Raw genomic sequence first — 41,578 nt, forward strand, 5'->3', positions numbered from 1 at the left:
CAGGGCGATGGGGGGGCCTCCCATGCCCTTAAGGCAATGGGGGAGGGTGGGCACAACCCACGACGCACGGCGCCTCGTAACGTACGGCGCTCGACGTCGCAGAGCCGCACACGAGGAAGGCCCCCGGCAAACGCCGGGGGCCTTGTGTCGTGCGGCAACGTCAGACCGTGGTGACGACCTGGTCGAACTCCAGCCGCGGAGACCGCGGGAACCACGCGTCGTCACCCGGCTTGCCGATGTTGACGATCATCAGCGGGGTGTGGTCGTCGTCCAGGAACTCCTTCTGGACACCCTGGAAGTCGAAGCCGGTCATCGGGCCGGCGGCCAGGCCGGCGGCGCGCACGCCGACGATGAAGTACGCGGCCTGCAGCGCGGCGTTCAGGCCCGCGGCCTGCTCGCGGACCGGGCGCTCCGAGAAGAAGGCGTCCTTGGCCTGCGGGAAGTGCGGGAAGAGCTGCGGCAGCTCCTCGTGGAACTCGTTGTCCGCGGAGAGGATCGCGACGAGCGGGGCGGTGGCGGTCTTCGGCTGGTTGCCCTCGGCCATGTGCTTCACGAGGCGCTCGCGGGCCTCGGGGGAGCGGACCAGGGTGATCCGCAGCGGGGACTGGTTGAAGGCGGTCGGACCGTACTTGACCAGGTCGTAGATCGCCTGCACGTGCTCCTCGGTCACCGGCTCGTCGGTGAAGGTGTTCGCGGTGCGGGCCTCACGGAAGAGCAGGTCCTGGGCGGCGGGGTCAAGAACGAGGGACATGAATGAACCTTCTCGAGATACGCGTTCGATCCGGCAGGTCACGACAGGAGCGATCCCCGGATCAAGCTGGCAGGAGCGACCGTACGCAGATTACGTTTAAGGTTCAACCAAAACCTGGCCTCTGGTGACCGGTTTCACAAACCTGCAATGTCTGGAACGGCCGCACCTCGGTGCAGTGACACGTCCACAGTGCCCGGCGCGTGCCGTCGGCTTCCACGGCCGATGTGCCTGGTCCGGACGGACCATGGGCCCTCTTCGTACCGGCGAAGGGCCCCGCTCGTCGAGCCCGCCGCGGCCCAGCAGAGCGCGCCCGTCGGTGATAGCTCCCGTCGGCTACGGCACCGACCCGAAGCCCGTGCGCTACGAGCCCACCGACCCGGGCCGCCCGCCCATGGACCCTCAGTCGTTGGCGTCGCCCGCCCCGGCGCCGTTCCCCGAACCGCCGCCGGCCTCCTCGTCCGCGGCGAGCGCGGCGTCCAGCCGGGCCCGCGCCCCCTCCAGCCAGCGCCGGCACACCTTGGCCAGCTCCTCGCCCCGCTCCCACAGGGCCAGGGACTCCTCGAGCGTCGTGCCGCCCGCCTCGAGGCGGCGTACGACCTCGATCAGCTCGTCCCGCGCCTGCTCGTATCCGAGCGTGCTCGCCGACTCGTTCGCACCGGCCGCCTCGTCCGTCCTGCTGGTCATGCGCCCACCCTATGCATCGCCTGCCCCCGTCCGTGCCGGCCCTGCCACTCGTACCGTGAACTCGCCCTCGGAGACCCGGGCGCGCAGCTCCTCGTCCGCCGACACGTCGTCCGGCGCCCGGACCACGTGGCCGTCGGCCTTCTGCAGGACCGCGTATCCCCGCCGCAGCGTCGCCGCGGGCGAGAGCGCCACCACGCGCGCGTGCGTGTGGGTGAGCTCGGAGTTCGCGCGGTCCAGGCAGTGCGCCAGCGTGCGGCGGCTGCGCGCGAGCAGCGCCTCGATGTGCTGCTCGCGCTCCTCGACCATGCGGTGCGGATCCTGCATGCAGGGCCTGCTCAGCGCGTGCATGAGCCCCCGCTCCTCGCGGTCGACGAAGGCCTCGGCACAGCGCCGGGCGCGGTTCCTCAGCGACTGGACCCGTTCGAGCTCCTCGCCGACGTCCGGCACGACCTTCTTGGCCGCGTCGGTCGGTGTGGAGGCGCGCAGGTCCGCCACGTAGTCGAGGAGGGGGGTGTCCGGCTCGTGCCCGATCGCCGAGACCACCGGCGTACGGCAGGATGCCACGGCCCGTACGAGCTGCTCGTCCGAGAACGGGAGCAGGTCCTCCACGCTGCCGCCGCCGCGCGCGACGATGATCACGTCGACCTCGTCGAGCGCGTCCAGGTCCTTCACCGCCTGGACGACCTGCGGGACCGCGTGCACGCCTTGCACGGCGACGTTGCGCACCTCGAAGCGGACGGCGGGCCAGCGGTGGCGGGCGTTCTCCAGTACGTCCCGCTCGGCCGCCGAGGCGCGGCCGCAGACCAGGCCGATGAGCTGCGGAAGGAACGGCAGGGGCTTCTTGCGCTCGGGCGCGAAGAGTCCCTCGCCCGCCAGGGCCTTCTTGAGCCGCTCCAGCCGGGCCAGCAGCTCGCCCATCCCCACGGGCCGTATCTCGGCGGCCCGCAGCGACAGCTGCCCGCGCGGTGCGTACCACTCCGGCTTGGCGTGGACCACGACGCGGGCGCCCTCCGACACGACGTCGGCCACCGCGTCGAACACCTGGCGGTAGCAGGTGACGCCGACCGAGATGTCGTACGACGGGTCGCGCAGCGTCATGAAGACGACGCCCGCACCCGGGCGCCGCGAGAGCTGGGTGATCTGGCCCTCGACCCATACGGCCCCGAGCCGGTCGATCCAGCCCCCGATGAGCCGCGACACCTCACCGACGGGCAGCGGCGCTTCGGCAGACGTGTTCACAGCCATGCGGCGAGCCTAGCCGCCGCCACCGACAATCCCCGGGGCCCGCCTCGGGGGAGAGTGGATCTCCGGGCGGACGAGCCCGCCTTTACGATGGTGGGCATGACTGCTTCGCCTTCCCGCAAGGTCCTGCTCGCCGCCCCCCGTGGCTACTGCGCGGGTGTGGACCGCGCCGTCATCGCCGTCGAGAAGGCCCTGGAGCAGTACGGGGCCCCGATCTACGTCCGCCACGAGATCGTCCACAACAAGTACGTCGTGCAGACCCTGGAGCGAAAGGGCGCGATCTTCGTCGAGCAGACGGCGGAGGTCCCCGAGGGGTCGATCGTGATGTTCTCGGCGCACGGTGTCGCGCCGGTCGTCCACGAGGAGGCCGCGGCCGGCAAGCTCGCCACGATCGACGCGACCTGCCCGCTGGTCACCAAGGTGCACAAGGAAGCTGTCCGCTTCGCCAACGAGGACTACGACATCCTCCTGATCGGCCACGAGGGCCACGAGGAGGTAATCGGCACGTCCGGTGAGGCCCCCGACCACATCACGCTGGTCGACGGCCCCGGGGACGTGGCGAAGGTCGAGGTGCGCGACCCGTCGAAGGTCGTCTGGCTCTCCCAGACCACGCTGTCCGTCGACGAGACGATGGAGACCGTCGACGCGCTCAAGGAGAAGTTCCCGCAGCTCATCTCCCCGCCCAGCGACGACATCTGCTACGCCACGCAGAACCGCCAGCTGGCCGTGAAGCAGATGGGTGCTGAGGCCGACCTCGTCATCGTCGTCGGTTCCCGCAACTCCTCCAACTCCAAGCGGCTGGTCGAGGTCGCCAAACTCGCGGGTGCGCGCGAGGCGTATCTCGTCGACTTCGCGGAGGAGATCGACGAGTCCTGGCTGGAGGGCGTGGCGACCGTCGGCGTCACCTCCGGCGCCTCCGTCCCCGAGGTGCTCGTCGAGGGCGTACTGGAGTGGCTGGCGGCCCGCGGCTTCGAGGACGTGGAGATCGTCAAGGCCGCCGAGGAGTCGATCACCTTCTCGCTGCCCAAGGAGCTGCGCCGCGATCTGCGCGCCGAGGCGGCGGCGCTGATCGCGGAGCGCACCGAGGGAAAGTGAGCACTGCTCGCGGAGCGCACGAAGGGCAATGAGCACTGATCGCGGAGCGCACCGGGGGAAGTAAGCACACCGGGAGAGCCTCGCGTCGCCGGGAAGTGAGTGTCAGCACGGCGCCGTAACGTGGTGCCTATGCAGATCTTCGGCGTGGACATCGGCGGCTCAGGCATCAAGGGCGCTCCCGTGGACCTGGACCGCGGCGATCTGGCGGACGACCGCTTCAAGGTGCTGACCCCCCACCCGGCGACACCGGACGGGGTCGCCGACTGCGTCAAGGAGGTCGTCGGCCACTTCGGGTGGAGCGGCCCGGTCGGCATCACGTTCCCCGGCGTGGTCACCGGCGGCGCCACCGTCCGCACGGCGGCGAACGTCGACAAGAGCTGGATCGACGTCGACGCGCGCGCCCTGCTGAGCGAGCGGCTCGGCGGCCTCCCGGTGACCGTGCTCAACGACGCGGACGCGGCAGGCGTCGCCGAGATGCACTTCGGCGCGGGCCGCGACCGCAAGGGCCCGGTCATTCTGCTCACCTTCGGCACCGGCATCGGCAGCGCCGTGTTCATCGACGGCAGGCTCGTGCCGAACACCGAGCTGGGCCACCTGGAGCTGCACGGCCACGACGCCGAGAAGCACGCCTCGACGAAGGTCAAGGACGACGAGGGCCTGAGCTGGGAGCAGTGGGCACGCCGCGTGCAGAAGTATCTGTCGCACGTCGAGATGCTGTTCTCGCCGGAGCTGTTCATCATCGGCGGGGGAGTCAGCCGCAAGGCGCAGAAGTTCCTGCCGCTGATCAAGGGCGTCAAGGCGGAGATCGTGCCCGCGGAGCTGCAGAACAACGCGGGCATCGTGGGGGCGGCGATGAGGGCGGCGGAGCGGGCGTAAGGCGCTGCTGCGGCGCAGCAGACAGGCGTAAGGCCGGGCGCCTCAGGCTGCATGGCGGCGCCGCGGCGCAGCTGGGCTGCACTGAGCTGCCCGGCGGCGCAGCTCGGCGCCTCAGGCCGTACGGCGGCGGGGGCGAGGCGGCCGCGGCGGTCGGCGCCGTAGCTGTGCGCGGCGGCGCGCCATCAGCCTGACCTTGCGTACGGTCGTGATGACCCCGGTGATCAGCGTGCCGCCGTACAGCCAGCCGGCGTGCATCGCCAGCGCCGTGACCAGCCCCATGATCCGCTCGCCGAAGCCGCCCGAGCCCTCGGTGATCGGCAGCAGCCCGACGACGAAGGCGATCGGCACCACGATCGGCGCGGTGACCAGGTCGGCCGGCCGCACCCAGAGCGCGGTCAGCGCGCTCACCGGCAGGAACAGCACGCCGTACACGATGAGCGAGCCGCCGAACACCACCTCGTCCACGCAGGCGAGCACGAACATGGAGCCGCAGCAGAACAGCCCGATGCCGATTCCGGTGAGGCGCGGGTTCGGCATCCGGCGCACGGCCTGCACGAGCCTGCGGGCGCTGCGTACGAAGGATCGTACGAAGGATGCCGCGGGGCGGTCCTCGGGAGGGGACGCCGTCCGCTCGGCCGTGGCAGGCCGGCCACGTCCGCTTTGCGGGGGAAGAGGCGCGGTGCGTCGCGGCCGGGGCTTGGGGGGACGCATCCTGTGTTGCTCCACTGGTCCAACCTAGGTCGGGTAATAGGCGGAATACGTCCAGAGACACGCGTTTTGGCCGACCTTGGCCATCCGTTCGCCGCACTCGGCCGCTCTCGGACCGCACTCGGCTCCTCTTGGACCGCACTCGGCCGCTCTGTGACCGGCGACGACGGACTCGTAGGCGCACGGCGACCGATTCCGCGTACAGAAGCCGGGGCTCCGGGACGGCGAGGGCCCCGGCCCCCGCACGCCGTAGACTGGTGGATCGGTCCGCCCGCTGCCCCGGGCTCGCCGTCCACCCAGCCCTCACGTCTCACGTACGGGAAGTCGCAACGTGTCGCTCACGATCGGAATCGTCGGCCTGCCGAATGTCGGCAAGTCGACCCTGTTCAACGCCCTGACCAAGAACGACGTGCTGGCGGCCAACTACCCGTTCGCCACGATCGAGCCCAACGTCGGCGTGGTCGGTGTCCCGGACGCCCGCCTCATCAAGCTGGCCGAGATCTTCTCCTCGCAGCGCACCCTGCCCGCCACGGTCGACTTCGTCGACATCGCCGGCATCGTGCGCGGCGCCAGCGAGGGCGAGGGCCTGGGCAACAAGTTCCTCGCGAACATCCGCGAGTCCGACGCGATCTGCCAGGTCATCCGCGCCTTCAAGGACGAGAACGTCGTCCACGTCGACGGCAAGGTCTCGCCGAAGGACGACATCGAGACGATCAACACCGAGCTGATCCTCGCCGACCTGCAGACCATCGAGAAGGTCCTGCCGCGCCTCCAGAAGGAGTCGCGGATCAAGAAGGACATCCAGCCGAAGGTCAAGGCGGTCGAGGAGGCGAAGGAGATCCTGGAGGGCGGCCGGACCCTGTTCGCGGCCGGCATCAGGCAGGGCGAGGCCAACGAGGACCTCCTCCACGACCTGCACCTGCTCACCGTCAAGCCCTTCCTCTACGTCTTCAACGTCGACGAGGACGAGCTGACCGACGAGGCCTTCAAGGCGGAACAGCGCGCCCTCGTCGCCCCCGCCGAGGCGATCTTCCTCAACGCCAAGCTCGAGGCCGACCTGGCCGAGCTCGAGGATGACGAGGCCCTCGAGCTGCTCCAGTCCGTTGGCCAGGACGAGCCGGGCCTCGCCACGCTCGCCCGCGTCGGCTTCGACACGCTGGGTCTGCAGACGTACCTGACGGCGGGCCCCAAGGAGTCCCGCGCCTGGACGATCAAGAAGGGCGCCACGGCCCCCGAGGCGGCCGGCGTGATCCACACCGACTTCCAGAAGGGCTTCATCAAGGCCGAGGTCATCTCCTTCGAGGACCTGGTCGAGTGCGGCTCGGTCCACGACGCCCGCGCGGCCGGCAAGGCCCGCATGGAGGGCAAGGACTATGTGATGCGGGACGGGGACGTGGTGGAGTTCCGCTTCAACGTTTAGTCGCCGCCATTGCGCCGTTACGGAGATCTGGTAAACATGCAGGTCAGAAGGGGCCCGGCTCTTGGGAGTCGGGCCCCTGGCTTTTCCCGTGCTGGGATGGTGCCGGGAAACCGACCCCGGGGAGTGGCGGGCATCGTGATCAAGCGCTTCGACAATGCACTGCCGTTCGTCCGTCACACCTTGATGGAGATCGGCCTGAGTTGCTCTTTGTTGCCACAGGGTTACATTCGAAGCGCTTCGACAATATGGTGTCCGCCGCGGCATCGCGTCCGGAGTGCCCGGGCGCGTTTCCTGAGCCGACGACGCGTCATCGACGGGGAGCTCACGTGCAGGCACCGCTGTTACGCATCCTGGGACCGATCGAGATCCGCGACGGCGCGCACTCCGGGCCACTCCGCGGCGCCAAGCCGTGCGCGCTCCTCACCGCGCTCCTGCTTCGGCCGGGGCGTGTGGTGTCCCTCGAGACCCTGATGGATGCCCTGTGGGCGGGAGAGCCGCCCCGCTCCGCCGTCGCGAACCTGCGCTCGTACGCCTGCCTCCTGCGCCGCCGCCTCCCGGCCTCCACTCCCCTGATCAGCCACCAGGGCGGATACGAGCTCCGGGCCGCCCCGGACGCAGCCGATCACCTCGCGTTCGAGCGCCTCGCCGACCGGGGCCGGGCCGCGGTCGCCCTCGACCCGCCCCGCGCCGTCGAACTCCTCACTGCCGCGCTGGCCCTGTGGAGTTCGGACCACGCGGCTCCCGGGGTTGAGCGGTACGGCATGCTCGACGGCCCGCTCCGCATTCTCGACGCCGAGCGCGTCCGTGCCACCGAGGACCTGGCCGGAGCCTGGCTGGGGGTCGGCCAGCCGCACTCCGCTCTCCGTACGGCAGGGCAGGTGCTGGCGGCCGAGCCGCTGCGCATCCGCAGCTGGCTGCTCGTGCTGAACGCCCATCACCACCTCGGGGAACCCGGCCGGGTGACGGACGCCTTCGAGTCGGCGCGCACCGTCTTCCGGCGCGAGCTGGGCACCGAGCCCGACCCCTGCCTGGGGCAGCTGCACCGGCAGCTGCTGGCGGGGTGAGGCCCCGCCCAGCCCCCTCGCGCCGGTCCCGCCCAGCCCCTCACGCAGGACCCGTCAAGCCGCCTCGCGCCGGTCCCGCCCAGCCCCTGCCGCGGATCGCGGTCCCGGTGAGCTTGCCGTCCCGCAGCCGTACCACGTCCGCGCAGCGTTCGGCCACGCCCATGTCGTGGGTGGCCACCATCAGGGTGCAGCCGTGCTCGGCGGCCAGCGCACTCACCAGGTCCATGAGCTGTTCGCCGGTCGCCGAGTCCAGGCTGCCGGTCGGTTCGTCGGCGAGCAGCAGCCGGGGCCGGCCGATGAGTGCCCGGGCCACCGCCACCCGCTGCTGCTGGCCGCCGGAGAGCTGCGACGGCAGCGCCGTCTCCCGCCCCGCCAGCCCGACCGCCGCGAGCAGCTCGCGGGCGCGTGTGTCACGGTCGAAGCCGGCCTTGCGGGGCAGCACCGGGGCGAGCACGTTGTCCAGGGCGCTCAGGCCGGGCAGCAGGTGGAACCGCTGGAAGACGAACCCGACGGTGCGCCGGTAGTGGGCCGCGGCCCGCCGCCCCAGCCCGGTGACGTCCTGGCCGTCCACGACCACGCGTCCCGCGTCGGGGCGTTCGATGGCACCGATGAGGTGGAGCAGCGTGGACTTGCCGGAGCCTGAGGCGCCGACGAGCGCGACGCTGCGTCCGGCCGGGACGTCCAGGCTGATGCCGTCGACGGCGGCGATCAGCCCGTCGCCGGTGCCGAAGCTCTTACGGACGTCCTCGACCCGGACCGACGCCCCGTCCCCCATGGTGTCTCCTTCCTTGTCCCCCACGTGTGAGCGCGTGCCCCCATGGTGTCGCGCTATCCGTCCTCGGCGAGCGGCCCCGCCGGGGACCGCCGCACCGCCAGCCCGGCCGCGACGGCGCTCGACGCGACCGCCGCCAGTGCGCCCGCCGCCGCGACCAGGGCCCCCGCCCCCGGCAGCCCCGCCGGGAGCGAGCCGGTGAACGCCACGGTCAGCGCAAGCCCCGTCCCGGCGCCCAGCAGTGCGCCCGACGCTCCGATGACCGTGCCCTGCACCACCACCAGCCGCATGACTTCGGTGTCCGCCCAGCCGCAGGCCCGGAGCATGGCGAACTCGCCGTCCCGTTCGCAGCCGTCGAGATAGAGGACGTCGGCGAGCGCGAACAGCCCGAGGGCGGCGGTGAGCACGGCGGCCGCCACGTCCACGCCGCGTACCTCCAGGGAGACCGCGTCGCCCAGCAGCGTGCCCTGGACCGTGCCGTGGAAGGTCCACATGATCGCCGTGAGCAGGGACACCGCGGCCACTCCCACCGCGAGCGCGAGCGCCCCCAGCGCCGACCGCGCCGGCGTCCGCAGCACCCCCGTCACCGCCAGCCCCAGCAGCGTGCGACCGCGCCCGGCGCGCCGGGCCCGCCGCGGCCCCGCCACCGCGCCCCGCAGCGCCCGCGCGGGATACGGCCGCCCGGCCCGTATCGCGGGTGCGGCTCCGGCGAGCAGGGCCGTGGCCACCACCAGCGGTACGGCGAGAAGCGCCCGTCCCGCGGAGACCTCGAGGCCGAAGACCCACCCCAGCGGGAACGACAGCCCGGCCCCGGCGGCCCCGGCGACGGCGCCGACCAGGGCGACCTCCCCCAGCACCAGTCCCGCCAGCCGTGCGCCCGTCCAGCCCGTACACGCGAGCACCGCCAGCTCCCGCTGCCGGGTGCGTACGGAGGCGGCCACGGCGTTCCCGAGGAACATCGCGCACACCCCCAGCACCAGCCCGAACAGCAGCACACTCTTGCGGTCGGCGGCCTCGACCAGCGCGACGGCGGTGCCCTTGGCGGTCCAGTTCTCCGTCAGCGCGAGCGCGGGCCGACCGAACGTCCCGCGCGCCAGCTCCACACGCTGCGGTGCGGGGGAGGAGCCTGCCGTGATGTCCACCTCGAGGCCGGTGCGGTTGGTGATCGTCTCGGCGACCTTGCGGATACGTTCCCGGGATGCCGCATCCATCCCCGACACGCCGGCGACCCGGACGCGTACCGCGGAGATCGGGTCCTCGGCGTGCGGGGAGTCCGGGCCGGTGACGGCCTCCACCGATTCCAGGGTGGTGAGCAGTTGCGGCGGCGTGGCGAGGTAGCCGCCGGGGTTGCTGTTGGGCGCCAGCGCCCGGTCGCCCAGCGCCGCGCGGCTCGCGTCGTCCGCGGCGCGCGCCGCCGGCGGCCGATAGGTCTCCAGCGGCACCTCGGACAGTTTCGAGAAGCTCGTCAGCCGGTCGAGGTCGTAGGTCCCGACGACCTTGAAGTCCGGGAAGTGCTGCGCGCCGGGCTCGGTTCCGGGAAGGCGGGTCACCGGCCGGAAGGCGGTGTCCTGCACGAACCACGCGGGCGGATCGCCGCCGATCGTCTCCTGCAGCCACAGCTCACTGGTGTCCTGGGCGACGGGTGGTGGCCGCAGCACACTGCCGTCCGCCGGATAGCGGGGCGATCCGGCCTGGAGGACGACGAAGGGGTTGACCTTCATCGTGCCGTCCGCGACGGAGCGCCGGAAGACGGCGTCCGCGTCGGCGCGGGTGGTCGCCCCGGCGCCGACGGGCAGGGCGGCCAGCAGACGCCGCAGGTCGTCCGCGCCGCGCCCGGAGAGCTTGGGGAGAGGACCCGTGGCACGGCTCACCGTGGTGGTCAACTGCTCGTCCAGATAGGGCCGGGTGGTGCTGACCAGGGGAATGTCGGCGAACCGGGATCCGGCCTCCTCCTTCACCACGGGCTTCTCGCCGTCCCGGAGATAGCGCCCGGCGACGACGGCCCGGTCCACCCCGACCAGCCGGGCCTCCTGCGCCGGATCGACGGCGGCAAGCAGCAGCGTCATGGGCCAGCTGACGTCGGCCACCGCGTGGCGGCCGCTCGTACGGTTATGTACGTCGGTCCCGCTGGTGAAGGTGCCGTCCGGATGGCGCTGCATCACGACGAGGCGGCTGCGCTGGGCGGGGTCGAGCTGGTCCGTCGCGGCCTCACCGTCGAGCCCGGCGACCTTCCGGATCGCGCACAGCGGCTCGAACTTCCCGCCCGGCAGCACTTCGAGCGGCGGCATCTCCCCGAGGTCGCACACCGTCTTGCCCCGGCTCAGGGCGAGCCCGATGTCGGACAGCGGGCGGCCCCGATACGTGTACACGCGCGACCAGTCCGGAGCGTCGCGAGTGCTGCCGGCGTCCGGCAGCACGACCGGATTGCTGGTGACATAGACGTACGTGGCGCCGGGATCCCGCGCCTCGCTGAGTCCGCGATCGGTGCGCCATGTGCTGCGCAGCCGCAGCAGCTGCCGGTCGGCGGTCGGATCGAGCTGCCCCGTCACATCGACGCGGGCATACGTGCGGGCCTGGACGTATCCGAGCATCGCGACGGGTGCGGCGATCTCCACCCCCCGGATCCCGGCGATCTGCCGCCACTGCGCGGAGGTGATCCCCCCGAACTGCCCGGACAGGAAGTTCGGCCGCACCTGCCCGGTGGAAGCCTCCCGCCCCGACCGCGCCCCCGTGGGACGCACAAGAATGTCGTACGCGGCCCGGAAGTTGGCGTCCGCAGAGGCCTTCACCTCAAGCCGTGACGTCTCCACGGAGCCGGTCAGCAGGGTGAACCCTGCCGTGGCCACCAGCACGCCGAGCAACAGGGTCAGGGTCCGCACGGCCTGCCGACGCAACTGCCCGGTGATCATCCCAAGCACGCCGTCTCCATCGACACATCGGCTCCACAGCCCCGCCATCACTCCGCGCCAGGCTAGGCAGCACACATACATGACCGATACATGACGTCGGCCGCCTCTGTCGTCACCGGAACGTGTGGGGCCGCCGCATCAGCGCTGACCGGGGGCTTGGCCGTGCCGGAGTGTCTCAGTGAGCGACCGCAAGCCTTACGAGAGCGACTTGTCCGACGAGCGCTGGGCCTTGGTCGAGCCCGTGATGACGGCCTGAAAGGCCCAGCACCGCTCCGTCAGCGGCCACTAGGGCATTTACGACATGTGGGATGCCGTCACAATGGCAGGTCGGAGCGACTGTCTCCGACGGTCCCGCATGAGTGGGGAGCCAGTACCGGCTCTCGCGCCCGGGCGAGGCAATGTCTCAGTAGGTAAACGTGCACGTCAGGGGTTGCTGCCTGTGCCGCCATGGAAAGCTAGCTAGAATCTAGGTAAGGATTAATCTACGTAATATCCAACCTACGTTTCTTGCGAATCCGGGGCGGGTTGCTGATGGAGTTCAAGGGCAGGGCAGCTGACCTGGATCTGCTGGCTCGGCAACTGAGCGTGGTGGTCAAGGGTGCTGGTGCTACCCGTGGGCGGGCTGTGATCATGACGGGGCGGCGCCGGGTGGGGAAGTCCCGCCTGGTTCAGGAGTTCTGTGACCGGTCCGGGCTTCCGTATGTCGTGTTTCAGGCGACACGGGGCCGCAATCCCGTGGCCGAGCGGGTGGACTTCACCGCGACGCTCGCGCAGTCCGCTCTGCCCGGGGCAGAGCTGGTGGCCGGGCTGCAGGCCGCCGACTGGAATCAGGCGCTGCGTTCCCTGGCCGTCGCCCTGCCGGATGATGCCCCGAGCATTGCGGTGATCGATGAGGTGCCGTGGCTGGTGGAGCAGGACGCAGAGTTCGAGGGGGCGCTGCAGACCGTCTGGGACCGTCACCTGTCCGCGAAGCCGGTCCTGCTCGTCCTGGTCGGCAGCGACATGTCGGTGATGGAGGCGTTGCAGTCCTACGGGCGTCCGTTCTTCGGGCGGGCGGCGAAGATGACCGTACAGCCGCTGCATCTGGCCGATGTGCAGGCGATGACCGGTCTGGATGCTGCGGATGCGGTGGATGCGCTGCTGATCACCGGGGGCTTTCCGGAGATCGTTCAGTCGTGGCGGCCGGGGATGAGCCGTACGGAGTTCCTGCGTGAGGCGGTGGCCAACCCGCTGTCGCCGCTGCTGGTGGCGGGCGAGTTGTCGCTGCTGGGAGAGTTCCCCGAGGCGTCGCACTCGCGGGCGGTGCTGGAGGCGGTGGGCAGCGGCGAGCGGACCTTCTCCACCATCGCCGCACAGGCCGGGGGGGCCGGAGCGCTGCCCTCGGGCACGCTGTCTCCGCTGCTGAACACCCTGCAGGCCAAGCGGGTCCTGGCCGCCGACCTGCCGCTGTCCACCAAGGCCGACACTAAGAACAAGCGCTATCGCATCGCGGATCCGTATCTGAGGTTCTGGTTGGCCTTCCTGCAGCGAGGGATCCCGCTCATCGAGCGTGGCCGCGGCGATCTGGCCCTGGAGCGGATCGAGCGGTCCTGGACGACCTGGCGGGGACGCGCGGTCGAGCCGGTCATCCGCGAGTCGCTGCTGCGGTTGCTCCCTGATGAGCGGTGGTCTCGGACCGAGGCGGTCGGCGGCTGGTGGAACCGGCAGAACAACCCCGAGATCGACCTGGTCGGCGCCGACCGGGAACCCGTGGCGGGCGCGGTGCACTTCGTCGGCTCCATCAAGTGGCTGGAGTCCCAGCCGTTCGGCCGACGTGAATACGACGCCCTGGCCAGGGACGTGCTCGCGGTGCCCGGCGCCGAACCGGACACCCCGCTCGTTGCCGTCTCCCGCTGCGGCATCGAGGACGGCCTGCCCCTCTCGGGGCACTGGGGCGCGGACGACCTGGTCCGAGCTTGGCAGTAGCCGGGGAAGCGGCCGGGCTGTACGGGGTGTACGCGGCTCAGGGCGCCAGTGACGGTGGGCCTCGCCCCCGGGCCACCGACGTCGTCCGCCGCATGGCCCCAACGCTGAGCGGGCTGCGAGGACCAGGGCCGGCCGCGCTGAGTTGGCGCTCGGGTGTGCCGGGCGCGGCGCCGTAGGTGGTGAGGGTCAGGCCGGGCTGGGCGGGCAGTTCCATGGCGTCGAAGTTGTGGGTGAGGACGCCGACGGCCGGTGGTGGAAGGATTTGCGGCCGGTGTGGTGCAGGCACGTTGCGCTTGGCCCAGGTGGTGCGGATCCTCGCTGCGGGTGACGAGCTCGCCGATGAGTCCGGTCAGTTCGCTGTTGTGCGGGGCGCGGCCGGCCTCGGTGCGCAGCAGCGAGACGGTCGTGTTCACGGACTCCTCCCAGTCGGGGAAGAAGTCGCGACCGCGGGGATCGAGGAACTGGAAGCGGGCGATGTTGACCGTCTTCGTGGTGCTGTCGGGGAAAAGGGACGCGTACAGGGCGCGGCCGAGGCGGTTGGCGGCCAGGATGTCCAGGCGGCCGTTGCGTAGGAAGGCGGGGGAAGGAGGCACTCCCATGCGAGGAGCAGTCATGCACGTTGCCGGTGATATCCGCGCCGCCGGTGATGTCCGCGCCGACGAGCGGGACAAGCCGACGGTCCAAGCGCCTCTCTGCGTGACGACACTCCGCGCGACGGTGCGCGCGGCTCTCAGGCCCCCCGTCGTGGAGCCCGACCGGAACTCGCCAGGGCGAGGGGCGGTGCGATCGTGAGTCGGATCCTGGTGACCGGGTCCGCGGACGGCCTTGGACGTGCCGCGGCGGATTCGCTGTTGTCCGCGGGACACGACGTGGTGGTGCACGCCCGGAACCGGGAGCGCGCGGCGGGCCTCGGCGCGCTGGTCGACCATGGGGCGCACCTCGTCGTGGGCGACTTCACGGAGCGTGACGCCGTACGGCGCATCGCCGCCGGGCTGAACGACGCCGAGCCGCTCGACGCGGTCATCCACAACGCCGGTGTGTGGAGCGGACCGGCGGTCATGCCGGTCAACATCGTCGCACCGTACCTGCTCACGGCCCTGCTCCGCGGCCCGCGCCGGCTGGTGTACCTGAGCAGCAGCTCGCATTTCGGTGGGCGCCCCTCGCTCGACGGGGTCGACTGGCGGGGCGAGGGCGCAGGCTCGTATGCCGACAGCAAGCTGTTCGTCACGACGCTCGCCGCAGCGGTGGCTCGTCTGCGCCCCGGGGTGCTGAGCAACGCCGTGGATCCGGGCTGGGTGCCGACGAAGATGGGCGGGCCGGGCGCACCGGACGATCTCGAGCTCGGCCATCAGACGCAGGAGTGGCTCGCATCCAGCGACGAACCCGAGGCCCTGACGACTGGCGGGTACTGGTACCACCGCCAGCGGCTGCAGCCGCACCGCGCAGTCCACGACGAGGGGTTCCAGGACCGCCTCCTGAAGGCGTTGGCCGAGGAGACGGGCACCGCGCTCTGAGCGGTCAGGAGAGGGGATTCGCGGCTGCTCACGTGTGGAGCGAGGCCACCTGTGGAGGGAGGCAGTGCGCCTTCAGGCGACGGCCAGCGCCCGCCGGGCGACTGCCCAGACCATCAGCGCGAGCAGGACGGCGGCGCCGGTCATCACGAGGGCCCACCCACCGGTCTGCCAGGGAGCGCTGGTCAGGGACGACGGTGCGGGCTGTCAGGGGCGTGGGCGCTCTACGGGGGGTTCGAGGCGCCCCGGTCCCCTGGGGCGGCGGTGAACTGACGCGGCTGCGCGTGGCAGCTCACGCGTGGACGGTCTTCGCACCCCAGCGGGAGCTGACCACCAGGTCGCGGGTGGGGTCTACCCACAGGAGATGGCTGCCGCGGTTGCCGCGGGCGCAGCGACCGGTCGAGGGCGCTGCGGGCGGGCGCGACGGCGCTGCCGTTTCCTCCACCCGGCAACTCCCGGGGCCGTGCGCTTCCGGCCGCAGGCATGGGCGGCCGCAGGCAGTTGTGATCGAATGCGTGTCCGGGGACGGTGTGTCCATGAGGAGGTGCGGTGGGGTCGTCGGAGCAGAAGGCGCTGAGAACCGTGGTGTGGTTGCTGCTCGGGGCCGTGGCGCTGGCCGTGGGAGTGGCGATGGCATTCGAGGTTCGCGATGCGCTGGAGCGCGAGCGCGCATTTCGTGCCGCGCCGACGTGCGCCTCCGTCCCTGTGGAACCGTCGGGGTGCCTGTGGGAGCAGGAATTCACCGTCCGGAAGGCCGACTTGAACCGCGGGAAGCGGAACGACCCGCCGGAGGCCGAGTTGTTGCTGCCGTCCGGCAAGCCGTGGGAGGTGTCGTTCCGCAACACCGATCCGGTGGTGTCGGAGATGAAGCCGGACGACAAGGTCGTCGGCCTCGTCTGGCACGGGCAGGTCGTCGAGGTGCGGGACGCAGACGGACGGCGGCAGCAGACGTCCCACGGGCCGGTGGGGTGGCCCGAGGATCGGCTCGGCGGCGCGCTCGCCTGCGTATCGTTCGGCTTGTCCGGCCTGGTCGGAGGGCTGTGGCAGCTGTTGAGGCGGGGCGACCGGCGTCACGCGGCCGCCGCGACCAGCGTGCGCTGGCATGGCGCGGGCATGGCCGTCCTGGCCATCCTGGTCCTCTGGGCGCAGGCCGCCAACGACTGGCCGATGTGGGCGCTCCCGGCGATCTGGGGCCCGCTCGCCCTGCTCATCCTCGCCTCCATGGTGGCCTTCGCCCTCGCCGGCCTCCGCGGCGAGCTCGACGACGACACCCCGTCCACCGTCCGGACCCGGCCGGCCGCCGGAGGATCTGACTCCGGCTGACGGCGCAGGCACAGGCACAGCGGAGGGCACCGAACCCTGGGCGGACTTCACGTGGTGGCTGCCGTCGAATGCCGCTGCCGCGCCGTGAGAACGGTGTACGGTCCCACGTCCCGGCGTGTGAACAAGGACTCGCTGAAGAGCTGACGGGGGAACGTGACGCGTTCGACGCTCGTCGTCGGCACCCGGGGAAAGTGGTGATGCGTCAGCGTGAGGCCGAAGCCCCCCGGCACACGGGTGAGGACGAAGACATCCGGCGGACGGAACGCGCCGGATGCCATGGCCCGGGTGAACGACTGTGCGTCACGGGCCCTCAGCCAGCGCTTCACTTCTTCGTTCCGCTCCTCATGCCGGCCCAGCGGGTTGGAGTACCCCGGAGTGCTGGTGAGGTAGGACCAGTAGGGACGGACGGACGTCAGACGGTGGACATCGGTCAGGACGACGAGTTCCTGCGGTTGCTTTCCCGTGGCCCCCGCGATGGCTTCGGCGAGCGGGGCGAGCCACTCGTCCGCCGAGCCGGGATCTGCGACACGCGGGGTCCTGGCGGGACGTGAGCCGTCGCTGGTCGGGTAGCTCTGGCGGTACGCCAGATCGACTTCCCTGTTCAGAGCGGCATGCGCGTGCTGGAGGGTGGACACGGCGAGGACGGCCGCCAGGCCGCCGCCGACGAGACGTGACGTCCGCCAGGCGACCTGTCCCCTTCGGCGTACGACGTCCAGCAGCTCTGCGACGCCGAGGATCCCCGCGCAGTAGAGCGCGGCCAGCAGGACTGGGTGAACGCGGAACGACAGCAGGGTGGTTCCCGCGGCGATGGCCAGCTGGGACAGCACCGACCACGCGTAGCAGCAGCCCACCAGCCCGAGCAGCCCGCCGGCGACCGCGTGCGTGCGGGCGCGCAGGAGCAACCAGGCGGTGCCCGCGAGACACAGGACACCAGGCGGATCCAGCGAGGCCATCGGCAGCAGATAGGTGATCTGCTGGTACGGGATGAACTTCAGCGCTGTGGTCGGCGGTGATCCGACGGGCAGGGCCGCGAGCCAGTAGGGGAGCAGCACGACACAGCCGGCCGGTGCGGCCACACCTGCGACGACGGCGGTACGCCGGAGGAGCGTCGCCCAGCGCCGGGGCTGCCGCGCGATGAGAACAGCGACGAGAACCAGCAGGCAGAAGGCCCAGAAGGCGGCGAGCATGGTGTAGCACAGGACGGCGAGCCCGAGAGAGGCCCCCAGGGCCGCGAGCGCCCGCAGGAGGGTCCGGTCGTCGCCCAGCACCCGGTATGCGATCACGGTCAAGGGCGGCAGCGCGGCCCCCCCCAGCCGATAACCCGGTGTCGGACACGTCCCCGTGGCAGCCTGCATGGAGGACACCTCGCAGAGGACACACAGTGCACCAGAGGACACACAGTGCACGCCGTGCAGGACGGGAACGAAGGGATCCGATCCATGAACAAGGTCTGGCTGATCACGGGCGCGACCAGCGGTTTCGGGCGGGCGATCACGGAGGCGGCGGTGGCCGCCGGCGATGTGGTGGTGGGCGCGGCGCGGCGGCCCGAGGCGCTGGACGACCTGGTCGCGGCCCACCCCGGCCAGGTGGAGGCGCTGCGCCTGGACGTCACGGACACGGCCGGGACCGAGACAGCCGTACGCGAGGTGCTCGCCCGGCACGGTCGTATCGACGTCCTGGTCAACAACGCGGGCCGCACCCACGTCGGTGCCTTCGAGGAGACCACGGACGGCGAACTGCGCGAGCTGTTCGAGCTGCACGTCTTCGGCCCGGCGGCACTGGTGCGCGCCGTGCTGCCGCACATGCGGGCGCGGCGGTCGGGGGCCATCGTGCAGATGAGCAGCATGGGCGGGCAGATGTCGTTCGCCGGGTTCTCGGCGTACAGCGGTACGAAGTTCGCGCTGGAAGGGATGTCCGAGGGGCTCGCGGACGAGGTGCGCGAGTTCGGCATCAAGGTGCTGATCGTCGAGCCCGGCGCGTTCCGTACCTCCCTCTTCCACGCCGGCACCGCCAGCCAGGAACTAGGCGACTACGCGGCCACGGTCGGCGCGACGCGGCGCATGGTCGCCGAGGGGAACGGCACCCAGCCCGGGGACCCCGCGAAGGCGGCGGCTCTCATCCTGGCCGCACTCGACGCGGACGAGACCCCGCTGCGGCTGCCGCTCGGCGACGACAGTGTCACCGCGGTCCTCGGCCACCTCGACCAGGTGCGCACCGACATCGCGGCCTGGGAGAAGCGCACGCGCGCCACGGCCTTCGACGACTGACACACCCCACGGCCTTCGACGCCTGACACACCCGGGGGCGACCGCAGCGGACCGCCCCCGACGTCACCGCACGGTCAGTTCCCGTACCTCTCCCGGCTCGTCGCCCGCGGCCCCCGTCAGCGTGATGCGGACGTACCGGGCGGCCACCCCCGGCTCGGGCGCCTGCCAGTGCGCCCCGTCCGTCGATGTTTCGGCGCTGTACGCGCGCGTGCCCGTCACCTGGATCTCGGACAGTGGTGCCGTGCGGGCGAGTTCGACGGTCAGGGAGGCGTCGGGGGTCTCGGGGCGCCAGTACGTCGCCGCGTTGCCGTCGACGGCCGCGGCCGCGTACAGGCCCGGTTCCTCGGAGGTCGCCGTCGCCGGGCGGCAGCGGGCCGTGTTCGCCGTCGGCTCCAGGTCCGGGCGCCGGGTCTTGAGACGGGCGGGGAAGCCCTCGCTCACCGTCACGCGGCCCTGCGGCGCCTCGACGGTGAACGGCTCGCCGGACCCCAGCCGTACCGTCGTCTCCTCCGGGCCGATCGCGATGTCGTACGTACGCCCCTGCCAGCGCAGTCCCGACAGCCGTACGCCGTCCTCGAGTTGGGGCGGCAGTGTCGGGTCAAGACGGACCGCGTCCTCGCGCAGCCGCAGGCCGGTCAGGCCGTGCGTGAAGACCTGCAGGAAGCCGCCCTTGCCGGTGAGGAAGTCCTGCGCCGGCGAGCCCGCGAGCGGGTCGCCCCCGCCCGCCTTCTCGCCGCGCGCCTCCGAGAACAGCGCGAACGGACCGCGCGCGAAGGGCCGGTAGGCGCGCTGCAGGAAGGTGTACGCGGCGCAGCCCGGCTCGCCGATGGCGGCGGCGTCGATCGCATGCACGGAGTCCGTCATCGCGGGGCCGTCCGGGTCGGTCCGCTCGGTGTAGTAGTCGAGCGTGGCGGCCGCGGCGCCGTCCGGCATGGGCCACTCCAGGGGGTACGTCAGGAGCACCGTGTCCGCCTGCTTGATCTGCGAACCGGCGTAGCCGTCGTACTGCAGGAAGACCTTGTGCTGTGCGTCGTACGGGATCCGCAGGCCGTCGGCGATCGTCGTCCAGACCGGTGGGGCGACGGCACCGACGAGGGCGGCCGCGCGCGTCGCGTTGCGCAGGGCGGTGGCGGCGACGGCGTTGGTGTAGACGCCGTCGTCGACGCCGTTGCTGTACTCGTCGGGGCCCGCCACGTTCTTGATCGAGTAGCTGCCGTCGCTGTTCGCCGTCACGCGGGACGCCCAGTACTCCGCGATGCCCCGCAGCAGCGGCCAGCCCCGCGAGCGCAGCCACGCGCGGTCGCCCGTGGCCAGGTAGTACTGCCAGGCGGCCAGCGCGATGTCGCCCTGGAGGTGGTTCTGGGTGAGGCAGTGCGGCGGGTCCCAGCTCTGGCACTCCGCGTACAGAGCGCCGCGACTCGCGCTCGTCCACGGGTAGAACAGGCCCTTCACGGAGGTGCGAGCGGCGTTGTCAGCGGCTGCGGTGCGCGTCCGGTACCGGTACTCCAGGACCGGCAGGGCGAGTTCGGGCCGCAGGGCGAGCAGCGCGGGGAACATCCACGTCTCGGCGTCCCAGAAGACCATGCCCGCGTAGTCGTCGCTGGTCAGACCGGTGGGCGCGATGCTGTCGCGGGCACCGCGGCGCGTGCCGGACAGCAGCCCGTACTGCGCGGAACGCACCCACAGCTGGATGTCCGGCCGCCCCGGCACCTCGATGGACGACGACCACAGGCGGCGCCATGCGGCGGTGTGGGCGGCGAACAGGGCGGGCCAGCCGCGCTCGGCGGCCAGCCGCGAGGCCCGCTGCGCGGCCGGGCGCGGGGAGCGGGAGGTGAGCGCGGTGTCGACGCCGACGTACTTCGAGACGGCGTACGTCCTGCCGTTGCGCACGGCGAACGTGGCGGACTGCTCGGTGCTCAACTCCCGTGCCGCACCGGCCCGGCGGAACGCGCCCGGAGCCCGCAGCGTCGAGGCCACCGCGCCGTCCACGCCCGTGCCGTCCGTGCGGAAGGCGACGTCCATGGTGCGCCCCCCGGCCGCGCCGCCGCCCGTCTGGGCGATGCGCCGGGCACCGCGCCCGTCGATCCGGTCGGTGACCGTCGCCTCGCCGTCCCAGTGGGGCGTCAGTCGCAGGCGTACGGCTGCGGTGTGCGGGGCGGTGCGGTCTGCCAGCACGTCGTACACGAGGTCGGTGCGGCGGCCGTCGGCGGTGGTCCAGGTGACCGCGGTGCGGACGAAACCGCAGCGCAGGAACAGCGTCTGGCGGTAGTGGGAGATCCGGCTGCCCTGGCCGTACGTCTCGCCGCCCGCGCTGACGTCCAGTCCGGTCCAGGTGGGCAGGGCCGCGATCGCCTCGCGGCCCTCGGTGTTCGCCGGACCCAGCCCGTAGAGCCCGGTGACGAACGCGCCGTCGTAGCGCGGTGTGTACAGCGGCCATCCGGTCTTCTCACCGGTCGCCGCGTACCCGGCGCCGGCGGGCGGCACGCGCGCGCCGAGATAACCGTTGCCCACGTACGCGTGGTACGCGTCTTCCGGGTCGATCCGGTCCGCCGTGGGCGCCCAGCCGGACGACGGCTCGCAGACGCCGACGGGCCGCGGCCCGTGCCCGGCGTGCGCTGCGGGCGGCGGCAGGATCAGGGCGGCCGCGACGAAGGGGGCGATGAGCGGGTACGTACGCGAGACGTTCACGCCCCGACGATGCGCCGTGGCCGCGCCCGCACCCGGTTCACGGCACGCCGGTGTCCCTCGGACGGGTGGCGGTCACGGGGTCGCGGCCGCGAGGCCCGACTTCAGGCCCGCCCCGCACAGCGGCACCACCGCCGTCCGCTCCCCGAGCGCCCCGTCCCGCACCGCGGCCCAGCACGCGGCGGCCGTCGCCTCCACATACAGGCCCCGCGATGCCAGATCGAGTTGTGCGTGCCGGATCTGGTCCTCCGTCACGGTCGCGAACGTGCCGCCCGAGTCCCTGACGGCGCGCAGGATCTGCCGCGCCCGCGGCGGACGTGGAATCGCGATGCCCTCGGCGACGGTGTCCCGGGCCGGGGTCTCCTCCACGAGGTCGTCGGCGCCCGCGCGCCACGCCGCGGCCAGCGGGGCGACGGCCTCGGCCTGCACGGCGTACAGCGCCGGACGGCGGTCGAGGAGCCCGGCCCCGTACAGCTCGGCGACCGCGAGGGCCGCGCCAAGCAGCAGCGTGCCGTTGCCGGCGGGCACCACGAGGACCTGGGGGAGCCGCCCGCCGAGGTCCTCCCACAGCTCGTGGACGTAGGTCTTGGTGCCGTGCAGGAAGTACGGGTTGAAGGCGTGGCTCGCGTAGAAGGCGTCCGGGTCGTCGGCCGCCTCGCGCGCCACCGACGCCGTCGCCTCGCGGCCGCCGCGGACGACCTCCACGCGCGCGCCGTGCGCACGGATCTGCTCCAGCTTCTTCGACGGCGTACCGAACGGGACGTACACCGTGCACGGCAGCGCGGCGCGGGCGCAGTACGCAGCGATCGCCGTGCCCGCGTTGCCGCTGCTGTCGGCGATGATCCGCGACGGGCGCAGCCGGAGCGCCAGTTCGGCGAGCATGACGGCGCCGCGGTCCTTGAACGACAGGGTCGGTGTCAGGTAGTCGAGCTTCGCCGAGATGCCGTCCTTCAGGGCCACGAGCGGCGTCCGGCCCTCGCCGAGGGAGACCGAGGGCGTGGCCAGCGGCAGCACCTCGGCGTACCGCCACAGCGAATTCGCGCGCCCGGTCAGCGATTTCAGCGGCGCGGGCGTGGGCGAGAAGTCCAGGTCGAGGGGCCCGCGGCAGAGCGGGCAGCACCAGGCGAGCGACCCCGAGGGCACGCGCGTGCCGTCGCTCGGGCAGAAGGAGTCCGGCAGTGGCGTCATGGGAACAGGCTAGTTTGCGCCGTTTCGTGACGTTGTGTCATGGCGGTCGAGCCCCTGGGCTTTCGGCCCCGCAACCACCCGGCCGCCGCCCGGCATGCGCACGCTGCGGGCCCGCTTCCACCCCGGCGGTTCGCTGCCCCTACGATGCGCCAAGCCGTACGCCCGTTCTGGACGTGCCCGCTGTTCTACCTGTTCGCACGTGTTCTCACTGTTCTGGCCGAGGAGCAAGCACCCCGTGGACATACCGCCGTCGCCCCGCACCGGCGGCCCCCAGCAGCCGCCACAGAGCCCTTACGCCCCTCCGGCCCAGAGCCCGTACGGCGCGTACGAGGGCGGCCGTCCCCCGGCCGGAGACCAGCCGCCGGCCCCGTACCAGCCCCCGCAGCCTCCGCCCCCGTACGACCTCCGGCAGCCTCTGCCCCCGTACCAGCCCTGGCCGCAGCCGCCGTACTACCCGCCGGTCCCGCCGCCCGCCGCCCAGCCGCCCGTCAACGGCCTCGCCATCGCCGCCCTCGTGCTCGGCATCCTCTGCTTCCTGCCCGCCGTCGGCCTGGTCCTCGGGTTCGTCGCGCTGGGGCAGATCAGGAAGAAGGGCGAGCGCGGCAAGGGCATGGCCGTCGCCGGGATCTCGCTGTCCTCGCTCGGCGTGGTGCTGCTGGCCCTCTCCCTCGTCACGGGCGCCGCGAGCGACTTCGTGGACGGATTCCGCGACGCCGCCAGGGAGGCGGGCGAGAACGGCGGCACCTTCTCGGTCGACAAGGGCCAGTGCTTCGACTCGCTCGGCGACTCGCTCGAGGGCGTGGCGTACGACGTGGACAAGGTGCCGTGCTCGGGCGGGCACGACGGCGAGGTGTTCGCGACCTTCCGCATGACCGGCGGAACGTACCCCGGCGACAGCCGGATCACCGAGGTCGCCGACGAGAAGTGCTACACGCTGCAGGAGTCCTATGTGATGGACACCTGGGCGATGCCCGACGACATCGACGTCTACTACTTCACGCCGACCCGCGACAGCTGGCAGCTCGGCGACCGCGAGATCACCTGCTTCTTCGGCAGCGCGGACGAGGGCGGCACCCTCAAGGGCTCGCTGCGCCGCGACGAGACGACCCTCGACGACGACCAGGTCGCCTATCTGAAGGCGGCCAACGTCCTCGACGACGCGTACGCCTCGGCTCCCGACGAGGAGTACGTCGAGGACGATCTGCCCGGCCACAAGCGATGGGCGGGCCGGGTGTCGTCGGCGCTCGCCGACGAGGCGCGCGGGCTGCGCTCGCACGTCTGGCCCGCGACGGCTCAGAAACAGGTCGCCGCGCTGCTGCGCGACATCGAGGCGGCCCGGAGGCACTGGGCCCTGGCCGCGCGCGCCTCCGACGCGGACGCCTTCTACGAGCACTACGAGGCGGGCGACAAGCTTCTCGGTCCCGAGAAGGCGATCGCGGTGCGCAAGGCTCTGGGGCTCGATACGACGCTGAGCGATGAGGGAGCGCGCGACAGCGGCACGGGAACCGGCACCGAGGTGTGAGCGCGTACGCGGCAAGGAAGTCTCGTCGTGATCGCCGCGCGCCGGAGGGTGCTCGGAAAGGTGCTGTGTAAACGCATATCCATCACATCGAGTGATCCTTTGGCCCTTGGTTGCGGCCAACAACCCACGGTTGCCAGGCTGTTGCTGTCTGTCAATCTGATGGGAGTGGCCCGTGACCTTCGGTGAGCAGCCGGCCTATCTGCGCGTAGCGGGTGATCTCCGGAAGAAGATCGTCAACGGTTCGCTGCCGCCGCACACCCGGTTGCCGTCCCAGGCCCGGATCCGCGAGGAGTACGGCGTCTCGGACACCGTCGCGCTGGAGGCCCGCAAGGTGCTGATGGCCGAAGGGCTCGTCGAGGGCCGCTCCGGGTCCGGCACGTATGTGCGCGAGCGGCCCGTGCCCCGCCGTATCGCCCGCTCCGGGTTCCGGCCGCCGAGCGGCGCCAGCCCCTTCCGCCAGGAGCAGGCCGACATCGCGGCGCGCGGCACCTGGGAGTCCCGCAGCGAGCAGACGGAGGCGAGCGCCGCGATCGCCGAGCGCCTCGCCCTCAAGGCCGGCGACCGCGTGATGTGCACGACGTACGTCTTCCGGGACGCGGGCGAGGCGATGATGCTCTCCACATCCTGGGAGCCTCTCGCCGTCACGGGCCGCACACCGGTCATGCTCCCCGAAGAAGGCCCCCTCGGCGGCATGGGCGTCGTCGAGCGCATGGCGGCGATCGACGTGGTCGTGGACAACGTGACGGAGGAGGTCGGCGCGCGCCCGGGTCTTGCGGAGGAGCTCCAGGCGCTCGGCGGGGTCCCCGGCCATGTCGTCATCGTCATCCAGCGGACGTACTACGCATCGGGACGCCCGGTCGAGACGGCCGATCTCGTCGTGCCCGCCGACCGGTACCGGGTCGCGTATCACCTGCCCGTGAAGTGAGCGAAGACGTAGAGGAGGCAGCGGACGCAGCGGACTCAGAGGACGCAGAGGGCTCAGGGGAGTCCGATTCGAGGGGGCGCATCCAGGCGGATGCGCCCCCTTTCGGCGTTTTGGTGTCTGCTTCGACGCCCGTCAGTCGTGGCTTGTTGCGTACCTCTTTGTGAAAACCCGTATCCGCTGCGTGAAGGTCGGGCGTAGGCTCAGGCATATGCGGATTGCGGTTTCCTTAGAGATCGGGGCGGTGCAGGGGTCGGTGGCGGGCAGAGGAGGGGCGCGATGAACGACAGCATGGCGACACTCCCGTGGCTCGTCATACGCCAGGACGACAACGGCAACCGCTATCGCGTGGGCAGGTACGCGACGAGGGCGGAGGCCCAGAGGATCGCGGACAGCCTCGACGGCCGCGGACACAAGCAGCTCTACTGGGTCGAGCGCGTCGGCCAGAGCGGCACGGCGGACCGCGACCAGAACGACCTGCGCTGACACGCCGTTCGCCGTTTCCACCGGCTCCCGTAGGCTCCGGCGCATGAGCGAACGGATCGTGGTGGTCGGCGCAGCCCTGTACCACCGGGGCCGGCTGCTGGCCGCGCGCCGAAGTGCGCCCCCCGAACTCGCCGGGCGCTGGGAACTGCCCGGCGGCAAGGTCGAGCCGGGTGAACTGCCCGAGCAGGCGCTGGTGCGCGAGCTGCGCGAGGAGCTGGGCGTCGAGACGGAGGCGGTGGCGCGCGTGCCCGGCGAATGGCCGCTGAAGCCCGGGTACGCACTGCAGGTGTGGACCGCACGTCTGCTCTCCGGGCACCCGAAGCCCCTCCAGGACCATGACGAACTGCGCTGGCTCGGCCCCGACGAGATCTGGGACGTGCCCTGGCTGGACGCGGACGTCCCCGCCGTGAAGGAGGCGACACGCCGGCAGCCGGCCGCTCGGCCGCCGCGAGCCTGAGCCGCGGGGTGTCTGATCCACGGCGTGCCTGAACCACCGCGAGTCTGAGTCATGGCGCGCCCGTTCCGCGCGTTTCGGCGGATGTTCCCATATGTGGTACTGCGTCCGGTGTATCGGGTATGGGGTGGTTGAACGCCTATGAACGACCCCACGACACCGGACGAAAACCCTTCCCGGTCGCCTCAGCTCGTCTTGGAAGTGGTCGGCGTGAACGACGGCTCCGACGGCGACTGCGCCGAGTGGACCTTCCCTGCGCAGCCCGGCGCCGTACGCACCGCCCGGGCCCTCGTCCGTAAAAGGCTGGCCGACTGGGGGCTCGACGCCCTCGGGGACATCACCGCCCTGCTGGTGAGCGAGCTGGTGACCAACTCCCTGCGGTACGCCTCCGGCCCCATAGGCGTACGGCTCGTGCGGCTCGCGTCGATCGGCGCCCTGCTCGTCGAGGTCTCCGACCCGCTTCCCGACCCGCCCCACACCCGCGCTGCCGCGCCCGACGACGAGGGCGGCCGCGGGCTGCAACTGGTGGCGCGCACGGCACGCCGCTGGGGCACCCGGCGCGGCGAACGCGGCAAGACGGTGTGGTTCGAACTGCCCCTGCCCGATGAGGACCTGTGCCGGTGAGAACGGGTTGGGGCCTGTGCCGGTGAGAACGGTCAGGGCCTGCCGTGGAGAAGGGGCCCGCGCCGGTGAGAAGACGGTGAGAGGTCAGTAGAGCTGGTCAGCGCGTTTCGGACCGGTCGGGTGGTTCGAACAGGTTCAAACCCGTCCGGACGTTACGGACCAAAAAACGTCGAGACCGTGCTGTGATCGTGAACGGCGTGTCCTGCGGCTGCGTAGTGCTGGATACTGCGGGCAGCCGCCTCCGGTGACCGGTGCCGGACGCGGTGAGCTGGAGGGGACGGTTCGCGTGAGCGAGATACCAGCGAAGGCCACGGCGTCCGAGGACCCGTCGGGCGACGCGACATGGCAGAGCAGTCCGCCCGGTTCGATCTACGACTACATCAAGGTCGCCTCGTTCTCGATCGGCCCTGACGGCCTGATCGACCAGTGGAGCCGACGCGCCGAGCAGCTGTTCGGACTGACGGCCAGGGAGGCCGTGGGCAAGGACCCCATCGAGGCCTTCGTACCCGATGACCTGCGGGAAAGCGGTCGCCGCAAGATGGCCGAGATACTCGACGGCCGGGAGTGGACGGGCATCGTCCCGTTCCGGATGCCGGCGCAGCGGGACGGCGACAGCGCCCTGGGCGAGGGCGGCCGTGCGGGCGGCAGGTCCGGTTCGGGCGGCGTCGCCGGTGCCGGAGGTAGGACCCGCAGCGGCCGCGCCGGCCGTACGGACGGGATCGCCGAGGTCTATGTGATGCCGACCGAGACGGAGTCCGGCGAGCAGGCCGCCGTCTGCATCGTCGTCGACGTCCGGACGCTCCGCCGCATCGAGACCGATCTTGCCGCGTCGCAGGCGATATTCGGCCAATCTCCTTTCGGCTTCCTGCTGCTCGACACGGATCTTCGGGTTCGGCGGGTCAACAAGCGCTTCGCCACGGTCTTCGGTGGCGACGTCGACCACCATCGCGGGCGAGGCGTCCACGACTATCTGCCGCGCCCCGAGGCCGACCGCGTGGCCGCAACGCTGCGCCGCGTCCTGGAGACCGGCGAGGCCGTCACCGACATGCTGATCACCGGCACCGTCCCCGGCTCCACGGCGAGCCGCCACTGGTCCGTCAACCTCTACCGCGTGCACAGCGGAACGGGCAGACCGATCGGGATCGCCTGGCTCGGCACCGACGTCACCGCCCGCCGTGCCGCCGCCCGCGAGGCCGCCCACGCCCGCCGCAACCTCGCCCTGCTGAACGAGGCCGGCGCCCGCATCGGCAACTCCCTCGACCTCGAGACCACCGCCCGCGAACTCCTCGACGTCACCGTCCCCGGCTTCTGCGACCTCGCCTCCGTCGACCTCTACCAGGGCCTCCTCGAAGGCGACGAGGCGCCGGCGGGCGGCTGGGGTACGTCCCGGCCCGAGACCGCCGGAGGCAGCGCCGCGCTGCGCCGCGTCGCCTTCGCGAGCGCCGTCGCCGACACGCCGTACATGGCCGCACCCGCGCCCGTCGCCGCAGGGGCGGTCCACCACTACCCCTTCAACTCGGCCCCCGCCGAAGCCCTGCGGACGGCCCGGCCCCAGCTGGTGCCCGCTGAGGACGGCAGCCTCATACAGTCCACGCTCGCGGTGCCGATGGTCGCCCACGACACCGTCGTCGGCCTCGCCCAGTTCTCCCGTACGAAGGGCAGCGAACCCTTCGGCGAACGGGACCGGGCCCTCGCCGTGGAGCTCGCCGCGCGCGCCGCCGTCTGCATCGACAACGCCCGCCTCTACCGCCGCGAACACCAGCGCGCCCTGATCCTGCAGCGCTCCCTCCTCCCGCCGGGCGCCCCCGAGGCGTCCGGCCTCGAGATCGCCTGCCGGTATCTGCCCGGCAGCGGTGCCACAGGCCGGCCGAGCGAGGTCGGCGGCGACTGGTTCGACGTCATCGAACTGCCCGGCCACCGCACGGCCCTCGTCGTCGGCGACGTCATGGGCCGCGGCCTGCGCGCCGCCGTCGCCATGGGCGAACTCCGCACGGCCGTACGCACCCTGGCGCTGCTCGACCTCGAACCCGCCGAAGTGCTGTCCCAGCTCGACGAGATCGCCCGCGGTCTCGGCACCCCCGGCGGCGTCCGGCAGGCCACGCGCGTGGCACGCCACGCACGGGAGGCGGACCTCTCCGAGGTCTACCTCGCCACCTGCGTGTACGCGGTCTACGACTCCGTCACCCGCCGCTGCACCTTCGCCAACGCCGGCCACCTCCCGCCCGCCCTCGTCGAGCCCGGCGAACCGGCCCTCATGCTCGACGTACCGCCGGGCATGCCGCTCGGCGTCGGCGGCGAACCCTTCGAGGAGGTCGAGGTCGAACTCCCCGAAGGCGCGCTGCTCGCCCTCTACACCGACGGGCTCGTCGAGTCCCGCGACCATCCGCTGGACGAGGGCCTGCAGGCCTTCCTCGGCGCGCTCGCCGATCCCGGTCCGGAGCTCGAGGACGTCTGCGACCACGTCCTCGGCACCCTCGACACCCACCACGGCGAGGACGACGTCGCGCTGCTCATGGCCCGCGTCCAGGGCCTGCCCTCGGACGCCGTCGGCGACTGGACGCTGCCGCGCGAACCGCGCAGCGTCGGCCGGGCCCGCGAGTACGCCCGCGCCCAGCTGCTGTCCTGGGACCTCGAGCCTCTCGTTGACACCACCGAACTGCTGGTCAGCGAGCTCGTCACCAACGCCCTGCGCTACGGGGAGGGCGAGATCAGGCTCCGGCTGCTGCTCGACCGCACACTCGTGTGCGAGGTGTGGGACGCCGGACTCGTCCAGCCGCGCCGCCGCAGAGCGCGCGCCACGGACGAGGGCGGCCGCGGCCTGCAGCTCGTCGGACTGCTGAGCGCGTCGTGGGGCTCCCGGCGCACGCACCGCGGCAAGACCGTGTGGTTCGAACTACCGCTGCCGGACGGGGACTCGGGGCCCGCGGATCCTACGGAGGCGTTGCTCAGCCTGTTCTGAGGCCGGGCGGTGCCCGGCCTGGTCCGAGGCTGGGTCCGCTCATCCTGCTCTGGCCTGAGCACGGTCACGCGTGCGCTTTGAGCGCGGCCAGCCGGGCCTCGATCTCCGCCGCGTCACCCATGCTGTCGAGCTGCTCGAACTGTGCGTCCAGCGAGGAGTCGGCGAGTTCCTGCTTGCCGAGCGCCTTCGCCTCCTCGCGGCGTACCTTCTCCTCGAAGCGGCTCAACTCGGTCGTCGGATCGAGCACGTTGATGTTCTTGGCGGCGTCCAGCATCTGGTTCTGCGCCTGGGCCGTCTTGGCGCGGGCCACCAACTGGTCGCGCCTGGACTGGAGTTCCGTCAGCTTGGTCTTCATCTGGTCGAGGCCGGACTTCAGTTTGTCGACGACCTCCCGTTGCGTGGCGATCGTCGGTTCGGCGTCCTTCGCCTCGCGCTCCGACTGGAGCTGCCGCTGCAGCGCCACCTTGGCGAGGCCGTCGAACTTGTCGGCATCGGCGCCGGAACCGGCGGACCGCAGCTCGTCCGCCTTCTTACTGGCGGCCAGTGCCTTTCTGCCCCACTCGGCAGCCGCCTCCACGTCCTCCTGATGGTCCTGCTCCAGCAGCCGCAGATTGCCGATGGTGGTCGCGACCGCCTGCTCGGCCTCGTTGATGTTGCTGCTGTAGTCACGGATCAGCTGGTCGAGCATCTTCTGCGGGTCTTCCGCCTGGTCCAGCAGGGCATTGATGTTCGCCTTCGCCAGCTGCGCGACGCGGCCGAGGATCGTCTGCTTGGTCATGGGACCGCCTCTCGTTCTCGCTTTCCCCCGAGTTGCGTTGCTTGGATCGCCTCGCTCAGAACCTGCCGCCCCCGCCCCTCCGCCCGCGGGTCCCTCCGCCGCCGAAGCTGCCGGGGCCGCCCCCGCCGAAACCTCCACCGAAGCCCCCGCCGAAGCCGCCACCGCGTCCCCCGCCGAAGCCGCCCCCGCCACTCGTCCCACGGCCCGTACCGCCGAGGATGCCCCCGAGCAGGATGCCGCCGAGCACCGCACCGCCCATGCCGCCGCCCCCGCGCCCGCCGCCCATCGGACCGCCGTACGGATTGCCGTACATGCGCACGTCCCGCTCGGCCAGCTGCTGCGCCTCGCGGGCCATCGCGTCCGCCCGCTGGGCCTCGGCGAGCGCGGCCGCGGGATCGGCGGAAGCTCCGGCTGCCGGTCCCGCGCCGCCCGTGCCGTCGGCAGCCGCGGAGGCCTGCGCCCACGCGAGGTGCCGCTGTGCCTCGGCGAGGCGCGTCCTGGCCTCGCTGCCCACCGCGGCCCGGTGCGTCGTGATGAAGTCCGACGCGGCGCCCACGGCACTGCGCGCGGTGAGCAGGGCCTGGTCGAGCAGGGCGCGGGCCTTCTGGTTGCTCACCTCGCGGGCGCGCGCTCCCGCGAGGGCGTCGTCGAGGGCCGCGTCGGCCTCCTCCACGCGGCGCAGCGCGTCGATGGGGTCGTACCGGCCCGCGGCGACCTGCGTCCGCACCTCGCCGACGACCGACTCGGCGCGGGCGATACGGCCGTGCAGGTCGGCGGTGGAGATGCCCCCGGGGGTGCCCTCGAGCATGCCCCGCGCCTCCGCCAGGTCGGTCTCGGTCTCGATCAGCGCGCCGGGCAGCTTGCCCACCGCCTCCGCGAGCTCCTTCGCCAGCCGGTCGACGGCGTCCACGAACGTGCCCGCCTGGTCGACGGCGCCCTCGGCGGCCCGCAGATGCACCGCGGCCGTGCCGCCCGAGCCCGCCCCGACGGCATCGCGGGCCTGGTCGATGTGCGTCGACGCGAAGGCGAGCCGGTCCTTGGCCTGCTCGACGTGTCCCCTGACGGGCAGGACCGCGGTGGGCGCATACCGCGTACTGAGCGCGGTGAGCGTGGCCTGCGCGGTGTCGGTGCGGCCGGTGATGTCCCGCAGCCTCGCCTCGGCGTGCTCCAGCGCCTGCGGCGCGTTCTGCTCCAGGGCCCGCAGGCGGTCGAAGCCCTCGGCCTCCGCGTCGAGCCGGCGATCGGCCTCCGTGCAGCGCGCGATGATCTCGTCCAGCATGTGGCGCTTCGTCGCGTCGTCCTCCGGGATCGCGTCGTCGAGCCGCTGCCGCAGCCGGAAGGCCGCTGTCAGCTCCGCCTTCGCGTACGCGAGCGCCTCGCCGAAGGGCGCGGCCGCCTCTTCGCCGAACTGGGCGGTCGCGAAGCCGAGCTCCTCGGTGCTGGTGCGGACCGCGTCGTCCGTCTCGACGAGCAGCTGCCTCGCCCGCTGATCGAGCTCGGGCAGGGGCACGACCTGCTCGCCGCGCCCGCCCCAGCCGCCGGGGGTGGTGCGCCCGCCCCAGCCGCCCCCCGGGGTGGTACGGGTCTGGACGCGCTTCTTGCGCCGGGTGTACGAGTACGCGGCGAGGGCGGCCGCGGCTCCGAGCGCCGCGACCGGCAGCAAGAGGTCACCGATGAAGGCTTCGCCGTCGGCGCCGCCGGGATCGGCCTCGCCCGGGGTGATCGCCGGAGTGGGCACGGGCCGGCCCGAGAGGACCGCGCCGATGCCGTCCGCCGCCCCGATGGCGGCACCCGCCCAGTCGTTCTGGCGCAGCGCCGGCTCGATGGCGGTCCCCGCGACGTCCCGCAGCTCGGCGTCGGTCAGCCGCATGTCCTGGTCCACGGAGTACGCGTACTGCCGGTCGTGCGTGGCGACGGCCAGCAGTACGTCGTTCAGGCCGAGGCCGTTGCGCTGGGCGGTCGCGTCGGCCCAGCTCTGCGCGGTGCGGCCGGAGAAGTCACGCACGTAGGCGACGAAGAGCTGGACGCCGTGCTCGCTGTCGAGACTCTCCAGTGCGGCCTCGACGTCGCCCTTGCGGTCGCCGAGCGCGTCGACTCTGTCGGTGATCTGGCCGGTCCGCGACAGCGTGATCGGGTCGTCGGCACGGGCACCGGAGGCGGGCGCGATGAGCCAGCACAGTGCCGCCAGCGCGCAGAGCAGGGCATACGCGAGGCGCAGGGAGTGCGGGGGGCGTATGCCGCTGTGCGACCGGTCCCGGCTCCGGGGAAGCGTCACGTTTGTGAGGGTATGACCGCTTCTGGCCTATCGCGACCGGGCCCGCCCCGGGCTGGGGCGGGACCTGCGGAGACGGGCATCCCGGCGCCATGATGCGGGCGCCGGGCCGGAGCGGCCGAGACTGTCCTCGTTCTTCATGGCCTCACGGTGATCGCCGTCCGATCTTCGACCCCAGCCACACCAGTGGGTCGTACTTCCGGTCCACCGCCCGCTCCTTCAAGGGGATCAGGGCGTTGTCCGTGATCTTGATGCCCTCGGGGCAGACCTCCGTGCAGCACTTGGTGATGTTGCAGTAGCCGAGGCCGTGCTCGTCCTGGGCGGTGCGTTTGCGGTCGATGCCGGTCTGCTCGGCCGCGTCCAGCGGGTGCATGTCCAGTTCGGCGACGCGCATCAGAGAGCGGGGCCCTGCGAACGCCGCCTTGTTCTCCTCGTGGTCGCGCACCACATGGCAGGTGTCCTGGCACAGGAAGCACTCGATGCACTTGCGGAACTCCTGCGAGCGGTCGACGTCCTCCTGCTGCATCCGGTACTCGCCGGGGCCCAGCCCGGCGGGCGGCACGAACGAGGGGATCTCCCGCGCCTTCTCGTAGTTGAACCCGACGTCCGTCACGAGGTCCCGTACCACCGGGAACGCCCGCAGCGGCGTCACCGTGACGGTCTCCTCCCGGGAGAACACGGACATGCGGGTCATGCACATCAGCCGGGGCCGGCCGTTGATCTCGGCGCTGCACGAACCGCACTTGCCGGCCTTGCAGTTCCAGCGGACCGCGAGGTCGGGGGCCTGGGTCGCCTGGAGGCGGTGGATGATGTCGAGCACCACCTCGCCGTCGTTCACCTCGACCTTGAAGTCCTCCAGCCCCCCGCCCTCGGCGTCCCCCCGCCACACCTTGAATCGCGCCTCGTACGAACTCATTCGTACAGCTCCTCTTCGGCGAGGTACTTGACCAGCTCCTCCTTGTCGAACAAGGCGAGCAGGTCGGGTCGGATCGGCTCGGTCGTCTCCCGCTGCAGGGAGATCTGGCCGCGGACCGGATCGGTGGCCGCGAGACCGCCCGTCGGGTCCGCGAGACGGCAGAGCAGATTGATGTGCCGCCACTCGCGGTCCATCGTCGGGTAGTCCTCGCGGGTATGGCCGCCGCGGCTCTCCGTACGCTCCAGCGCGGCCCTCGCGATGCACTCGCTGACCAGCAGCATGTTGCGCAGGTCGAGCGCCAGGTGCCAGCCGGGGTTGAACTGGCGGTGCCCCTCGACCCCGGCCCGCCGCGCCCGGACCCGCAGCTCCGCGAGCTTCCTCAGCGCCTGCTCCATCTCCGCCTCGCGGCGGATGATGCCGACCAGGTCGTTCATCGTCTGCTGGAGCTCCTGGTGGAGGGTGTACGGGTTCTCGGGCGGCTCCCCGGGCGTCGGGCCCTCCGCCGAGAACGGGCGCAGCGCCTCGGCCGCCGCCGCGTCCACTTGTTCGGCGTCCACGATGGGGCGCCCGGTGAGCCCGGCCGCGTACTGCGCCGCGTGCAGCCCCGCCCGCCGTCCGAAGACCAGCAGGTCGGAGAGGGAGTTGCCGCCGAGCCGGTTGGAGCCGTGCATGCCGCCCGCGACCTCACCAGCCGCGTACAGGCCGGGCACTCCGCGGGCCGCCGCCGTGTCGGAGTCGACCGCGATGCCGCCCATCACGTAGTGGCAGGTCGGGCCGACCTCCATCGCCTCGGCCGTGATGTCGACGTCCGCGAGCTCCTTGAACTGGTGGTACATCGACGGCAGGCGGCGCTTGATCACCTCGGCGGGCATACGCGTCGACACATCGAGGAAGACCCCGCCGTGCGGTGAACCGCGTCCCTCCTTCACCTCGGCGTTGATGGCCCGCGCCACCTCGTCGCGCGGCAGCAGCTCGGGCGGGCGCCGGTTGTTGTCCGGGTCGTCGTACCAGCGGTCGGCCTCGTCCTCCGACTCGGCGTACTTGTCCTTGAAGACGTCGGGGATGTAGTCGAACATGAACCGCTTGCCCTCGGAGTTGCGCAGCACACCGCCGTCGCCACGCACCGACTCGGTGACGAGGATGCCCTTCACCGACGGCGGCCAGACCATGCCGGTCGGGTGGAACTGCACGAACTCCATGTTCAGCAGCGGCGCCCCCGCGAGCAGCGCCAGCGCGTGCCCGTCACCCGTGTACTCCCACGAGTTCGACGTGACCTTGAAGGACTTGCCGATGCCGCCGGTGGCCACGACCACCGAGGGCGCCTCCAGGACGAAGAAGCGCCCGGACTCGCGGTCGTAGCAGAAGACGCCCGAGACGCGGCCGTCACCCGCGGCGGAGCCGCTGTCCGGCACAGTCTTCAGGACGCGCGTCACCGTGCACTCCTGGAAGACCTTCAGCCGCGCCTCATAGTCGCCGAAATCGCGCTTGTCCTCCTGCTGCAGCGACACGATCTTCTGCTGGAGCGTGCGGATCAGCTCCAGGCCCGTGCGGTCGCCGACGTGCGCGAGCCGCGGGTACTCGTGCCCGCCGAAGTTGCGCTGCGAGATCCGCCCGTCCTTCGTACGGTCGAACAGCGCGCCCCACGTCTCCAGCTCCCAGACCCGGTCCGGGGCCTCCTGGGAGTGCAGCTCGGCCATCCGCCACTGGTTGAGGAACTTGCCGCCGCGCATCGTGTCGCGGAAGTGGACCTGCCAGTTGTCGCGCTCGTTGACGTTGCCCATGGCCGCCGCGATGCCGCCTTCGGCCATCACCGTGTGCGCCTTGCCGAACAGCGACTTGCAGATCACTGCCGTACGAGCGCCCTGTTCACGCGCCTCGATCGCGGCCCGCAGCCCCGCGCCGCCGGCGCCCACCACCACGACGTCCCACTGCTGCCGTTCCACTTCGGACATCAAGCACCTTCCATTTCAGAACAGCCTCGGATCGTCGAAGGCGCCGCTGGCGACCAGATACACGTAGAAGTCGGCGAGCGCGACGCTCACCAGCGAGGTCCACGCGAGCAGCATGTGCCGGGCGTTGAGCCTGCCCACCCACTGCCACAGCCGGTAGCGCACGGGGTGCTTGGAGAAGTGCTTGAGCTTGCCGCCGACGATGTGCCGGCAGGAGTGGCAGGAGAAGGTGTACGCCCAGATCAGCACGATGTTGACCAGGAAGACGAGCGTGCCGAGGCCCATGTGGCCCCACTCGTAGTTCTCGTCGCGGAAGGCGAGGACCGTGTCGTACGTCAGGATCCCGGCGACCGGCAGCGCCGCGTAGAAGAAGTACCGGTGGATGTTCTGCAGGATCAGCGGGAAGCGGGTCTCACCCGTGTACTTCTTGTGCGGCTCGGCGACGGCGCAGGCAGGCGGGGACGCCCAGAAGCCCCGGTAGTACGCCTTGCGGTAGTAGTAGCAGGTCAGCCGGAAGCCCAGCGGGAAGATCAGGATGAGCAGGGCGGGGGACAGGCCCCACCAGCTCCCGAAGATCTCCCAGTTCGGGCCCGCGCGCATCGGCACGCAGTTCTCGGCCAGGCAGGGCGAGTAGAACGGCGAGACGTAGGGCGCCGCGTAGTAGTCGGCGTTCGCGAAGGCTCGCCACGTCGAGTAGACGACGAAGGCCAGCAGCCCGGCCGCGGTCGCGGCAGGCGCCAGCCACCAGCGGTCGGTCCGCAGATGCGGGGCGGCGATGGCGGCGCGGGTGCCTTCGCGTACGCCGCCGCTGTTCATTTGTGGTTCTGTCCCGGTTGCCAACGAAGTTCCACTCCTTTGTGGACTGTGGACGACTCGGTGGGCGGTGCGCGCCGACTCGAGACCGATCAGGGAGCGCGCCGGTCGCGGGCACCCAGCCCCTCGTCGTCCGAGTCCGTCCACAGCGCGCTGTCGTACGGCGTGTCCGGGATGCCCACGAGCTCGGGTTTCTTCTGCGCCCGGAGGGCGGGGGTGGCCTCGCGCAGGAGCGCGACGCTCTCTCGCAGATGATCGGCGTCCGTGCGCACCCGGCGGATCTCCAGGCTGCTCCCGGCGTGCTGCTCGAGACGGCCGACGGACCGGACGAGGTCGTCGATGCAGCGTTGTACGGCGGTCAGATCGTCCTGCAGGGACATGACTTGCCCTCACTTCCGCGGTTGCGGTGGCAACGCTCACGCGCCTGCGAGTGTCGCGCGTCACATCTGGCCTTGTGAAGGGATCCGGCCGGATTCCTGGCTCGCATGCCACGCATGCGCCCCGTATGCGCCCCCGATCGGCCCAGCGGACCCTCACTGGTCACACGGATATTCGCCCTTTGCACTAGTCGCGATCGGCCTCCTTCGGCTCCGCTGCCACTTCAGCCGCACGGGTGATGTTGAGCCTCACGCCGTCGTGTCGCCACCGACAAACCGGCACGATCCACTTAAGTAGGGCGATACGTGTGATCAGCTCCATATTCCGCACAGCATTCCGTACAACCTGAGCAGTCCCGGTCCGATCCGGCCCGGACGGCGGCGGGCGGCCGCGCAAGCCCCGGAGGTACCAGTGATGTCTCTCGACGGCGGCCGGCTGCGCCGCCCTGTCCTGCGATGTGTCGCGTTCGTTGCGGCCGGAGTGCTCGCCGTGCCCGCCCTGACCGGCTGCAGCGGCGACAGCGGGAAGGCGAGCCGCCCGATCGCCGGGCAGGACATCGCACCGGCAGGACGCGAGCTGATCAGCGACGGCGGCACCCTCAACTGGGCCGTCGACACCCTGCCCGAGACGCTCAACGCCTTCCAGGCCGACGCCGACGCGACCACGTCGCGCATCGCCGGCGCCGTCCTGCCGTCCCTGTTCCGGCTCGACGAGCTGGGCCGCCCGCAGCGCAACCCCGACTTCCTCGAGTCTGCCGAGATCGTCGCGCGCGAACCCAAGCAGGTCGTGCTCTACAAGATCAACCAGCAGGCGGTGTGGAGCGACGGCCGCGAGATCGGCGCCGCCGACTTCGCCGCCCAGTGGCGCGCCCTGTCCGGCAAGGACACCGCGTACTGGACCGCGCGCAACGCCGGATACGACCGGATCGAGAAGGTCGAGCGCGGCGCCAGCGACCTGGAGGTACGCGTCACCTTCGCGAAGCCGTACGCGGACTGGCGCTCCCTGTTCTCGCCGCTGTACCCGAAGGACGTCATGGGCACGCCGGACACCTTCAACGACGGTGCGAGGGCCAAGCTGAAGGTCAGTGCCGGGCCGTTCACCCTCACCAAGATCGACCGGGCGGCGGGCGACGTGACGCTGGAGCGCAACCCGCGCTGGTGGGGCAGGCAGGCCAAGCTCTCCACGATCGTGCTGCGCGCCGTGCCGCGCGATCAGCGGGCCGCCGCACTCGCCGAGGGCCGGCTCGACCTCGCCGACGTCGAGCCGGCCGACGCCCAGCGCATCGCACTCGCCGCCCGCGACAAGGGAGCCGAGGGCGGCGAGGCAGCAGAGGGAGGCCAGGGCGCCGAGGGGCCCGAGGCGGCAGCCCTGAGCGGACCCGCCGCCGCGACCAGTCCCGGCCAGGCGCTGCGCTCCTGGGCCATCGCGCACGGCTCGGACCAGCAGGCGGCCCAGGCCGAGAAGCTCGCACGCGAGAAGCGCAGCGAGGCGGTCGAGAAGTACGCCGATGAGCAGGCGGGCCTCCGCGACTACGTCCTCCGCAAGTCCCTGGAGCCCGCCTACACGCAGCTCGCCCTCAACGGCGCCCAGGGTCCGCTCGCCGACGAACGCGTACGCCGCGCCGTGGCCCGCGCCCTCGACCGCGAGGAACTCGCCCGGCTCGTCCTCACACCGCTCGGGCTGCCCGCCGAGCCGGTCGGCAGCCATCTCGCACTGGCCGGTCAGGCCGCGTACGCCGACAACAGCGCGGCCATCGGGGGCCAGGACACGAAGGCGGCGCAGGCGCTGCTCGCGGAGGCAGGCTGGGTGCCGGGCGGCACGGACAAGGGGACCGGAAACGCGGCGGGCAGCGAGGGCCGGACTGCCGGGAAGCCCGCCGGCGGGGCGCCGGGCGGCTCCTCCGGCTCCTCCGACGGCTCCGGGAGGTCCGACGAGGCCGGTGGGCCGGAGGACGCGGCCGAGGACGACGACGGCGTGTACATCGTCGGCGAGGAGGACGACAAGCCGGGTGACAGCGGCAGGGACGACAAGCCCGGCGACAGCGGCAGGTCGGTGTTCGCGCCCGCCGCGGCCGTCGCTCTCCAGCGGGCGGCGCTCGTCCGCCAGGCGGACGCCCTGCTCATTCCCCGTGAGGCCGACCGGGAGAAGCAGCAGGCTCCGCGCGGCCAGGAGGGCAGGCAGCAGGCCAGGGGAGGCGGCGTCCCGGGGGCGTACGCGCCGAAGGGCACGGCAGCCCCCAAGCCGAGCGGGTCTTCGGCGTCCCCGGCCGATGCCGTGGCCGACGGTGCCGCCGCAGGTCAGCTCGCCAAGGACGGCAAGCCGCTGACGCTCCGCTTCGTACTGCCCTCGGGCCCCGGATCGGAACAGCTGCGCGCGGTGGGCGACCGGATCTCGCGGATGCTGGAGCGCATCGGTATCCGCACGGAGACGTCCAAGGTCTCCGACGACAGCTACTTCAAGGACCACGTCGCGTCCGGCCAGTACGACCTCGCGCTGTACTCGTGGCCCGCGACCGCCTTCCCGGCGACGGACGACCGGCCGATCTTCGCCAAGCCGGTGCCCGCCGCGGACGGCTCGCTGAGCATCGAGCAGAACTACACGCGCGTCGGCACCGACCAGATCGACCAGCTCTTCGACCAGGCGATCGCCGAGCTGGACGAAAAGGAGGCGACGTCACTGATGAAGCAGGCCGACGCCCGCATCTGGGCCGCCGCCGGCTCCATCCCCCTCTACCAGCGCCCCCAGCTGGTGGCCGCCCGCCCCAACCTCGCCAACGCAGGCGCCTTCGGCTTCGAGACCCCGGTCTACGAGGACATGGGTTACCTGAAGGAGGGGGTCCACCCGGGCGCCCCGAAGGCCAGCCCGACCCGCTGACCGATGCCGACCGTTGTGCGCAGGCCAGGGGCGCCCAATCGGCCCGAGGAAGCCCAACCCCGGAGGGCCCCGTACCATGGGGTGAGGCCGTGGCGTGTCCAGCCCGGCAGGGCCCGCGGGACGCAGACGTCCGCGAGGCCGTCCTCACCACTCCGGGAGTACGCCGCACCATGGCTGTGACCTCAACGCGTCACGACATCCGCAACGTCGCCATCGTCGCCCACGTCGACCACGGCAAGACCACCCTCGTCGACGGCATGCTGAAGCAGGCCGGCGCCTTCGCCGCCCACCAGCTCGAGCAGGTCGACGACCGGGTCATGGACTCGAACGACCTGGAGCGTGAGAAGGGCATCACGATCCTCGCCAAGAACACCGCGGTGAAATACCACCCGAAGGACGGCGGGGACCCCATCACGATCAACATCATCGACACCCCCGGCCACGCCGACTTCGGCGGCGAGGTCGAGCGCGGCCTGTCGATGGTCGACGGCGTGGTCCTCCTCGTCGACGCGTCCGAGGGCCCGCTCCCGCAGACCCGCTTCGTGCTGCGCAAGGCCCTCGCCGCCCGCCTCCCGGTGATCCTCTGCATCAACAAGACGGACCGCCCGGACTCCCGTATCGACGAGGTCGTCAACGAGACGTACGACCTGTTCCTGGACCTGGACGCCGACGAGGACCAGATCGAGTTCCCGATCGTCTACGCCTGCGCCCGCGACGGCATCGCGTCGCTCACCAAGCCGGAGGACGGCACCGTCCCGGCCGACAGCGACAGCCTGGAGCCGTTCTTCTCCACGATCCTGGACACCATCCCGGCCCCGTCGTACGACGAGGACGCGCCGCTCCAGGCCCACGTCACCAACCTTGACGCCGACAACTTCCTCGGCCGTATCGCGCTGCTCCGCGTCGAGCAGGGCGAGCTGAAGAAGGGCCAGACGGTCGCCTGGATCAAGCGCGACGGCTCGATCCAGAACGTCCGCATCGCCGAGCTGCTGATGACCGAGGCGCTCACCCGCAAGCCCGCCGAGAAGGCCGGCCCGGGCGACATCTGCGCGGTCGCCGGCATCTCCGACATCATGATCGGCGAGACGCTGGCCGACCCGGAGAACCCGGTCGCGCTGCCGCTGATCACGGTCGACGAGCCCGCGATCTCCATGACCATCGGCACGAACACCTCGCCGCTGGTCGGCCGCGGCGGCACCGGCAAGGGCGCCGACGCGAAGGCGGCCGTCAAGGACCGCAAGGTCACCGCCCGCCAGGTCAAGGACCGCCTCGACCGCGAGCTCATCGGCAACGTCTCGCTGCGCGTCCTCGACACCGAGCGCCCGGACGCCTGGGAGGTGCAGGGCCGCGGTGAGCTGGCGCTCGCCATCCTCGTCGAGACCATGCGCCGCGAGGGCTACGAACTGACCGTCGGCAAGCCGCAGGTCGTCACCAAGGAGGTCGACGGCAAGGTCTACGAGCCGGTCGAGCGCATGACGATCGACGTGCCCGAGGAGCACATGGGCGCGGTCACGCAGCTCATGGGTATCCGCAAGGGCCGCATGGACAACATGTCCAACCACGGCTCCGGCTGGGTCCGCATGGAGTTCGTCGTCCCGTCCCGGGGTCTGATCGGCTTCCGTACGGAGTTCCTGACGAACACCCGCGGTACGGGTATCGCGCACTCCATCCACGAGGGCCACGAGCCGTGGTTCGGCACCCTGCAGACGCGTAACAACGGCTCGCTGGTCGCCGACCGCGCCGGTGCCGTGACCGCGTTCGCGATGACGAACCTCCAGGAGCGCGGCGTGCTCTTCGTCGAGCCGGGCACCGAGGTGTACGAGGGCATGATCGTCGGCGAGAACTCGCGGAGCGACGACATGGACGTGAACATCACCAAGGAGAAGAAGCTCACCAACATGCGGTCGTCGACCGCCGATGTCGCGGAGTCCATCGTGCCGCCGCGCAAGCTGTCGCTGGAGCAGTCGCTGGAGTTCTGCCGCGACGACGAGTGCGTCGAGGTGACCCCGGAGGCCGTCCGTATCCGCAAGGTGGTGCTGGACCAGCGGGATCGGGCTCGGGCGGCTTCGCGGGCCAAGCACGCGTGACGCTGGGCGCTGTGCCTGTGCTGTAGACAAGCTCGCTGGCAGCCCATGGGCTGCCAGCGAGCTTGTTGTTCGCCGCGTGCGGGC

General features: G+C 71.6%; 31 protein-coding genes and 2 pseudogenes. 17 read left to right on the plus strand and 16 right to left on the minus strand.

Features of this window, described 5'->3' with window-relative positions:
• Window positions 1-160: 160 nt before the first annotated feature.
• From STSP_RS24425 to xseA, 3 genes are all read right to left on the minus strand, one after another.
• Window positions 161-751, minus strand: coding sequence for a malonic semialdehyde reductase (locus STSP_RS24425; protein ID WP_067282114.1), 591 nt, complete (start codon window positions 749-751; stop codon window positions 161-163).
• 399 nt (window positions 752-1,150) lie between these two features.
• Window positions 1,151-1,435 carry an exodeoxyribonuclease VII small subunit gene (locus tag STSP_RS24430; RefSeq protein WP_067282117.1) on the minus strand — a complete coding sequence of 95 codons (285 nt, stop codon included), beginning with the start codon at window positions 1,433-1,435 and terminating at the stop codon, window positions 1,151-1,153.
• 9 nt (window positions 1,436-1,444) lie between these two features.
• Window positions 1,445-2,680 (minus strand): exodeoxyribonuclease VII large subunit, encoded by a 1,236-nt coding sequence (xseA, locus tag STSP_RS24435; protein WP_067282120.1) that lies wholly within the window; start codon window positions 2,678-2,680, stop codon window positions 1,445-1,447.
• Between the two features lie 87 nt (window positions 2,681-2,767).
• On the opposite strand from xseA, the gene STSP_RS24440 reads away from it, so the two are divergent.
• Both STSP_RS24440 and ppgK read left to right on the plus strand, forming a co-directional pair.
• A complete protein-coding gene (locus tag STSP_RS24440) occupies window positions 2,768-3,772 on the plus strand; it encodes a 4-hydroxy-3-methylbut-2-enyl diphosphate reductase (RefSeq protein ID WP_198547429.1) in 1,005 nt (334 codons plus the stop codon).
• Between the two features lie 129 nt (window positions 3,773-3,901).
• Entirely contained in the window at window positions 3,902-4,648 is a 747-nt protein-coding gene (gene ppgK / locus STSP_RS24445) for a polyphosphate--glucose phosphotransferase (RefSeq protein ID WP_067282123.1), read from the plus strand.
• A gap of 111 nt (window positions 4,649-4,759) precedes the next feature.
• Here ppgK and STSP_RS24450 read toward each other — a convergent pair whose 3' ends face one another.
• The gene (locus STSP_RS24450) at window positions 4,760-5,185 is read right to left on the minus strand and encodes a DUF6542 domain-containing protein (protein ID WP_067282182.1); all 426 of its coding nucleotides are present in this window, start codon (window positions 5,183-5,185) and stop codon (window positions 4,760-4,762) included.
• A 502-nt stretch (window positions 5,186-5,687) separates the two neighbouring features.
• On the opposite strand from STSP_RS24450, the gene ychF reads away from it, so the two are divergent.
• Window positions 5,688-6,776, plus strand: a complete 1,089-nt coding sequence (ychF, locus tag STSP_RS24455) for a redox-regulated ATPase YchF (protein ID WP_067282125.1) — start codon at window positions 5,688-5,690, stop codon at window positions 6,774-6,776.
• Window positions 6,777-7,102: 326 nt separating this feature from the next.
• The gene (locus tag STSP_RS24460; RefSeq protein WP_067282128.1) at window positions 7,103-7,840 is read left to right on the plus strand and encodes an AfsR/SARP family transcriptional regulator; all 738 of its coding nucleotides are present in this window, start codon (window positions 7,103-7,105) and stop codon (window positions 7,838-7,840) included.
• A 40-nt stretch (window positions 7,841-7,880) separates the two neighbouring features.
• Here STSP_RS24460 and STSP_RS24465 read toward each other — a convergent pair whose 3' ends face one another.
• Window positions 7,881-8,615 (minus strand): ABC transporter ATP-binding protein, encoded by a 735-nt coding sequence (locus STSP_RS24465; RefSeq protein WP_067282131.1) that lies wholly within the window; start codon window positions 8,613-8,615, stop codon window positions 7,881-7,883.
• A gap of 53 nt (window positions 8,616-8,668) precedes the next feature.
• Complete coding sequence (locus STSP_RS24470; RefSeq protein WP_067282132.1) at window positions 8,669-11,521, minus strand: FtsX-like permease family protein; 2,853 nt, start codon at window positions 11,519-11,521, stop codon at window positions 8,669-8,671.
• Between the two features lie 178 nt (window positions 11,522-11,699).
• On the opposite strand from STSP_RS24470, the pseudogene STSP_RS41300 reads away from it, so the two are divergent.
• Window positions 11,700-11,807 (plus strand): annotated as a pseudogene (locus STSP_RS41300) (IS5/IS1182 family transposase); the annotation flags it as partial.
• A gap of 245 nt (window positions 11,808-12,052) precedes the next feature.
• Window positions 12,053-13,486, plus strand: coding sequence for an ATP-binding protein (locus STSP_RS24475; RefSeq protein ID WP_067282135.1), 1,434 nt, complete (start codon window positions 12,053-12,055; stop codon window positions 13,484-13,486).
• 37 nt (window positions 13,487-13,523) lie between these two features.
• Here STSP_RS24475 and STSP_RS41305 read toward each other — a convergent pair.
• Window positions 13,524-14,100, minus strand: a pseudogene (locus STSP_RS41305) (MmyB family transcriptional regulator).
• Between the two features lie 174 nt (window positions 14,101-14,274).
• Here STSP_RS41305 and STSP_RS24485 point away from each other — a divergent pair.
• Window positions 14,275-15,000, plus strand: coding sequence for an SDR family NAD(P)-dependent oxidoreductase (locus STSP_RS24485; protein ID WP_067282141.1), 726 nt, complete (start codon window positions 14,275-14,277; stop codon window positions 14,998-15,000).
• Window positions 15,001-15,546: 546 nt separating this feature from the next.
• Window positions 15,547-16,320, plus strand: a complete 774-nt coding sequence (locus STSP_RS24490) for a fatty acid desaturase family protein (protein ID WP_232789773.1) — start codon at window positions 15,547-15,549, stop codon at window positions 16,318-16,320.
• A 47-nt stretch (window positions 16,321-16,367) separates the two neighbouring features.
• Here the strand turns inward: STSP_RS24490 and STSP_RS24495 are convergent, their stop codons facing one another.
• A complete protein-coding gene (locus STSP_RS24495) occupies window positions 16,368-17,609 on the minus strand; it encodes an arabinofuranosyltransferase (protein ID WP_198547431.1) in 1,242 nt (413 codons plus the stop codon).
• 150 nt (window positions 17,610-17,759) lie between these two features.
• On the opposite strand from STSP_RS24495, the gene STSP_RS24500 reads away from it, so the two are divergent.
• Window positions 17,760-18,587, plus strand: a complete 828-nt coding sequence (locus STSP_RS24500; RefSeq protein WP_067282188.1) for an oxidoreductase — start codon at window positions 17,760-17,762, stop codon at window positions 18,585-18,587.
• Window positions 18,588-18,650: 63 nt separating this feature from the next.
• Here STSP_RS24500 and STSP_RS24505 read toward each other — a convergent pair whose 3' ends face one another.
• Both STSP_RS24505 and STSP_RS24510 read right to left on the minus strand, forming a co-directional pair.
• On the minus strand, window positions 18,651-21,275 hold the full coding sequence (locus tag STSP_RS24505) for a glycosyl hydrolase family 65 protein (protein ID WP_067282146.1): 2,625 nt from the start codon (window positions 21,273-21,275) through the stop codon (window positions 18,651-18,653).
• A 72-nt stretch (window positions 21,276-21,347) separates the two neighbouring features.
• Window positions 21,348-22,460, minus strand: coding sequence for a pyridoxal-phosphate dependent enzyme (locus STSP_RS24510; protein ID WP_067282149.1), 1,113 nt, complete (start codon window positions 22,458-22,460; stop codon window positions 21,348-21,350).
• Between the two features lie 235 nt (window positions 22,461-22,695).
• Between STSP_RS24510 and STSP_RS24515 the strand changes: the two genes are divergently transcribed.
• The 6 genes from STSP_RS24515 to STSP_RS24540 all read left to right on the plus strand — a co-directional run bounded on the left by STSP_RS24515 (window position 22,696) and on the right by STSP_RS24540 (window position 29,427).
• Window positions 22,696-23,982: a DUF4190 domain-containing protein gene (locus tag STSP_RS24515; RefSeq protein WP_232789774.1), complete on the plus strand. Its 1,287-nt coding sequence runs from the start codon at window positions 22,696-22,698 to the stop codon at window positions 23,980-23,982.
• A gap of 172 nt (window positions 23,983-24,154) precedes the next feature.
• Window positions 24,155-24,907, plus strand: coding sequence for a GntR family transcriptional regulator (locus STSP_RS24520; RefSeq protein WP_067282151.1), 753 nt, complete (start codon window positions 24,155-24,157; stop codon window positions 24,905-24,907).
• A 276-nt stretch (window positions 24,908-25,183) separates the two neighbouring features.
• Window positions 25,184-25,390, plus strand: coding sequence for an SPOR domain-containing protein (locus STSP_RS24525; RefSeq protein ID WP_067282153.1), 207 nt, complete (start codon window positions 25,184-25,186; stop codon window positions 25,388-25,390).
• 43 nt (window positions 25,391-25,433) lie between these two features.
• Window positions 25,434-25,847, plus strand: coding sequence for a (deoxy)nucleoside triphosphate pyrophosphohydrolase (locus STSP_RS24530; protein ID WP_067282155.1), 414 nt, complete (start codon window positions 25,434-25,436; stop codon window positions 25,845-25,847).
• Between the two features lie 198 nt (window positions 25,848-26,045).
• Window positions 26,046-26,468 (plus strand): ATP-binding protein, encoded by a 423-nt coding sequence (locus STSP_RS24535; protein ID WP_067282157.1) that lies wholly within the window; start codon window positions 26,046-26,048, stop codon window positions 26,466-26,468.
• A 286-nt stretch (window positions 26,469-26,754) separates the two neighbouring features.
• Window positions 26,755-29,427, plus strand: coding sequence for a SpoIIE family protein phosphatase (locus STSP_RS24540; protein WP_067282159.1), 2,673 nt, complete (start codon window positions 26,755-26,757; stop codon window positions 29,425-29,427).
• A 64-nt stretch (window positions 29,428-29,491) separates the two neighbouring features.
• Here the strand turns inward: STSP_RS24540 and STSP_RS24545 are convergent, their stop codons facing one another.
• From STSP_RS24545 to STSP_RS24570, 6 genes are all read right to left on the minus strand, one after another.
• Window positions 29,492-30,205 (minus strand): PspA/IM30 family protein, encoded by a 714-nt coding sequence (locus STSP_RS24545; protein ID WP_067282161.1) that lies wholly within the window; start codon window positions 30,203-30,205, stop codon window positions 29,492-29,494.
• Between the two features lie 55 nt (window positions 30,206-30,260).
• Window positions 30,261-32,423: a TPM domain-containing protein gene (locus STSP_RS24550; RefSeq protein WP_067282193.1), complete on the minus strand. Its 2,163-nt coding sequence runs from the start codon at window positions 32,421-32,423 to the stop codon at window positions 30,261-30,263.
• 199 nt (window positions 32,424-32,622) lie between these two features.
• Window positions 32,623-33,393 (minus strand): succinate dehydrogenase/fumarate reductase iron-sulfur subunit, encoded by a 771-nt coding sequence (locus STSP_RS24555; protein WP_067282163.1) that lies wholly within the window; start codon window positions 33,391-33,393, stop codon window positions 32,623-32,625.
• Entirely contained in the window at window positions 33,390-35,345 is a 1,956-nt protein-coding gene (locus STSP_RS24560) for a fumarate reductase/succinate dehydrogenase flavoprotein subunit (RefSeq protein ID WP_067282165.1), read from the minus strand. Before STSP_RS24560 ends, STSP_RS24555 begins: the two co-directional genes overlap by 4 nt.
• A 15-nt stretch (window positions 35,346-35,360) precedes the next feature.
• Window positions 35,361-36,182, minus strand: coding sequence for a hypothetical protein (locus tag STSP_RS24565; protein ID WP_067282168.1), 822 nt, complete (start codon window positions 36,180-36,182; stop codon window positions 35,361-35,363).
• A gap of 65 nt (window positions 36,183-36,247) precedes the next feature.
• Window positions 36,248-36,535 carry a hypothetical protein gene (locus STSP_RS24570; protein ID WP_067282173.1) on the minus strand — a complete coding sequence of 96 codons (288 nt, stop codon included), beginning with the start codon at window positions 36,533-36,535 and terminating at the stop codon, window positions 36,248-36,250.
• 412 nt (window positions 36,536-36,947) lie between these two features.
• On the opposite strand from STSP_RS24570, the gene STSP_RS24575 reads away from it, so the two are divergent.
• On the plus strand, window positions 36,948-39,407 hold the full coding sequence (locus STSP_RS24575) for an ABC transporter family substrate-binding protein (RefSeq protein ID WP_067282175.1): 2,460 nt from the start codon (window positions 36,948-36,950) through the stop codon (window positions 39,405-39,407).
• Window positions 39,408-39,577: 170 nt separating this feature from the next.
• On the plus strand, window positions 39,578-41,494 hold the full coding sequence (typA, locus tag STSP_RS24580) for a translational GTPase TypA (protein WP_067282177.1): 1,917 nt from the start codon (window positions 39,578-39,580) through the stop codon (window positions 41,492-41,494).
• Window positions 41,495-41,578: the final 84 nt, after the last annotated feature.

The organism is Streptomyces jeddahensis (assembly GCF_001642995.1).
Classification (GTDB): Bacteria; Actinomycetota; Actinomycetes; order Streptomycetales; family Streptomycetaceae; genus Streptomyces; species Streptomyces jeddahensis.

Excerpts from the sequence above, each read along its gene's own strand:
- STSP_RS24425 (WP_067282114.1), bottom strand. The coding sequence starts at position 751 with ATGTCCCTCGTTCTTGACCCCGCCGCCCAGGACCTGCTCTTCCGTGAG.
- STSP_RS24430 (WP_067282117.1), bottom strand. The coding sequence starts at position 1,435 with ATGACCAGCAGGACGGACGAGGCGGCCGGTGCGAACGAGTCGGCGAGC.
- xseA (WP_067282120.1), bottom strand. The coding sequence starts at position 2,680 with ATGGCTGTGAACACGTCTGCCGAAGCGCCGCTGCCCGTCGGTGAGGTG.
- STSP_RS24440 (WP_198547429.1), top strand. The coding sequence starts at position 2,768 with ATGGTGGGCATGACTGCTTCGCCTTCCCGCAAGGTCCTGCTCGCCGCC.
- ppgK (WP_067282123.1), top strand. The coding sequence starts at position 3,902 with ATGCAGATCTTCGGCGTGGACATCGGCGGCTCAGGCATCAAGGGCGCT.
- STSP_RS24450 (WP_067282182.1), bottom strand. The coding sequence starts at position 5,185 with ATGCCGAACCCGCGCCTCACCGGAATCGGCATCGGGCTGTTCTGCTGC.
- STSP_RS24465 (WP_067282131.1), bottom strand. The coding sequence starts at position 8,615 with ATGGGGGACGGGGCGTCGGTCCGGGTCGAGGACGTCCGTAAGAGCTTC.
- STSP_RS24470 (WP_067282132.1), bottom strand. The coding sequence starts at position 11,521 with ATGATCACCGGGCAGTTGCGTCGGCAGGCCGTGCGGACCCTGACCCTG.
- STSP_RS24475 (WP_067282135.1), top strand. The coding sequence starts at position 12,053 with ATGGAGTTCAAGGGCAGGGCAGCTGACCTGGATCTGCTGGCTCGGCAA.
- STSP_RS24500 (WP_067282188.1), top strand. The coding sequence starts at position 17,760 with ATGAACAAGGTCTGGCTGATCACGGGCGCGACCAGCGGTTTCGGGCGG.
- STSP_RS24510 (WP_067282149.1), bottom strand. The coding sequence starts at position 22,460 with ATGACGCCACTGCCGGACTCCTTCTGCCCGAGCGACGGCACGCGCGTG.
- STSP_RS24525 (WP_067282153.1), top strand. The coding sequence starts at position 25,184 with ATGAACGACAGCATGGCGACACTCCCGTGGCTCGTCATACGCCAGGAC.
- STSP_RS24530 (WP_067282155.1), top strand. The coding sequence starts at position 25,434 with ATGAGCGAACGGATCGTGGTGGTCGGCGCAGCCCTGTACCACCGGGGC.
- STSP_RS24545 (WP_067282161.1), bottom strand. The coding sequence starts at position 30,205 with ATGACCAAGCAGACGATCCTCGGCCGCGTCGCGCAGCTGGCGAAGGCG.
- STSP_RS24555 (WP_067282163.1), bottom strand. The coding sequence starts at position 33,393 with ATGAGTTCGTACGAGGCGCGATTCAAGGTGTGGCGGGGGGACGCCGAG.
- STSP_RS24560 (WP_067282165.1), bottom strand. The coding sequence starts at position 35,345 with ATGTCCGAAGTGGAACGGCAGCAGTGGGACGTCGTGGTGGTGGGCGCC.
- STSP_RS24570 (WP_067282173.1), bottom strand. The coding sequence starts at position 36,535 with ATGTCCCTGCAGGACGATCTGACCGCCGTACAACGCTGCATCGACGAC.
- STSP_RS24575 (WP_067282175.1), top strand. The coding sequence starts at position 36,948 with ATGTCTCTCGACGGCGGCCGGCTGCGCCGCCCTGTCCTGCGATGTGTC.
- typA (WP_067282177.1), top strand. The coding sequence starts at position 39,578 with ATGGCTGTGACCTCAACGCGTCACGACATCCGCAACGTCGCCATCGTC.